The organism is Marinobacter sp. UBA2688 (assembly GCF_002352785.1).
Lineage (GTDB): Bacteria > Pseudomonadota > Gammaproteobacteria > Pseudomonadales > Oleiphilaceae > Marinobacter > Marinobacter salarius.
Genome location: NZ_DELU01000005.1, coordinates 36,873 through 93,528 on the forward strand (window position 1 = coordinate 36,873; position 56,656 = coordinate 93,528).

Below are 56,656 nucleotides of genomic sequence, written 5' to 3' on the forward strand. Positions count from 1 at the left end.
CAGGCCCGGAATCCACCTGAGTGGATTCCGGGCCTGTATGGCTGCACCGGGTAGTAACCCGATGTTCAGACTAAACCGTCAATTTACTCGGCCACAACAGCCAGGTTAATGTGAACGGTTACGTCAGAGTGCAGCTGAAGCTCGATTTCGTACTCGCCAACCACGCGGAGCGGGCCTTCGGGCAGACGAACTTCACTTTTCTCAACGTCGGTACCGGTGGCGGTAATCGCATCTGCGATGTCACGCACACCGATGGAGCCGAACAGCTTGCCTTCTTCACCAGCCTTGGAGGTAATGGTGACTGAGGCGCCTTCCAGAGCTTCGCCACGAGCCTGGGCCGCAGCCAGCTTCTCAGCTGCCGCTTTCTCCAGCTCTGCACGGCGCTCTTCGAACGCTTTCAGGTTGTCAGCGGTTGCCGCAACAGCTTTGCCATAAGGCAGAAGAAAATTACGACCGTAACCGGCCTTTACCTTGACCTTGTCACCCAGTGAACCAAGGTTTGCTACTTTTTCGAGCAGAATAACATCCATCTCGTTAACCTCTTCGTGCTTTATTCAGCCGGGCCGGAGGGCTTCATTCGCCTCCGGATGTCCAGCCAGCTATCCACAAAAGCCAGAACTACCAACAGAATCATCAGGCTTGGACCAAGCAGTACCAGTGCCAGGTAGAACAGCACCAACCACTGACCACTCAGGTTTTTACGACCGACAACACCATGAACCAGGGCCAGGCCCGCAACAAACAGCGGCAAACCTCCAACCCAGCCCAGCAGCATGGAATTCAACCCGAGAACGGGCCCTGCCACCATGGTAATCACACAGATAACCGCGATTGCCGGTGACAGCCGGAGCGAGTGAAACTCGGTCCGGAATCCGCCGGGGTTGTACAACCCGGCCTGCCAGGATCTTGCCAGCATGGTCATGCACACCCCGATTACCAGGTAGGTGCCCGCCATGCTCGCATTCATGGTTTGCCGAATGACTGTTTCCAGCTCACTGCCAAGACTACTGGCAATTTCGGCGTTGTACTCTTCGTAAAATCTCACCCCGGCCTGCACCAGATCGTTCAACAGATCCGGGTACACCAAGGGCAACATCAAGCCTGTCACAATCCCCAGGAAACTGCCTGCGAGCAGCGCTTTCTCCCACGACAGGGTTATTCTCAGGATGGACGCCATCAACATTGCCTGAAGCAACACCACCAGGGCCGTCGGGTCCTGCCCGAACCAGCTCCAGCCGAGTGCCGGAAGCAATGCCCAGAGGCCGATACTAAGCCCCTGGCTGATACCCAGTCTGAGAATGACCAGGCCAATAACCGCCGCACCTATCCAGAACAACAAGGGTATTGCAGTGGTAACTGCTGCCACCCCGCCTGCCTGCAGAGGACCGCGCATTACAAACTGTGCCAGTGCACGCATGGTCCCGGGTCCTGTTTATTCTGTTACTTAGTTGTCGTGGCTGTCCGAATACGGCAGCAGTGCCAGGTAGCGGGCACGCTTGATAGCGGTAGCCAGCTGACGCTGATAGCGTGCCTTGGTGCCGGTAATACGGCTGGGCACGATCTTGCCGGTTTCAGTGATGTAACCTTTCAGGGTGTCCAGATCCTTGTAATCGATCTCTTTAACACCTTCTGCCGTGAAGCGGCAGAATTTACGACGTCTGAAAAAACGAGCCATAACTTAACTCCTCAACTCCGGTGATGGTTTTACTCTTCTTCGTCCTGGGTTTCAGCCTGCTGACGTGGCTCGTCAGATTCAGCTGAACGACGCGGACGATCATCGCCGCCACGACGGTCTTCACGGGACTCGGAAGCTTTCATCGGGGACAGTTCGATGTCGGCACCATCGCGGCGCAGGATCATGTCGCGGATGATGGCATCGTTGAAACGGAAGTTGTGAGTCAGCTCGTCCATCGCTGCCTGTGAACATTCAATGTTCATCAGAACGTAGTGAGCCTTGTGAATCTTGTTGATCGGGTAAGCCAGGTGACGACGGCCCCAATCTTCCAGGCGATGTACCTTGCCGCCATCTTCATTGATGACGCCGGTATAGCGCTCGATCATCGCGGGCACCTGCTCGCTCTGATCCGGGTGTACCATAAATACGATTTCGTAGTGACGCATGAGTTCTCCCTACGGTTTAAACAGCCTCCAGCACAGGCACCGGTTTCAACAAACAGGGCAAATGCAGAAAGCAAGGAGGTGGCAGGCAAAGCTGCCGGCTTCTTTTTGCTTTTATCAACAAGACATTACGTATAAAGCCTGCTCAAAAAGCCGATATTGATCACCAGGATTTCAGGCAATACAACATCGCCCCCTGAAAAGGGGGTCACGTATTCTAGGCGTGTGGCTGATACTATGCAAGCCGTTGACGCAAGGCTTCGTAAAGGCAGACACCGGTAGCCACCGACACATTGAGACTGTCCACGTGGCCAAGCATGGGGATATTGATCAACAGATCACAGTGTTCCCGGGTCAGGCGCCGCATACCTTTGCCCTCGGCACCCATTACCAGAGCGACCGGGCCGGTAAAATCCGCTTGATACAGGGTATTGTCCGCCTCGCCGGCGGTGCCAATGAGCCAGACGCCATCATCCCTGATCGTACGCATAAACCGCGCAAGATTGGTGACACGTACCAGAGGTACGGTTTCAGCCGCGCCACAGGCCACTTTCCTGACGGTCGGCGACAACGACGCAGACTTATCCTTGGGCACGACCACAGCCTGGACACCCACGGCATCAGCGGTTCGCAGGCAGGCGCCCAGGTTATGGGGATCGGTAACCCCATCCAGGATCAACAGAAACGGCGGCTTGTCAGACCCTGACAGCATGGCCAGGAGATCGTCCTCACTCCATTCACGGCTTTCGGAAACCGCGGCCACAACACCCTGATGCACGCCGGCTACGCGCTGATCCAGTTCCTTGCGATGAACCACCTGCCAACGGACTCCAAGCTCATTCAGAGTTTCCGTTACCGTTTTGACACGGCGATCTTCGCGGCCAGTCTGGATCCACACCTGCTGCAAACGCTCCGGCTCACGTTTGAGGACGGCCTCAACCGCATGCCAGCCAAAAATGTACTCTTCAGACACGGCCTATTTTCCTGACTTGCGGGGCTTTCGTTTCTTGTCAGCGCCGGCGGTTTTAGCCGGCGACTTCTTGCTCTTGCCCTTACCCAGTGCAAGCTTGGCCGCTTCCGCCACCAGCTTGTCACGGGCCGACATTTCGCCATCATCATCGAACGTTGGCGTGACCGCGTCGGACGCCCCCGATTTGCCAGAGGGCTTTGAACCAGTCGCTTTCCTGCGGCGAGGTTTAGCGGCCGCATCACCAGCCGTGTCCCGGTCAGCCCTTGGAGCACGGCCAGCGGTGGATTTGCCACCCTTACCTCGTCCCTTACCTTTGCCCTTGCCCTTATCCCGCGGCTCTCGCTTGGTGACCTCCAGTGCATCCCGGTCGGCTTGGCGATGCTGTGGCTCGCTTACCAGCTCCAGGTCCACCTTGCGGTCTTCCATGCCTACACGCATCACCTTCACGCGGACCTCATCGCCCAACCGGAAGCTCATAGCGGTACGCTCGCCGATCAGGCGATGTTTGGCAGCGTCGTGATGGAAGTAGTCACCACTGAGGGTAGACACATGCACCAGGCCCTCAATGTAAACTCCGGAAAGCTCCACAAAGAACCCGAAAGGCACAACGGCTGCAATCACGCCGTCGTACTCCTCGCCTACGTGATCCTTGAGGTATTCGCATTTGAGCCAGGCCATGACGTCCCGCGTTGCGTCGTCGGCGCGGCGCTCCGTCATCGAGCAGTGCTCACCCAGTTGATGCATTCTGGGAAGATCATAAGGGTAATCCGCCAGTTCCGGGTCACGCTTGGGCGGCACCGATACGTCTTTGCTACCGTCCTCGCCGTGAATCACGGACTTGATACCGCGATGCACGATCAGGTCCGGATAACGGCGAATCGGCGAGGTGAAGTGGGCATAACTGGCAAACCCCAGGCCGAAATGGCCACCCTCATCCGGGCTGTAGACGGCCTGACTGAGAGAGCGCAGCATCACCGTCTGAATGACATTCGCGTCGGAACGGTCTGCAATACTGGACAACAGCGCCTGATAATCAGCGGAGGTTGGCTTGTCTCCACCCCCCAGCTGCAGCCCCAGCTCACCCAGGAAAAGCCGCACCGCATTGAGACGCTCCTCGGATGGGCCATCGTGCACCCGGTACAGTGATGGCACCTTGTGCTTCTTGAGGAATCGCGCCGTCGCCACGTTGGCGGCGAGCATACACTCCTCAACGATCTTGTGGGCGTCGTTGCGCTTGACCGGAACGATTTCCTCGATTTTGCGACTGGCGTCGAATATGACCCGGGTTTCCGTGGTTTCAAAATCGATGGCACCACGCTCAGTCCGGGCTTTGCGCAGCAATTTGTAGAGGTTGTAGAGGTTATGCAGGTGCGGCAGCACATGCGCGTACTGCTCCGACAGCCTGTAACCCGGCTCGGAATCCGGCCGCTCAAGCATGTCACTGACCTTGTTGTAGGTCAGTCGCGCGTGGCTGTGCATCACCGCCTGATAGAAGGTATAGCCACTGACGCTACCGTTGGCACTGATGGTCATGTCCGCCACCATGCACAGCCGATCCACACCCGGGTTCAGTGAACACAACCCGTTGGACAGCTTTTCCGGCAGCATCGGCACCACGTGATCCGGAAAGTAGACGGAGTTGCCACGGTTAATCGCTTCTTCATCCAGCGGTGAGCCGGGACGCACGTAATGGGACACATCTGCGATCGCTACCAGCAGACGGTAGCCACCACGCTGGCGCGGCTCACAATAGATCGCGTCGTCAAAGTCCCGGGCGGTTTCGTCGTCGATGGTCACCAGGCGCAGGTTGCGGATATCCACCCGATTCTGCTTGTCCTTTTCGGTCACCTCATCGGCAATGCCGGCAATCTGCTCACCGACGGCCGGCGGCCAACTGTGAGGGATATCGTAGGAACGGATGGCCACGTCGATTTCCATACCCGGTGCCATGTGCTCACCAAGTACTTCTACCACCTTGCCCGTTGGCTGGGTACGCACCGTAGGCTGGCGCAGGATGTCGACCACGACGTATTGGCCGTGCCGTGCATCATTAATGTGCTCTGCCGGAATCAATACTTCGTGGTTGATGCGAGCGTTCTCCGGAACCACAAAGGAGATGCCGCTTTCCTGAAACAGACGACCAACGGTTTGATGGGTACGATACTCCAGCACCTCTACAATCACCCCTTCGCGACGACCACGATCGTCCACCCGGTCCACCCGGGCGGCAACGCGGTCACCGTGGAAAACCTGGCGCATCTGGCGGGCTGTAAGGAACAGATCCGACCCTCCATCATCCGGGATCAGAAAACCGAACCCGTCTTTGTGCCCCGTGACACGGCCTGTAACAAGATCCGCTTCTTCAATGGGCAGGTAGGCTCCCCGGCGATTACAGATCAGTTGTCCGTCCCGGCACATGGCAATCAGCCGGCGCCGAAGGGCTTCGATGCCCTCCTCGGACTGCTGCCCCAACTCGCCACACAGAGTCTCGTGAGTGGCCGGCGCGCCCCGTTCCTTCAGATGGTCGAGTATGAACTCCCGGCTCTGAATCGGGTTGTCGTATTTGCTGGCCTCACGCTGCGCATGTGGGTCTTTGTCCGTCTTTTTTCTGGAAACCATTCGTATCCTTAGTCTGACTTCCCTGTTGGAAATCATTCGTTATATTGCGTTTGCCAAGGAGTATAACGCCGCCAGCACCCGCCTGCCTAACCGACCACCTAAAATAGACGTAAAAACCGGCCCCGGCGGGACAAAAAATATTTGACAGGCTTTTTCCGAATGATTAAAGTACGCGCCATCGGTTGACGGCAATGCCCGTAGCTGCGGCAGAAAGCCCGGAAATTCAACGAAGTAAAACGTTTGGATGCCCACCGGAGAGACTGCAAATCACCTGCCGAGGTGGTGAAATTGGTAGACACGCTAGCTTCAGGTGCTAGTGGGGGCAACCCCGTGGAGGTTCAAGTCCTCTCCTCGGCACCACTTCCTCCCTCAGGAAGTGTTACGAATCCGACACCTTTATAAGCATATGTCGCAACAAATCTGCGTTCGCAAACGCATGAGTTCGCGAAGAGCCACCTCGCGCGCAGCAGGCCCTACTCCACCAATCCCGACAAGTATTCCGAAAGCCGTTGATAGGTATAGTTCACCCGGGCATAGGCCGCAGAGGGCGCTCTTTCAAATTCCCGTCCACAGGCCCGGCTGCCGCCATGGCGATTCAGGTAGGCGATGCTGATCAGATTGGGCTGCTCTGCCACGAACTCGCTGGAATTATCGAAGGGGTAGTAGAACGCCCAGTCAAACCCTTCTGTATTGCTGACCCCTGGCGTGGAACTCATTTCTTCATCCAGGAAGCCAAACCGTAGCGGCCGGAAACGGTCATTGCGAGCATCGAACTCCAGCGCTGGCGAGGTGAACTCGTCCGGCAGTGTGATACTGCCGGTGACCGTGAAAGGCTGCTGAGCAGACACTACCTGGGCCGCATCGACATCCTCCGGATCAATATCCCCCTCGCAGGATTGGACGCTACTCGTGAGCGCCACAATCTCCTCGTTCGCGCCATCGACGGAACGAGTGAAACCGAAAAAGGCATCGTTGGCGAACTGATAGTCGGGGCGCAGAACTTCCGTCTTGCTATCGAAAGTTGCCGTCAGGGACTCGACCCGGGCATCCGCCATGGTCCACTCGTAACGGATCGCCGGCGGGCCACCCAATCCCGAGGACGACGCCAGTCCAGGATGGCAGGTGGTGGTGGTTTCGAACGTCGCGGTACGGTCCTGCCAGTTGAATATCAGCCGCTCATCGGCCCCTCCAGCCTCATGGTAGCTGGCACTCTCCTGGGACAGTGATATCGAAGGCATCCACTGCACATCGGTATCGGTGATTTTGCCTCGGGCATTGATCAAGCGGGCCATTTCCCGCATTGACGGCATCATGCACCCGTTCGCCGTCACGGCCGTTAACCGGCCATCTTCCGAGTAGTCGAACTCCAGCTCAGCGGACACGCTGAGGTTGGACATTGTGGCCGGCAACTCGCTCCCCTCCCCCCTGGCGAGAACTGTCTGGCGCTCAAGGATCACCGGATCCTCCAGCTCAACCGGCACTTCCGGCAATACCAGTTCATCAATGTTGATGTTCTCGTAATTGCCTTGGGAGGCAGCGGCATCAACCACCTGAACCACCTCCAGAGCATTGCGGGCAAAGGATATGCCCAGAAGATAAACCGCCTCTTCGCTCAGATAGCGTTCGCGTCCGTCACCATTACGCAGGAGATTGGCATACTCCGGTGGGAACTGACTGGCCATGAAGCGGGCGAAGGCGCGGGCGTATGCGTGGGCACGGTGATCACCGGACCGGATATAGTTACTGACCAGGTTCACGTTGCCGAGAGCATCAGACAGATCGGTACTGATGACCGAAAGATCCTGCAACCCAATCAGGCGGCGTTGCCGCACCAGGTGACTCAATGGCGTGACATTGCGCACCCCAGGCGGCGCGCTAAGCAGGTAGGCGTCTTCCAGCACCACTTCCCCGATGCGGGTCTGCTCCATGGTCTGGCCAGGCAATACCACGGCAAACAGCGGAAAGTCCCTGGGATCGATATCCGGGGATATGGACGGGTCCTGCACCAGTTCCGCAGTATCCAGCGAGAACACGCCACCTTCTCCCGTCAACGCGGTGGGCTCTCCGTCCCGCAGGGTTATTTCCGTGCCGGCGCTGTTTTCAAAGGTCATCGGGCCCGGCGTGTATTGGCTGTCACCGTCCATGTCCAGCCACACCCTGGCATTGCGCAGGTAGCCGTCAATCACCCGGCCTGTATAGGGCTCAGGCTCGCTGTAATCCTCGGCGTCGAAGTCACGGCCATCGACCGGTGACTTGTCGGATTCCTCGCCGCAACCGGCAAGGGCCAGCGTGAACAGGGCAACTGAAAGGGAGAGCAGACGTTTCATCGCGGCAACCATTGTCCTTGTTAGAGGTTGTGCCGCTACTGTAGGGGATGTTGCCGGGGGGAACCTTGATAGGTTTGGCAATTTGTAAACTTAGGTAACAAAAACGCGCCGCGGGAGCTGTCCCGGCGGCGCGCTGACGCGCACAAGCGCCTACTAGAACGAGCGCGCAACGATCTCTTTCATGATCTCATTGGTGCCGGCGTAGATGCGCTGTACCCGCGAGTCCGCCCAGGCGCGGGCGATGGGATACTCCCACATGTAGCCATAGCCACCATGAAGCTGAACGCACTCATCCATGACTTTGCACTGCAGGTCGGTGGTGTGCTGTTTCAGCATGGCTGCCGTTGGAATATCCAGCTTCTTTTCCAGATGCAGTTCCAGACAACGGTCACAGAAGACCCGGGCAGCGGTGATTTCCGCCTTCATCTCCGCCATTTTGAATCGGGTGTTCTGGAACGCTATCACCGGTTTGCCGAACGCCCTGCGCTCCTTAACGTAGTCCAGGGTCCACTCCCAGGCGGCTTCCGCCGCAGCGACGGCGGTCAGCCCCACCTGCAGGCGCTCCGCCGGCAATTCCGCCATTAACTGAAAAAAGCCCTGGCCTTCCATCGAGCCCAAAAGCTTGTCCGCCGGCACCTTTACGTCCTGGAAGAACAGCTCGGACGTGTCCTGGGCCTTCATGCCCACCTTGTTCAGGTTCTGCCCCTTCTCGAACCCTTCCCAGGCGGCTTCAACCAACAACAGGCTGGTGCCCTTGGCGCCTTCTTTCGGATCGGTTTTGGCCACCACGATCACCAGGTCCGCCAGCTGGCCGTTGGTGATAAAGGTCTTGGAGCCATTGAGTACGAAATGGTCGCCAGAGGCGTTTTTCACCGCCGTGGTTTTCACCCCCTGCAAGTCGGAACCTGCGCCCGGCTCGGTCATGGCGATGGCACCGATCATTTCGCCGGTTGCCAGTTTCGGCAGGTAATACTGTTTCTGTTCTTCGGAGCCGTAATTGAGGATATAGGGGGCAACGATGTCGGAATGCAGGGTCCAGCCGATGCCGGACAGGCCCGCCCTGGACACCTCCTCCATGATGACAGCGCTGTAGCGGAAGTCCGCGCCTACGCCGCCGTATTCCTCCGGCATGGTCGGGCAGAGGAAACCAAGTTCGCCGGCCTTCTTCCAGAGCTCGCGGCTGACCTGGCCATCTTTCTCCCACTGTTCATGGTAGGGCGCCGCCTCCTGCTGCAGGAACTTGCGGACGGAATCCCGGAAGCCGTCAAGGTCGGCGTCAAAGACTGTGCGTGGAATCATGGTGTACCTCGGTGAATGACTGTGTTGTGGTTGTCGTTCACCAAGTCTCGGGGGCGCGGCGTTTTCGCTCAATGATGAAAAGCATCAATCGGGCTGACCAAAACCATCGCCCATTGGTTCAGTCGGGCTGTTTCGCCTTCGCCCTCTCCTCACCCCAGCGCGGCATCAGATCCTGGGGCAGGCCCAGGTGATCCAGAAGTCGGGCAACGATGAAATCCACCAGGTCACTCACGGAATTCGGCCTATGATAGAACCCCGGACTGGCCGGCATGATGACCGCCCCCATGCGAGTCAGGCGCAGCATGTTTTCCAGGTGCACTTCCGAAAAGGGCGCTTCCCGGGGCACCAGGATCAATTGCCGCCGCTCCTTAAGGGCCACGTCTCCGGCGCGCTCGATCAGATTGTTACTAGCGCCGGTGGCCAGGGCCGACAGAGTGCCGGTACTGCAGGGACAGATCACCAACGGAGCTTTTTCACCCGAACCGGAAGCCGGCGGGGCGAACCAGTCTTCCCGGCCGAACACCAGCACTTGCCCCGGACGGGCGCCAGCATAGCTGGCAAGCGCTTCCTGCATGGCGGTGGTGTTGCCCGGCAATTTGAGATCGGTTTCCGTGGCAATCACTACCTGTGCTGCCTTGCTGATCATCACATGCACCCGGCAGTTCGCCGCCACCAGGCACTGCAACAGGCGCAGACCGTACTGGGCGCCGGAGGCACCGGTAAAGGCCAGATTGATCACCCGCTGTTTTTCGGACGCTGCCGTCGTCATACTGAAGTTTCCTGATTGGATAGCGGAGGCAGGATGCCCCGTCAGCCGGATTTACGTTCCAGTTCGGCAATCAGCTTCTGGTGAATACCGCCAAAACCGCCGTTACTCATGATGACAATATGGCAGGGACCGGATACCTGATCCAGAACCTGGCCGATCAGTTCCTCAACGCTGGCCCCGACACGATGGCGATCCGGTGCATCCACTGCCGCGCCACTGCCCTCGACCAGTGCTGGCAACCAGTCCATGCCATTGAGATTGGCCCAGAATACCTGGTTCGCCGCTGCAGCACTGGGCAGCAGGCTCTGCTGGTGAAAACCTTGTTGCATGGTGTTGGAACGTGGCTCGATCAGTGCAAGGATAGGCTCATCGCCCACCTTGTGGCGCAGACCTTCCAACGTGGTAGCGATGGCCGTCGGATGATGGGCAAAATCATCGTAGACACAAACCCCGCCGACATCCGCCAGCAACTCCATCCTGCGTTTAACGCCCGAAAAGCGGCACAGCGCCGCCACGGCATGGTCCGGGGTAACACCCACATGGCGGGCTGCTGCGATGGCCGCGAGGGCGTTGCGCACGTTGTGCAGGCCGGTTTGAGACCAACTGACTGAAGCCACCGGCTGTTCGCGGTGCAACACCATGAATCGACTGCCGTCCTCAGCCAAGAGCTCCGCCCGCCAGTCGGCCATATAGGGCACTTCGCTGCCCACCGAGGTAGCCTGCACGCTGCTCCAGCAGCCAAGCTCCAACGCCCGGTCAAGATGGGCATCCAGGGCCGGGCGCACAATCAACCCACGGGAAGGCACCGTTCTGACCAGGTGATGGAACTGACGCTCGATGGCTTCAACGTTGTCAAAAATATCCGCGTGATCAAACTCAAGATTGTTGAGGATCAGGGTATGGGGGCGATAGTGGACAAACTTGGAGCGCTTATCAAAGAAGGCACTGTCGTATTCATCGGCCTCAATAACGAAAAAGTCGCTGCTACCCAACCGCGCCGAAACCGGGAAATCATTGGGAACCCCGCCTATCAGATAACCCGGCTCCAACCCGGCCTGCTCCAGAATCCACAACAACATGGCGGTTGTGGTGGTTTTGCCATGGGTTCCGGCGACCGCCAGCACCCAGCGATGACGCAGAACCTCCCGCGCGAGCCATTCCGGGCCGGACATGTAATCAATATTCTGATTAAGAACCGCTTCCACCTCCGGGTTGCCCCGGGACATGGCGTTGCCCACCAGAACCAGGTCCGGCTGAGGCTTGAGGTTGTCAGAATCGTAACCTTCCATTAACCCGATTCCCTGGGCCTCCAACTGGGTACTCATGGGCGGGTAAACCCCCTGATCGGAGCCCGTCACGGTGTGCCCGAGCTCCCTCGCCAGTACCGCCAGACTGCCCATAAAGGTGCCACAGATTCCCAGGATATGGATGTGCATTCGGTTATCGACCTCTTAAATGAAACCTGCAAAGCGTCCCGTATAGAATGCGGGTCGTCAAGCGTTCCTTACGACGTTTGATGTCATGAAAAAAAAAAGCGATTGGCGTATCATCTGCCGCACTCGATGAAACTGCAGGAGGCACCAGCCGGAAATGGCCACCAGAAACGCATTCTATGCCCAATCAGGCGGTGTGACCGCCGTCATTAACGCCAGTGCCTGCGGGGTTATCCAGACCGCCCGCAAGCACCCCGATCAGATCGGTAAGTTGTACGCCGGGCGTAACGGGATCATCGGCGCGCTCAAAGAGGAACTGATTGATACCAGCCTCGAAAGCGATGAGGATATCCAGGCGCTGATCCACACTCCGGGCGGTGCGTTCGGGTCATGCCGACATAAACTGAAGAACTTTTCCGAGAATAAACGCGAGTACGAACGCCTGATTGAGGTGTTCCGCGCTCACGACATCGGCTATTTCTTCTACAACGGCGGCGGCGATTCCCAGGATACCGCGTACAAGGTGTCCCAACTTGCTGAGAAAATGGGCTATCCGATTACCTGCATCGGCGTACCCAAAACGGTGGATAACGACCTGCCCTTCACCGACTGCTGCCCCGGTTTCGGCTCGGTGGCCAAGTACATCGCCACCTCTACCCTGGAAGCCAGCCTGGACATTCGCTCCATGTGCGACACCTCCACCAAGGTGTTCATCCTGGAAGTGATGGGGCGCCACGCTGGCTGGATCGCGGCGTCTGGTGGCCTTGCCGGGAAAGGTGAAGGCGAACCGCCTCACGTTATCCTGTTCCCAGAAGTGCCCTTCGAGCGTGAGCGCTTCCTTGAACGTGTGGATTTCTGCGTCAAGGAGTACGGCTACTGCGTGGTCGTCGCCTCGGAAGGCGCCCAGTATGAAGACGGCCGCTTCCTGGCCGATGCCGGCGCCAAGGATGCCTTCGGTCATACCCAGCTCGGCGGTGTCGCGCCAGCGCTGGCTAACATGGTACGCCAGGCCCTTGGGCACAAATATCATTGGGCTGTAGCCGATTACCTGCAGCGCAGTGCCCGTCACATTGCGTCCGCCACGGACGTAGAGCAGGCCTACTCCGTAGGCAAGGTGGCCGTGGAAATGGCGTTGGCAGGTAAACAGGCGCTGATGCCAACGATTGTGCGCGAACAGTCACGCCCTTATCGCTGGCACATTGGTGAGGCACCGTTGAGCGAGGTCGCCAACCAGGAGAAGAAAATGCCGATCCATTACATCACGGATGACGGCTACGGCATCACGCAAGATTGCCGCGACTACCTGGAGCCACTGATTCACGGCGAGAGCTTCCCGCCGTTCGATGATGGTCTTCCGAGGGTCGCGAAGCTTAAAAATCAGCTGGTCGAGAAAAAACTGAAGGCCGACTTCCAGTTCTAAGCCGCTGACCTACAAAAAAGGCGCCACCGAATCATCGGCTGGCGCCTTTTTGTTGCAGAATCGTTTATCCACCAGCAGCTTCAAACCGCTGCACGTAGTGCGAGAAATGGTCGAACCCGCCAACATGCTCTTCGCCCACAAAAATCTGGGGCACCGTGTGCACGGGCTTACCAATGGTTTTCTCCAGATCCGCCTTGCTGATGCCTTCCTCGATCATGTCCACGTAGCGGTAGGGAATGTCCCTGATCTCGCACAATTGCCGGGCGCGCACGCAAAAACCGCAGGACGCACGACCGTAGATGGTGACATGATCCATAAACTGACTCCTGTTCAAAACAATGGGCGACCCTGCGCTTCGCAGTTGTCGACAAGCTGTACCGTATGGTGGCACGCCCAATGAAAAAATAAAATTAATGAACTGAATGGTACCGATAGCCTGGACTGATACGTCCAGCGCTATCGGGCTTCACCGTGCTGCCTTACCCAGTCAGGTACTCAGGTTTTCAGACGGCTCAGTTCCGTCTCCAGCACTTTTACCTGTTCGTCCAATGTCTGGCCGCTGCCACTGACCCGTTGCGCCAATGCCCGGAGATCGTTGGCAGCGTCTCCAATACGGGTGAGGTTGCGATTGATCTCTTCACTGACGGAACTTTGCTCTTCGGCCGCCGTGGCCACATGGGTGACATGCTCCACAATGGTCGCTATGCGCTCAACCACTGAGGCCAGAGAATGGTCCGCTTCACGTGTTCCCTCCACCGCTCGGGTGGCGCGATCAACACCACCCTTGATCACAGTGACGGCTCCGCCCACGTCGCTTTGAAGGCCATCAATCATCTGGCTGATCTCATCGGTGGACTCACGGGTACGGGACGCCAGTGTTCTGACCTCGTCGGCCACGACGGCAAAACCTCGACCCTGCTCCCCCGCTCGCGCCGCTTCAATGGCGGCGTTCAGCGCCAGCAGGTTGGTCTGTTCCGCGATTCCCCGGATCACTTCAATAATACGGTTAATGTCTTCACTGCGAGTGGCAACCTGGCCTATCGCGGTGCTGGCCTCATCCATATCGCCCGCCAATGCACCCACGCCGTCCAGGGCAGACGTCAGCGTATCCTGGGTAAAACGGATGCCATCCTGGGCCATCTGCGCGTTTTCAGCTGCCTCACCCGCGAAGCCTGCCACTTCACTGGCGGCGGCGGACATTTCGTTCATGGCGGTAACCACGCTTTCGATGTCCTGATGCTGGCTCTCGGTCTGCTCGTCGGTTTCCTTGGCGATCCCATCCACATCTGCCGCCTGTTGGCTGACCTTGGCGTTGACGTCTTTCAGGTCGTTGATCATTTCCCGTAACCGGCCCAGGAACTGGTTGAACCCGCCGGCCAGCTCAATCAGCTCCGAGTGGGTATCGATGTTCAACTCACTGGTCAGATCCCCTTCGGCACTGGCCAGGTTCTTCATCCGGTCACGGATTTCGTTCAAGGGTTTGGTCACCGAACGAACCAGCACCACCAGGATCAGGATCGCCACTACCGATACCAACACACCCACCATGGTCTGGCGCCCTGCGGTGGTGTTCACCTCGCTGGACAACAGGCCGGTGATTTCGGCCACGTCAGCCAGTGCGGTCTGCCGGGGTAATTCGATCAACAGTGACCACTGGGCGTCGGGCAGGTCAATCTCGATGGGGTAAGACACGGCCAGTGTGTCGCCATCGTCGTAGGTACCGCCGTCATTGTGCAGGGAAGCGTATGTTTCGGCCTGCCCGGGCAGTGCTTCCGATAACGGCCTTCCAAGATACTCGCCGTAGTGGCTGGACGCGGCAATCAGCCCCTTACTGCTCAGCAGGGTCACCCTTGATGCGCCGTCGTAGAGGTTGTCGCTGACATTCTGGATCGCTTTCTGGAGCGTAGACAGGTTGAGGTCAACGCCAGCCACGCCCGCAAATTCGTTCCCGTTCATAATGGGCACGACCAGGCTGGTCATCAGTTCGGTATAACCCTCTTCAATTTCGTATTCGTAAGGCTCCATGATGCAGGGCTCCCGGCTATCCCTGGAACACAGGTACCATTCCGCCTCGCGAATACCGAACTCATTCCGGTTGTCCAGGTACTTGGTCGAAGGATCCTCGGTGCGACTGAACACCACATCGCCCTCCAGAGAGCGGTAGTAATAGATTTCCAGGGTACCGTCATCGCTGCTGTGTTCTTCGACGCCACCGGTGAAGTAGCGGTCCTGGCCGTCGTAGGCGTCCGGTTCAAATTGGGCATAGATGGAACTCAGTCCCTCCTGCTCCTCCAGCACCGCACCCACCGTTTCCTGAAGGGCAACGCGGCTGATGCGGCCGGAACTATCGGCCTGTATATTCCGGCTGATGACGTTGCGGACGACTTCCGGTGTCCGATACGCTGTGGCAAACATGCCGCTGACAACCTCACCGTATTTCCCGGCGGTTGCACTCAACCGGTCGATGGCAAGGCTGCGCACCGTGTCACGGGTTTCGGAGGTAATTCGCTGCTCCATCTGCCCCAGGGAAAGTTGGGCGGTCAACACAATACTGATTCCCATTACCAGTAGCAGCGTAATAACCAGGGCATAGAGTTTGAAGCGCAGTGACAGTTTTTTCATTGATACAGCAACTTGTCTCGATTGGAGTTCATTATCAGCTTGATGCCCTAAAAGGCATAGCTGCCATTAGAGCCTGATCGGCATTCACCTCAACAGGAGCGTCCATTGGCCTATCTCACCTTGTTCATGACCGCACTGGCCGCAGCAACGATACTCCCGGCCTATTCGGAGATTCTCCTTGGCGGCATGGTGACTCAAGGCTATTCGCTCTGGTGGATATGGTTCTGGGCGACAGCAGGCAACACCGCAGGCTCGGTTATTAATGGGGTTATCGGCCGGCAGGTGGATCGCTTTAAGCACAAACGCTGGTTTCCGATTTCCGAATCCCAGCTCGATAAAGCCCGCACCCGCTTCAACCGTTACGGGCAATGGTCGCTGCTTCTGGGGTGGCTGCCACTGGGCGGCGACGCACTGACCCTGGTTGGCGGGATCATGCGCGTGCCCTGGCTCAACTTCGTGATCCTGGTGGCCATTGGCAAGGGATTGCGCTACGGCTTGGTCATCTGGTTGGTGCTGGAAGCATCGGGGGTGCCGGGATCACCATAGAGGTATTCCCGGAGCAGATCCTCACCGTTGAATTCCGCATTCAGCACCGCGATGAACGTATAGACACCAATCAGCTTCCGGTTCAGGAATACGAATTCCTTCGGCGGCACCTTGAAATAGCGGCTGATGGCTGAGCGCGCTGCCTGGCGCGCCACCCGCGACGGCAGGTCACTTTGTTTCCAACGGTACTGGCCGCGGTCGTTCACTGCTTCACCGGGCCAGTTGCTACGGTCCCTGGAAAGGGGCTCCAATACCGACATGCAAACCTTGCCGAACGTGTCCAGAACATCATCGGGCCAATCCTCGCTCATGAAACGCAACCGGATACCGCCGTCAATCACCTCTGTCAGGTCGCCCTCGTAGGAAGCCCGGATCATCTGAACGACCGGGTCCAGGAAGGTCGCTGAGTAAGCCTGTACCGCTCCAAAATCCAGCAGCACAATCTGGTCGGTTTCGCTGTTCGCGCCTTCCTCACCGGCGATGCGGATCCGGTAGTTGCCGAAATTGGGATCCGTCTGGATCTCACCCCAGATAAACAACTCACGGAAGAACAATTCCAGCGCGGCACGGCCCAACTCGCTACGACGATCCAGGGCCAGGTCTCGTACCGCCACTGAACTCACTGAGTGGCCTGGCTCGTAGGTGGAGGCGATGACATGGGCCGTGCAGTACTCGTCGAGAACACGGGGCACCACAAAACGGGGATCGTCCAGCAGCATCTGCCGGAATTTTTCAGTGGTACGGGCTTCGAGGCGGTAATCCACCTCTCGGTGCATCATGTCCCGCACCTCTTCCAGCCAGTCGTTGAACTCGGGACCGAAGGAGACCAGGCGGGCAATCTTGAGCAGATGTGCCACTGCGTTAAGGTCACTGTCGACTGCTTCGTCAACGCCGGGGTACTGGACCTTGAGCACCAGTTCCAACCCGTCGCTACGCCGGCGCGCTCGATGAACCTGCCCCAGAGAAGCCGCGCCAATCGGGTCGGGATCCACGTCCAGTTCCGCCAAACGGTCAGCACCCAGTTCAGCCTTAAGCACCCGCTCGATCGACGGCCATTCCAGCCAGGTGGTCTGATCTTCTAGGGTATGCAGTGCTTCGGTTACTTCCTCAGGCAGGAAGTGCTCGCCATAGAGAGCCATCACCTGCCCGATCTTGACGACACTGCCCTTGAGCTTGCCCAACTCGTCCACCAGGAATTCCGCCTGGCTGGATAGCATGGCCCGGTGCCGGGCCTCCCGCTTGTCCTTGCTGCTGAACCAGTTGGTGGCCATATGGGAGGCCATCCGGGTGCCTGCGAAAAGCCCCGCCCTGGTGAGGGTAAGCCGGCGCTCAAAGCTGCCGGTCTTGATACGTGCAACAGATGTGCTTTTGGGTCTGGATGCCATCAAAAACCTGCTCGGTTCTGTAAGTGTTGGCGCTATCAGCCTGCATGACCATTATACGGATACCCGGGCCATCAAACCTAACCGGCGTGCCGTCAATTCATTGCCCTTGGGGCCAATGCAAACCGCCCCTTCTGTGTTTACTTCTGTCCCTGGTGAAAGGTTTTACGTTTTTACACAGACCCCACACCCAAAGCCGTTTAGTATAAAAATGTGGTCGATTACCGCGCCACTGATGCCCAAAAACAACAAGACAGCAACAATGACACAAACCACCAGCAAACCCTCCGACACCAAACTGTCACAGTTCCGGGTGAAGGGTGAAATTCCGGTTCCGATGCTGATCGGCTGGCTTACTCTGGCAGCGATCCCCATCCTGCTATTTTTCGCATGGCGGTCCCTGGACCGCGGAATGCCTGGCTCCGCCACAACTCTGATCGTCTTTGCCGCGCTGCTCAGTGTCAATGGTATTGTTTATCTCATCAGTCACAACAGTACCGTGCAACGCCGTGGTTTTATTACCGCGATTACGATCCTGTTCACCTATCTGGCAATCAATGCGGTGGAGGACGGCTCTGCCATTATCTGGCTATTTGCCTACCCACCCATCATTTTTTACATCAGCGAAGCAAAAGTAGGCGTGCTTGCCTGCTCCGGAGGCCTGGCGGGGGTTGCGCTGCTGTTCAGCCCACTCGGGGACCTGGCGTTCGATTCGCCCTACAGCACCAGTTTCAGACTCACCATGCTTGCCGTACTGGGGTTTGAGATGTCCACCTGCTACGTCCTGGACCAGAGCCGGCGGCGCAGTAAACTGGGGCTGCTGAAACTGGCTGCCGAGTTCGAATATGCGGCGAAACACGATGCGTTGACGGGGCTTGCCAATCGACGTGAAGCTCACGAGCAACTGGAAGCCGAATATCAGCGATACCTGCGCAATTCGCGCGGCTTTTCGGTGTTATTGATGGACATTGATCTGTTCAAATCTGTCAACGACAACCATGGTCACCAGGTGGGTGATGAAACCATTGTGATGGTAGCCAGGACGTTGCAGGAACACAGCCGGAAAGTCGATACGCTAGCGCGCTGGGGCGGAGAGGAATACCTGGTATTGCTGCCCGAGACTGACACTGTCGAGGCCGTCCAGACGGCTAACCGCATACGCCAGACCATTGCATCAACGCCTATAGAGACCCAGGGCGGGAGCATCAACACCACCATCAGTGTCGGAGTAGCCACTATCCACGGCGCAGAGTCTGTGGACCGACTGCTACAGCGCGCCGACGAAGCGCTTTATCGGGCCAAGACCCTGGGGCGTAACAAGGTGTGTGATTTCGAAGCTACCCACGGCTAGCTAGCAAGGCAACCGCCTCAATCGGCACTTGGGCTGCGTATTACCAGCCCGCTACCCGTCGAACAGCGCCACCCGCCAGGCCATTAACCAGTTCATCCGAGAGAGTAGGAGCAAGCCCGGCAACGGTTACCCCGGGGACGAAGTCGCTGACCTGGCACATGGCCATGCCAGCATAGCCGCAGGGGTTGATCCGACGAAACGGTTCCATGTCCATGGACACGTTCAGGGCCAGGCCATGGAACGAACACCCTCGCCTTACACGCAGCCCCAGCGACGCAATCTTCGCTTGGTCTACGTAGACACCGGGCGCATCCGGTCGTGGCGCTGCCGTCACCCCCATCCCCGCAAGGGTCCGGACAATGGCTTGCTCAATGACATCAACCAGAGAGCGAACTCCCAGGCGGTGGCGAGTCAGGTCAATCATCAGGTAGACCACAAGCTGGCCAGGGCCGTGATACGTCACCTGGCCACCGCGATCCACCAGTATCACCGGGATATCACCGGGCGCCAGTATGTGCTCGGCTTTGCCGGCCTGCCCCTGGGTGTAGACCCTTGGGTGTTCCAGCAGCCAGAGTTCATCGGGCGTGGAGGCGTCTCGCGAGGCCGTGAACGATTTCATCGCCTCCCAGGTTTCCAGGTAGGGCTGCTCGCCCAAGGTGCGGACTATAAGCTCGTCCATCAGTTTACAGCACCATATGAACCCGGCCGCTGGCCTTGAGCTCCTCGAACAGGGCTTTCAGCTGTGGCTCGCCCGTGGCAACGATCTTCAGGTTAACCGATGCAAACCGACCGCCGCGACTGTCTTTCACCGTCACGTCGTCGCTCGAAATCCCCGGCGCATGTTGTTCCACCACGCCCACCACGAACTCCACAAAGTCTGGCGCAGCGTCTCCGATCACCTTGATCACGTAGTCGCAGGGAAACTCGATCTTGGGTGCCTTTGGTTCGCTCATCCCGGTTTATCTCCTACAGACAACTCTCAGCCTTACTCGAAAAGCTGAACAAAGAATAGTTTGATGGCGTCCCAGATCCGCTTGAAGAAACCGCCTTCCGGGATATCGCTGAGCGCCAGCACTGGCTGATCCACGACCACGTCATCACCGAGCTTCACCGTTACCTGCCCCAGTTCGTCGCCCATTGAAATTGGCGCCTTAATCACAGAGTCGAGCTCAACGGTGGATTCCAGTGAGTCTCTTGAGCCTCTGGGGATAGTCACGTAGACGTCTTTCGTCATCCCTACTGACAGACCGTCGTTTTCGCCACCCCAAACGCGCGCTTCCAGCAGTTCCTGTCCGGCACGGAACAGGCGCTCAGTCTGGTAGTAACGGAAGCCATAGTTCAGCATTTTCTGGACTTCCTGAGCGCGGGACGAGGTGCTGTCAGTGCCCATAACCACTGCAATCAGCCGCGTGTCATTACGTTTGGCTGACGCCACCAGGCAGTACCCGGCTTCCTCGGTATGGCCTGTCTTCAGCCCATCGACACTGTCGTCACGCCACAAAAGACTGTTGCGGTTAGGCTGACGAATGTTGTTGTAAGTGAAATGCTTCTGCGCATACAGCGGGTAGTTTTCCGGGTAGTCATTGATGATCGCCTTCGCCAGGAGGGCCAGATCGTAGGCAGTGGAGAAATGATCCGGTGCAGGCAACCCAGTGGCATTGGCAAAACTGGACTCGTTCATACCCAGAATCTGTGCCTGCTGGTTCATGATATCGACGAACGCCCCTTCACTGCCGGCAATGTATTCGGCCAGTGCCACCGAGGCATCGTTCCCGGACTGAATGATGACGCCCTTTAGCAGGTTCTCGACCGACACCTCTGTGCCTTCCTGAACAAAGGTCCTGGAGCCTTCGGTTCGCCAGGCGTTGACGCTGACCGGCACCATGTCGGACAGGGAAATCCGCCCCTCATCCAGTTCCCGTTCCACAATATACGCCGTCATCATTTTGGTCAGACTGGCCGGCGGCAGACGCTCATGGCTGTTCTCTTCCATGATAATCCGTCCGGAAAGCGGATCCATCAGGATATAGGAACTCGCCGCAATCTGCGGTGATGATGGAATCAGAACAGCCTGCGCCGCTACCGGCATTGCCGGAAGCAGGATCAGGAGCAGAACAGCAGAGAAGGCTCGGAACGCTTTATTTAGTGCCATGGGTCCATTCAGTTTCAAGTAAGTGACTGGTTCAATGAGTGTCGGTCAGAAGTATTGATTGACCAAATCCGTGAGTTTCAAGCAGGCTCTGGGCTCTCAGGGCTTCATCCTCATCCCTGAACGGCCCGACCTGAACGCGGTGAAAGCGGCCAGAGGCCGTCTCCACTTCCCTTACCCGCATTGGGTTTGCGACTGCACGCCGCGCCCGATCCAGAAGGGCTTCGGCCGGGTTGCGCTGGCTGAACGAACCCAGTTGCACGAACAGGGCCTCGCTAGCCGCGCCGGGATCCGTCAGGCGCTTCGCATCCACAGGTGCTCCCGACTCCGGGAACGGCTTGCCGGCAAGCGTCATCGAGCCGTCAGGACTCACCGTGATGGCGGCTACCTCTACCCTGGCCGTACCCCTGCCCTGATAACCCAGCTTTTTGGCCGCAGCGTAGGAAAGGTCAATCAGGCGATCCCCATGGAAGGGACCACGGTCGTTGACCCTAACCACCACCGAGCGACCGTTATCGAGGTTGGTCACCCGGGCGTACCCTGGAATTCTCAGGCTCTTGTGCGCCGCTGACATCTCGTACATGTCAAAAACCTCTCCATTCGAGGTTTTGTGACCATGGAACTTCTCACCATACCAGCTCGCGGTGCCGCGCTGAACATAACCATCGTTACTGCCCACGACATGATATTCCTTGCCCCAAACCTGATAGGGTGACTTGTTTCCAGCGCGGCGCGGCTCCTCAAATCGAGGCGTGGCATCGGCAAGTCCCGATGCATCGAAGTTGCCTGAGGGCGCACGGTCCTGGCTCAGGGTGTAGCGGGAGGAATGGTCAGGTTCGGGCGATGATGCACACCCTGCCAGCACCAGTACCCCGAAAACCAGTAGTAAAACATGGCGTTTCATCACGAGCTGTTACTTTCCCCATTGTTTTCATTTGCCAGCGGCCGCATCCGCTCTTGGAGCGCATCTGCCAACTGGTACACCGCCATGGCGTATAGATGACTGTGATTGTAGCGGGTTATCACGTAAAAGTTATGGTAGGTCAGCCATAGTTCAGTGCCCTCGTCACCGACGAGACGGATCGCCCTGGCTTTAGCGTCGCCGGGCACATCCATTTTCGGGACGATACTCGCCTGCCGATAGTCGTTGACCGTCAACGTCGGCTTCAGTTCCCTGGTCAGTAATGGTGAACTCTTTGGCAGACTGTCACCTACCTGCTCCGCTACAGGCTCACCGGTTTGCCAACGATGGGCGTGAAAATAATGGGCGACACTGCCGATGGCATCCACGGGATTGGCCAGGATGTCGGTAACGCCATCGCCGTCAAAATCAAGCGCGTAATGCCGGTAGCTGCTGGAGATGAACTGGCCATACCCCATCGCCCCCGCGTAGGACCCCGTCACTTCCAGGGGGTCAAAACCCTGTTCGCGGGTCATCAGCAAATACTGGACAAGCTCGCTGCGAAAAAAGCGACTCCGGGGCGGATAGTCGAATGCCAGAGTGGCAAGGGCATCAAGCACCCGATACTTCCCTTTGTAGGTGCCATACCAGGTTTCGACACCGATAATTGCTGCAACGATTGCTGCAGGTACACCGTACTCACGTTCGGCGCGCTCAAAGGCTCCCTGATGCTGCTTGAGAAAGTTGACGCCTTGCTCTATGCGCTCCTCACGCATAAAGATCCGACGGTATTCGTACCACTCAAGGGTTTTCTCAGCCGGTCGGCTGATAGCTTCCAATATCGAGTCACGGCGCTGCGCATTAGCCAGTATTGCCGACACACGCTCGGCTTCAAACCCGTAGCGTTCCGACATTTCACGAACAAAGTCACGGCTCTCAGGTGTCTCATTGTAAGGCCCGGCCTGAGACGGAGAGGCAAAGAATGCCATCATCATCACTCCAACACCTGACCAATACCTGACCGCTTTCATGAATCCCCTTGGCTGGCTTCGACTCGAGAACTTTTTCAGTACAACGTCACCACGGCTGCGGCCCGTCATCGCGGCCAAGATTACCATGGCCGCGGGACCCGCAACCATTACTCCCCGTCCATGGTCGGTGCCGAGTCATCACGCACTGATCATCCGCCTATGGGTATGGACCGACATCAACACCCCAAACGCCGCCATCAGCGTTACCCCTGACGTTCCGCCATAGCTGACCAGCGGCAGCGGCACACCCACTACCGGCAAAAGACCACTGACCATACCCACATTGACGAAGACGTAGATAAAAAACGTCATCGTCAGCGCGCCCGCCAGCAGCCGGCTGAACGAATCCTGTGCCGTCGATGCAATGTACAGGCACCGTAGAACAATCAGGAGGTAGAGCACCAGAAGAATAAGCATGCCCACAAAGCCAAATTCCTCCGCCAGCACGGCAACGATGAAATCGGTATGGCTCTCAGGAAGAAATTCAAGATGGGACTGTGTGCCCTGGAGCCACCCCTTGCCATCCATGCCCCCCGAACCGATAGCGGTCTTGGACTGGATAATATTCCAGCCGGCGCCAAGCGGATCGCTCTGCGGATCCAGCAAGGTCAGTACGCGCTGCTTCTGATAATCACGCATAACGAAGAACCACATCAGTGGCGCCGCCACTGATGCCATGGCCAGAAATGCGCCGATCAGGCGCCACCCCATGCCGGCAAAAAACACGACGAAAATCCCGGCAGCTCCTACCAGCAACGAGGTCCCGAGGTCCGGCTGCAGTATGATCATCGCCATGGGCGCCAACACAATGAGCAACGCCACCGCCACATGGCGAACCCTGGGGGGCAGGTAGTGGCGCGAAAGGTACCAGGCGGCCATCATCGGCACTACCAGCTTCATCAGCTCCGAAGGCTGGAAGCGGGGCAGCCCTGGAATGGCCAGCCAACGCTGTGCGCCCTTGGCACCAACGCCAACCAGCAAGACCGCCGCCAATCCCACAATCCCGGCCAAGAACAGCCAGGGCGACCAACGCCGGAACACAGCCGGGTCAAGCTGGGCGAACACGAACATCACCACCAGGGCCACCCCCATCCGGATACCCTGCGCTTTGACGACTTCCAGGTTGCGGTCGGCCCCGCTGTACAAAACAAACAGCCCACCCGCAATTAGGGTCAGCAACAAGACCAACAATATCGGGTCGATATGCAACACCGACCAGATCCCCCTAGGGCCAGATAGGGGGTGACGAGCTGACTGATTAAACAGGCTACTGGCTGGCATCAGTGGCTCCCCTCCCCGGATGAACCAACCACGAGTTCACTGCCTGTCCTGGAGAAATCCAGCAACCAGGCATCAAACATGGCCCGGGCAACAGGCGCAGCCGTTCCACTACCGCTACCACCGTTTTCAACGATAACGGCAACGGCGATCTGTGGGTCTTCTACCGGCGCAAAGCCGACGAACAGAGCGTGATCGCGCAAACGCTCACGGATTTCCTCTTCGTCGTACTCTTCATCCTCGGCCAGACTGAACACCTGCGCTGTACCGGTTTTGCCAGCCATTCGATAAGGTGCCCCCTTTGCTGCTCTGCGGGCCGTGCCTTTGTTGCCGTGCATCACTTCGGCCATGGACTCCACAACAAACTCCCAGTCATCCGGATTTTCAAGCTCAATGGACTGGTGCGTACCCGTCGGCAGCGCCTCATCAATCGATTGATCACCCTTGATGTCTTTCAGCAGCCTCGGCTCGGCCCAATGACCACGGTTCGCGATCACGGAGGTAGCGGTCGCCAGTTGTAGCGGCGTCGCCAACATGAATCCCTGCCCAATACCAAGGTTGACCGAATCCCCGGGATACCAGGGCTCGCTATGGATAGCGCGTTTCCAGTCACTGGAGGGCAACAAACCGCTGAGAGCTCCGGCAACGTCCAGGGTGGCGTCTTCTCCGAACCCGAAGTCGGAAAGGTACTTGTGCATAGTATCAACACCCATGGTCACAGCAGCCTCGTAAAAATAGATGTCACAGGATTCTGCCACCGCTGACTTCAGATCTACCCATCCGTGACCGCCCCGCTTCCAGTCACGCCAGCGTCGACCGCCAGAATTCAGCTGGTAGTAGCCGGGATCCCAGATGGTCTTGTCCCGGGTGACGGCATTGCTGTCGAGCGCGGCAATGGCCAGCATGGGCTTGAGGGTGGAGCCAGGCGGGTATTGGCCCCGCAGGGCACGATTGAAGAGGGGCTTATCCACGCTTTTGCTGAGTGATCGATAGGCTTCAACACCTATGCCGGTCACGAACAGATTGGCATCAAACCCTGGCACACTGGCAAGGGCAAGGATCCCTCCGCTGGAGGGTTCAATTGCAATAATGGCGCCACGCCGGCCATCCAGTAGGTCGTGGGCGAGCCTCTGCAACCGCAAATCCATATGCAACTGAATATCTTCCCCGGGCACCGGGTTTTCGCGCTCAAGCACACGCAGAGTTCGGCCCCGCGCATTGGTTTCTACATGCTGATAGCCGACTTGCCCGTGCAGGAGCTTCTCGTAGAAACGCTCCACCCCGGATTTGCCAATATAGTTGGTGCCCGCGTAGTTCACCGGATCAATTCGCTGCAGTTCCTGTCGGTTGATACGCCCCACGTAACCAAGGGCGTGGGCCGTCAGCGTACTGTGTGGGTAGTACCGAACCAGTTCCGCGGACACCTCGACGCCGGGCAACTCATGGCGATGAACCGCAAGGCGCGCGATCTCCTGCTCGTTCAGGTCGTAGCGAAGGGGCAACTCCTGGAACGGACGACGAGGCTCAAGCAGCCGACGCTGGAACCGTTCCATGTCTTCCTCGGAAATGCTCAGCATGCCCTGGAGTTTTGCCAGGGTCTGATCCATGTCATCAACACGCTCGGGCACCAGCGTCACGCTAAAGACCGGGCGGTTCTCAGCAAGCAGGACATCGTTGCGGTCATAGACCAGCCCCCGGGGAGGCGCCACGGACTGAACCTGAACACGGTTTTTGTCGGAAAGCGTGGTGTAGATGTCGTGTTCCACGACCTGCAGTTGGTACATCCGGGCGATCAACACGCCCAGCAATACAAAGACCAGCAACAGCATGACAAAGGCACGACGCTGAAACAGACGCCGTTCGGCAGCGATGTCTTTGAACTCTCCCCAGGGCATATTGGCTTGGCTTCCTAGGCCCGGTGATAAGGATGGTTGCGAGTGACGGACCAGGCGCGGTAGAGCTGCTCGGCTAGAAGGATCCGCACCAATGGATGCGGCAGGGTCAAGGCAGACAGCGACCACAGCTGATCAGCCCTGTCCCGGCAGATGTCGGCGAGACCATCCGGCCCGCCGACAAGAAAGCTGACGTCGCGACCGTCCAACTGCCAGTTCTCAAGCTGGCCGGCCAGTTTTTCAGTGGACCAGTTGCGGCCGCCAACTTCCAGGGCAATCACCCGGTCACGAGGGCCCAGCGCCGAGAGGATTGCGTCCCCCTCTCGCTGCATCAGCCTGGGGATATCCGGGTTCTTGCCACGATGGGCCAGGGGGATTTCCACCAGATCAAGAGACAACTCCGGCGGCATCCGGCGGGCATACTCATTATACCCCTGGCTGACCCACTCGGGCATTTTCTGCCCTACACAGACCAGGCGTAACCGCATGATTATTCGCTACCCGCAACACCCAGATCGGGAGCATCACGCCAGAGGCGTTCGAGGTCATAGAACTCTCGGGTTGCCGGCATCATGACGTGAACCACCACGTCGCCGAGATCAACCAGAATCCAGTCACTCGCATTGGCGCCTTCCACATTGCTGGCACGAACCCCCTGCTCCTTCGCTTCGGACAACACCGAATCCGCCAGGGATTTCACATGCCGATTGGAGGTACCACACGCAAGGACCATGTAGTCCGTTACGCTGGTTCTCCCCCTGACATCAATGATGCTTACGTCCTGCGCTTTGACGTCCTCAAGCGCACCCACGACCAGTTCTTTCAGTTGCTCTGCCTGCATAATCACCCTGTTGGACGGGCAGCGGCGAAGGCAGCCACCCGAAAAGTCATATTCAGACGGGATTGTAGCACTAAAAGTTCCCGTCCGGTCATGCGCCGTATAGTCTCTGGCTTTGAATTTCCCGCCACACTCGGTCGGGCAGCAGGTAACGGGGGGAATGGCCGGAAAGAATCCGATCGCGAATACCGGTCGCAGAGATATCAAGCAACGGTGGGTCGAGTTGCAAAATATGGCCACAAGGCGCGCGAAACAAGGCCTCTACCCGCTCGACTGACCGCTGGCTCAATAATTGCGCCGGCACACCGTCCGGTGCCAGACCTGGTCCCGGCCGTTGCACGACGACAATGTGTGCCAGTTCGGGAATCCGCTCCCACTCCTGCCAACGGTCGAAACCGGCGAAGGAATCCGTACCCAGGACCATGGCGAGCGGCTCGTCGGGGCCGATCTCCGCCCTCAGTTGCGTCAACGTCTCCGCGGTGTAGGACGCGCCTTCCCGCCCCAACTCGCGGTCATCCAGAGTCAGCCCGGGCTCGCCAGCAATGGCCAGTTCCAGCAAGGCCAGACGCTGTGCGCTCGTAGCACCCGGCACATCACGGTGAGGAGGCACGTGACAGGGCATCAAAGCCACTTTCGCCACCCCCAACCGCTCCCTTAGCTCGACTGCAAGCCGCAGGTGGCCGTGATGTATCGGGTCGAAGGTGCCACCATAGATCACATGCATGCGCAATCAGGTCCGGATGTGGCCGTCGCCAAACACCACGTATTTCTGTGATGTCAGACCTTCAAGGCCAACCGGCCCACGGGCGTGAATCTTGTCTGTGGAGATGCCAATTTCCGCACCGAGGCCATACTCGAAACCGTCCGCAAAACGGGTCGACGCATTGACCATGACGGAGCTGGAATCCACTTCCGTCAGGAATCGGCGGGCCCGGGTATAGTTTTCCGTGACAATGCTGTCTGTATGCTGAGAACTATAACGATTGATGTGTTCAATCGCGCCATCAAGCCCATCGATCACCTTTACTGCAAGCACCGGGGCCAGGTATTCCGTGCCCCAGTCGTCCTCGGTGGCACGAACAACATCAGGGAGAATGTCCATTGTCTGCGGGCAGCCTCTGAGCTCCACACCTTTTTCCCGGAAGGCGTCCGCCAGCAACGGCAGAATATCAGCCGCGATTTCCTGGTCCACCAGCAGTGTCTCCATGGTATTGCAGGTGCCGTACCGCTGGGTCTTGGAGTTCACCGCTATGCTTAGGGCTTTTTCGGGATCAGCATGGCTGTCGATATACACGTGACAGATACCATCGAGGTGCTTGATCACAGGTACGCGCGCATCACGGCTGATGCGCTCGATCAGACCTTTACCACCCCTTGGGACAATCACATCCACAAACCGGGGCATGGTGATCAGTTCGCCGACAGCGGCCCTGTCGGTGGTTTTCACAACCTGTACGGCACTTTCTGGCAGACCTGATTCCTTTAACCCCTTTGCCAGGCAGGCTGCGATGGCCTGATTGGAATGAATGGCCTCGGACCCCCCGCGCAATATGGTGGCGTTTCCGGACTTCAGGCACAGACTGGCAGCCTCTACGGTTACGTTGGGCCGGGATTCGTAGATAATACCGATAACACCCAACGGCACACGCATGCGACCAACCTGTATTCCGGAGGGTCGATACGTCATATCGGTAATTTCGCCAATCGGATCCGGCAACGAGGCCACCTGGCGCAGCCCTTCAATCATTGCATCGATGCGCGCCGGGGTCAGCTCCAGCCGGTCCAGCATCGCTGCTTCCAGACCGTTGGCACGGCCACCCTCCAGGTCCCTGGTATTGGCTGCGGCAAGCTCATCGCGCGCAGCATCCAGAGCCTCAGCTGTTGCCAGCAACGCCTGGTTGCGAACAGCCGTTGTGGAACGGGCCACCGCCCTTGCGGCCTGCCGTGCCTGCTGCCCAACCTCCGCCATATAAGCTGCAATATCCATCCAAATACCTTTCACGTTTAAAATCGATAGTACGAATCAGGGCCTAACTTTACCTTTCCCGTTTCAAGTACGCATCCCAAGCGATTATTATACCGGCCTGACACACTTTATTCCGCGGGTCATTGAACAGAACCTGCTGTATGCTTTAAAACACGGACGCCCGGGAGAGGACGGATACCATGGCTCAGATGGCCGAAAAATTCCTGTTAAGCCGCCTGTCGAGAACTGGATTCCTGATCCTGATCGCCATTGCCGCGTTTGCAGTAATTCAACGAGAAACGCTGACAGTCATCACCGCCATTGTCGCTGCGGCGCTGGTCTTCAGCGGCAATACCTTTCACCCCGGACGCTCTCGGCAACCGTGGCCGGCGATCCACCGCCTATTGTTTGTTGCACTGCTGTCGCTCCTGGCCACCAGTCTCTGGACAGGGCCCTGGAGCCTGACCCATTGGCTTTACGTGGCACCACTGGTCGGCTTTGCTCTGCTACCCGTCACCTGGGCAGCGGCCGTTACCGCTCTCTGCGCCGTTCTTGCGATGTCTGCCACCCATTGGTCCGCCGGCTTGCCAGAACGCCACCAGATGCTTAGCGCACTGCTGCTGACCGTTATGCTTTCCGGCCTGCTGGTTTTCCTGCGGGAGTACAAATCGCGACAACTTGCGCCCCTGCGTCGGACCGACGAGCTTACCCAGGCTGCCAGCCGCGAATACCTGACGGCTGATCTACACAAGGAAATCCAGCGCAGTGAGCGGGAAGGCACTGATATGTCGGTGATCATGATCGGCCTGGATACACACCTGAGCGACAGCGACCCGGATGCGGATATACGTTCCATACTGCCACGAATCGGCCGCTACCTGCACTCCCAACTGCGGGATTTCGACACCTACTACCGGGTCGCAGACCTTCAGTTCCTGATCATACTGCCAGGCATCCCCACAGCAGAGGCAGCATCACTGGGGGAAACGATCCGCAAGGGACTACGCACCCTGCTTGCCTCCCACCAATTACATCTGACGGTCAGTGCGGGAATCGCCGGCCTGAATATCGGCGATGACGCGGACAGCTTGCAGCAATCTGCTGCCAATGCCTTGCGGCGCGCCCAGCAACAAGGGGGCGACCGTGCCCAGTCCTACAGTACCTGGACACACACATCGCCTCCACCCAGAACAGAAGGGCCGGTACTATGACCGAAACCCGCCTGAGAAGTTTTACGCATCTAGCCGGCTATGCGTTCGCCAGTCTTTTTATTGCAAGCCTGGCGTTCCAGAACCTTCGTTACGGATTTTATGATTTGTTCTTCCTGGCTGCCGGAATGGCTTTGCTGACGGTCGCGGGCGCTGGCTATACTTTCCTATGCCGCCGCCGCCAGTTATCGGCACCTGGACATCTCATCATCCTGGTAGCTCTGAACTGTGGGTTAGTGGCGGCCATGTTTGCCCTTGACCCGCCCGGAATCAGTCATTGGGTCATGCCCCTGGTTGTGCTGAATCTACTGATCCTTCCGCTGCGGCAGGGGCTGATCCTTTCCCTGTTGTTGCTGGTCGCCCTGGCACTCTTTCTACTCCTGTCATCGCCCCCGATGTATGCCATAACCATCAGTTCGGGGGTATTTGCGTTGGTCGCGGTGGCCGCACTTTATATCTGGCACTACGACCACATGGCGCAATCGGCGGAAGATCTGGCCATAACCGACCCGGTGACCGGCGCCCACAATGCGCGTTTCCTGGACGAAACCCTGCAAAAGGAAATCTCTCGGGCCATTGCCATGTCGCATTCCCTGTCGGTGATTTCCCTGGCCATTGATTACGCCGAAGAAGCCGAAGACCTGCATGGCCACGCCGGCATGCAACGGCTGCTCCGGGATCTCACCCAGCACCTGTTTGATGTTATCCGCGCAGGCGATACCCTTTACACGCTTGAAGACGGAGAGTTTTTCCTGATCCTGCCCTTCACCCCGGAGGAAGGCGTACGCGTCATAGCCGAACGGATTCGACGGACCATCGCGGAACAAAATTGGCCTCCGGCCGGAAAAGTGACTGTCAGCCTTGGCTGCACCACCCGCGCCAGCACTGACATCCGCACGGCGGACCTGCGAAAGCGGGTAAGGCAAGCATTGGAGGAAGCCCGTAAACGCGGTGCCGATTCGGTCTGGTACAGCCTGGGAGACGTTCGGCCATCATGATGCCGGAGTGGCTGCAGTCACTGACCGACTGGCTGGCAACCAACCCTGGCTGGCTGTCAGCGGCGTTATTTCTCACCGCATTCGTTGAGTCCCTTGCCCTGGCAGGCATCCTGATTCCCGGCGTCGCTATTCTGTTCGCCGTGGCGGTGCTGGCGGGCCAGGTTGCCGTACCGGTTGCCGAGGTCCTGCTTTGGGCGGGGGCCGGAGCCGTTGCCGGCGACGGCATCAGCTTCGCCCTCGGCAGACTGTTCCAGGGGCGCCTGGACGCACTTTGGCCACTGAATCGTTTCCCGGGCTTTATCGGCAAAGGCGAGGCTTTTTTCCATCGCCACGGCGGCAAGAGCGTCGTTGTCGGACGTTTTGTGGGCCCGATACGACCAATCATTCCGCTAATCGCCGGCGCGTTCCTGATGCCCTGGCGACGGTTCCTGGCCTTCAACCTGTCATCGGCTGTGGCCTGGGCGCCAGTCTATGTATTGCCGGGGTACCTGGTTGGTAGCGCACTGGCCAGCGAATTCGAACCACCCGCTCACTTTTACCCCGTGATCGCAGTCAGTGCCGGAATACTGCTGGTGATTTACCTCTTGCTTTTCCGCTTCCAATTAGGCCTGGGACACGGCAGCCAGCTCTACCTGTGGCTGGCGCGCCTCACGGCTCGCTACGATTCGACCCACCGCTTTTGGCGCCTGTATACCAGCCAGCGACCCGCGCAGGCTGGCGAGTTTCCACTACCGTCCTTGTCGCTGGCACTGGGAGCTGGCGCCCTGTTTATGATATGGGGCCAATTGGCCACCGCCACCCAACTGCTGGCGCCGTTTGATGACCTGACCCTACGGTGGTTTTCTCAGTTGCGGACCCCTTTGCTGGATCCGGTAATGATCCTGCTGACACTTCTGGGGGACCCACCGGTCCTTCTGGCAGCCGCTACGTTGAGCGCACTGGCCCTTTTCTTTCGCGGTTACTATGCCGCCGCGATCCATGTAGCAGGGGCAGCACTGCTAACGACTGTGCTGGTCTGGGGCTTCAAATCCCTGACCGCCATACCAAGGCCAGATGTTGTCCTCGGGCCTCCAGATTCGGGTGCTTTCCCCAGTGGCCACGCAACCGGCGTCACCGTTCTCTCTACCCTGGCGGCAAGCTTTATAGCCAGGGAAATCCGGCACATCAGGCGCTGGCGCTACTATCTGCTTTTCAGCATCCCCATTGTCCTTGGTGCGCTAAGCCGGCTTTACCTGGGCGTTCACTGGTTTACCGATGTGGTGGCGGGGGTATTTCTAGGACTCTCCATCTGCGGGTTCGTAAGGGCCAGCTATAGCCGCTACGACAACGTCCCACTGGCAAGGGATGGAACGCTATTGATTGCGGGGTGGGGATGGCTCGCCTTCGTGGCCTGGTATGTAACGACACAATGGTCAAACGCGGTTCTGCTCTACAGTGTCACCGCTCCGTAGCAATCGTTTTTCAGCTTTCTTCCAATGCTTCCAGCAACCCCAGCAGACGCTCCAGGCGCTCCAAAGGCGCCTGGAGTTCCACCAGCCGCTGCTTTTCCTGCTTATCCAGCGGCAGTAGCTCGGTCAACCGCCAGCCCACGTCCCTGGCGTCGTCGTAATCTACGTCCATGTCCAGTTCGCGGACGACCGGATGGCGGAACAGCGCCTTCAACACAGAGGGGAGCTCCGCGAAACGTTCAGGAATCAGCTGCTCCTCCTCCGCCAGCAAGCACTCCACGTCCCCGACATTCAATCCATCTGGCTGTTGCCAGGATCGCACCACCGTTACTTTGTCCTTACCTTCAACCGTAATACCCAGCAAACCATTATCCATCTGCTGGAAATCAATGATGCGGACATAGGTACCAATATCGTAAAAGGCCGCTGATCTACCGGTTTCCAGACCGTCCCGGAGCAGGACGACCACAAATCCCCGATCTTCCTTGAGGCAACGGGTGAGCATATCGATGTATCTGGGTTCGAATAGCTGCAGGGGAATCCGCCCCCCGGGCAGCACAACAGAGTTCAGCGGGAAAAGTGGTACATTCATTGTTAGTACTGTCACCAGCAAACACGCTCTGGAGGAATGACCACCGTGTCATATCCTCAATGAATTGAAAGCAGGCGATGGACTTCGTCCACCCTTGCACGGGCTTCCGTCAGCAATTGCAGGCTTCGGGACGCATTCAGCTCAAGCTCACCAAGACGGCGATAGGAAGGCACCTCGTCAAACGGTGGCAGGGTACTGTTCTGACTGGATCCAATCATCGCATGCAACTGGGCAACTATCACAATATCCACCAACTGGGGCGAGGCTTCCCGGCACTCATACCCCCAGTCTTCCGCATGCCTTGTCGCCTCCAGAAAGCCCGTAGGGAACGACCAGCTTTCCAGGATAGCGGTTCCCACATCGGCCCTGAGCTCACCGATGGCATGCTCAAGGTTGGCCTGATCGGCAAACAGATTTACGTGATGCTCCGCCTGCACCAGCACCGGCACCACTCCGATATCGTGCAACAGCCCTGCGAGCAACGCCTCCTCCGGATTAATGGAGGTAGCGCTATCCGCGAGCACCCAGCACAGCGCCGCCATCTCACGGGAATGGCGCCAGAGTTTGTCCATTTCCTTTTGCAGCGAAGCCTGCCTGGTTTTGAACACCTCACGCATCGAAAATACCGTAACCAACTGGCGCGTGGTGCGCATACCCAACCGGATAACGGCCTCGCGGACATTGCGAACATCGCTGAATCCACGGTACAGGGGACTATTGCAGGCCCGAACCAGTTTGGCGGCCATCGACGGGTCCGCCGAGATGGCACTGGCAACCTGATCCGCCGTGGAGTCTTCTCGGTCCACGGTTCTGCGCACTTTCCAGGCCACATCCGGCACGCTTGGCAGGGTCACTTGATTGGAGCGTAGCTCGGCATAAAATTCCATCAGCAGATGGTGTTCTTCGCTGCTTTCGTCGCCAACCCCGTCACCGGAATCCATTTCCACCTGTGGCACCGGTGCGGCCCGCAATAGCTGGTTGAGGATGTCCTGCTGAATAACCAGAAATTCGCTCGCCTTGATGGCGGTCACGTTGTACATCCGGGGCTGCAGCCGGGCAATGGGGTTAATCGCCTTTTCGGTATCGGCCTCGATGGTGGACTTGCGGCCGTCAATGGACTCCAGTTCTACGCTGCCGTGGATCAGGAATATGTCCAGACCATCCCGCACGCCACGCTCCACCACTCGCTGGCCCGGACCATGGGTTCTTCTTTCAGCCCGACTTGCGAGCAAAACCAGCTGGTCATCAGTTAGCCGATTCAGCGGCTGAAACTGCTTGAGACGACGCAGAGGCAGGCTTTCCTGGCCAGCCATAGGGCTACTCCTTGATAAATCATTCATCGACTTTGTTACACATTGTAAGCGCGTCTCGTCAAAACAACCATCCGATCAAGGGGTAATCTGGTATCCTCTTGCGCTCCCCCTATTGACCAAGCTACAGAAAGAGAGACCAGACAACCATGCCCCAGTATCGTTCGCGGACATCCACCGCAGGTCGTAATATGGCTGGCGCACGTGCTCTTTGGCGCGCCACCGGCATGAAGACCGAAGATTTCGGCAAACCCATCATCGCCGTCGCCAACTCTTTTACACAGTTCGTGCCCGGCCATGTACATCTCAAGGACCTGGGGCAACTGGTATGCCGGGAAATCGAAGATGCTGGAGGTGTCGCCAAGGAATTCAACACCATTGCCGTGGACGACGGCATTGCCATGGGACACGATGGGATGCTGTATTCCCTTCCCTCCAGAGAAATCATAGCTGATTCCGTGGAATACATGGTCAACGCCCACTGCGCAGATGCCCTGGTCTGCATCTCCAATTGCGACAAGATCACCCCGGGCATGTTGATGGCCGCCATGCGCCTGAACATCCCCACGATTTTCGTGTCCGGTGGCCCCATGGAAGCCGGCAAGACCAAACTCTCGGAGCACAAGCTCGACCTGGTGGATGCCATGGTCATCGCCGCCGACCCGAACGCTGATGACGAAACGGTCGCAGAGTACGAACGCAGTGCCTGCCCCACCTGCGGCTCCTGTTCCGGCATGTTCACAGCCAATTCCATGAATTGCCTCACCGAAGCCATTGGCCTGGCTTTGCCCGGGAACGGCTCAATGCTCGCTACCCACTCGGACCGCGAAGCCCTGTTCCTGAAAGCAGGACGACAGATTGTGGAGAATGCCCGCCGCTATTACGAAAATGACGACGCCAGTGTGCTGCCTCTGAGCATTGCCTCGATGGAAGCGTTCGAGAACGCCATGGTGATGGACATCGCCATGGGCGGCTCCACCAACACCATCCTGCATTTGCTGGCAGCGGCCCAGGAAGGCGGCGTGCCGTTTACTCTCAATGAGATTGACCAGTTGTCCCGCCGGGTACCCCAGCTTTGCAAGGTAGCACCGAACTCCCCCAAGTATCATATGGAGGACGTTCACCGCGCAGGCGGCATCATGGGCATCCTCGGCGAGCTGGAACGGGGCGGATTGATCAACACCGACCTGCCCACCGTGCACAGCAAAACCATGCGTGAGGCCCTGAAAACCTGGGACATCATGCAGGAGCCCACGCCCGAAGTGGTCGAATTCTACAGGGCTGGCCCTGCCGGCATTCCTACCCAGACGGCCTTTAGCCAGAGCACACGCTGGCCCTCCCTTGATGGCGACCGTGAGACAGGCTGTATTCGTTCCGTTGAAAACGCTTACTCCTCTGAAGGCGGCCTGGCCGTTCTCTTCGGCAATATTGCTCTGGACGGCTGCGTGGTCAAGACGGCCGGCGTAGACGAAAGCATCTACGTATTTGAAGGCAATGCACGAGTATTCGAAAGCCAGGACACCGCGGTCGAAGGTATCCTCAATGATGAGGTCCAGCCTGGCGAGGTGGTCATTATCCGCTACGAAGGCCCCCAGGGCGGCCCCGGCATGCAGGAAATGCTGTATCCCACCAGTTACCTGAAATCGAAGGGGCTGGGTAAAGAGTGTGCCCTACTGACTGACGGCCGCTTCTCCGGCGGCACCTCGGGTCTTTCCATTGGCCATGCCTCACCCGAGGCGGCGGCGGGTGGCGCCATTGGGTTAATTGAGAACGGTGACCTGATCCGTATCGACATTCCCAACCGGTCCATCAATATGGAGATAGACCAGAACGAACTCGATCGGCGACGTGAGGAGCGGGATAAGAAAGGCTGGAAGCCCGAGTTGTCGCGACCGCGTAAAGTCTCGGCCGCGCTGAAGGCTTATGCGTTGCTGGCAACCAGCGCCGACAAAGGCGCGGTCAGAAATCTGGAAAAATTAGGTTGAAAGCACGCGGGCCCGGCGGAGAGACTACGCCGGGCCCGACTTCAGAATGGGAAAAACGAGGTTGTTAAATCTAGAAGAAGGACCACCCACCGTCATCGTCTTCCTCGATATCACCTTCTTCCGCCTGCTCTGCCGGCTGTTCTCTTTCCGTCTCTGCGGCTGCACTGGAAGTACCTGCATTCTGTGACGCCCCGGTGTTGGACGAACTCGCCGCCGCAACCTGAACGTGAACCACACCCAGCGCTTTCTTTGTGGCGTCATCCAGTACACCAGAGGCGTTCAAATCCTGATCCTTTTGAAATGCGGTCAACGCCGAGCGCGTGGTGTCATCCATTTGCGGACTGACATTGTTAATGTCATAACCCGCCGCATAAAGGGCATTTTTAAGCGCCACGGTATCGTTTGCTGACGCAGCGGGCGCCGCTGCCAGGGCCACTGCCCCCGCAAGGATAGCAGCCAACATACGAACGTGAGTGAATATCTGCCTAGCCATGATCTACTCCAGTTACCTGTCGTTTTTTTATTGTGTCGCCAGTCCCTACAGGATGGACATTACGGCCAAAGGCTACCATATTTTAAGCACTGCCGGACCGATCCGATTGTTGTGATTCTGTAGCGGAGACAGGCACACTCCCTGACAGGGCCTCGGCCGACTCCCCGAACTCACGTATGAAAATACCCCAGAACGCCATAAACAGCGCCGCGACCAATGGGCCCATCACAAATCCATTAATACCGAACATCACTATCCCACCCAAGGTAGAGAGCAAAACAATGTAGTCCGGCAGTTTGGTATCCCGGCCAACGAAAACTGGCCGGAGCAGATTGTCCGCAAGCCCAATCACGATCACTCCGAAAGCCGTCAGCACAATCGCGGAGACCATTTCTCCTGTCGCGGCAAGATAAAGAGCCGCAGGCACCCAGACCAGAGCCGCACCAACGGCGGGAAGCAGGGACACAATCGCCATCACCACACCCCAGAGAAGCGCACCCTGAATCCCCAGAAGCCAGAAAATACCACCCCCGAGCGCGCCCTGGATAACGGCGATCAACAAGTTACCTTTGACCGTGGCCCGCGTCACCTCTGCAAACTTGGCAAACAACAGACGCTCGCGCTCATCTCCAAGGGGCAACGCCCGAATCAGCAGGTCAACCAGTTTGCTGCCATCACGGAGTAGGAAAAACGCCAGGTAGATCATCAGCGCCAGTCCCAGAAAGAACTGGAAGGTGTTCTGGCCAAAACCGAGCGCCTGTTTCGCCAGGAACTGACTGCCCCCCACGAAAACACTGACCACGCGGTCTCTCACCTCGGCAAAGTCCATACCGAACTGGGCGAAAAACGACTCAATAGCTGGAAACGACTGGATAACCCGGTCAATGTAGTCGCCGGGGCGTAGTTGCCCCTCCTGGATTCGCTGATACAGGGACAATCCCTCTGCCACCAGCGACGTCACCAGCGCCAACACAGGTATAACCACGATCACCATGCAGATCAGTAGCGTTAGCAGGGCAATGGTATTGGGACGGTCACCTAACCGCCGCGCCAGGTACTCACGAACCGGATGAAAAATCAGCGCGATGGCCACAGCCCAGAAAATAGGGCCAAAAAAAGGCTTCATCAGAAGAATGAACGCCAGGGAAACCCCAACCAGCATGGCCAGAAAGGTCCGTGTCTCTAGTTTTCCGTACATAGTGCAATTCCCTGAACCTGTGTGCAGTCGTCTCACGGTGGATGGGCTGCGGATCTGAATGGGCCTAGACTACCACGCCATCGTGGCCAGTCTAGCGGCTTTCAGGTTATAGTGGACGGTTATTGGTCATTCGTTAAACAGGTCGCGACGTTGGATAACGAAGAGTTTGATATTGAAACGGCGCTGGATGCGGTCGCTGCTCTCAATCGTGTGCTGGCAGCCAGAACGCACCGCCGCAAAGTGATGGGCCAGGAAGTGCTGATACCGGGCCAGCTAGGCGAAGCCCTGCAGTTGCCGCAGATCCTACGGCGCCTGCAGAGCAAACAGGCACGCCAACGGGAGCAGGGCCTGGAAGACTTTCAGGAACTGTGGCCAACGCTATCGCCTGCCACACGGGAAAAGGTCCTCGACAGAATCGGATGGTACGACCCGAAATCCCTGGACTGGGAAGACAAACGCTCGAATCGTCGCCCGATTGCCGACCCGGATCATTGAAGCCGTCCTGATAATGAAGTCGTCCTGACAAATGAGCCCTTTCGGGCACTCTTTCGTAGTTCTTGCCCTATTTCTCGCGGAACTGACTTTGAATTGTCACAGTTCGCCCTTACGTTGGGAATATTGGAGGTTCCTTTATGCAACAATCAGAACATTACAACGCCATCGCTTCGGAAAGCAGTGCTGTCCCCACCTTGCTGTGCGGGCATTGCCGCTCGACTCTGTCCCGTAGCCGTATTTTCCGCAACGAAGAACGGCGGTCCAACAGTGGGCACTGCCAGACACTTGCCCTGTGCTCAGCAGACGACTGCGGCGCCCTGAACTGCTGTGACGCAGCGCTGGCGCGGCTTGACGATCCGGACGAGCTCTTCAGCAAGGCATCCTGATTCAAACAGTCAACGCACTGTTACGTAAACCAAACACACAAATTTTCCATCTGATTTATCCTGATTTCTGAAGGCTGCGATAACACCAGCCACGCAACCACTCAGTCAGGACAGTCGATGGCATGCGTATTCTGAGAACCGATGAAGCCCGCTTCACAGGTCTTCCGGATTACCCTTTTCCCCCTCATTATCTGGACGTAGAGCCAGGCCTGAGAATGCACTATGTGGACGAGGGCCCGAAGGACGCCTCGCCCGTGCTCATGCTGCATGGTGAACCTTCCTGGTCGTACCTGTATCGGCACATGATCCCACTGGTTGCAGAAGCGGGGCATCGGGTGCTGGCACCGGATCTGGTAGGATTCGGAAAATCCGACAAACCGGCCGATGTGGACGACTACAGTTACGAACGCCACATGGCTTGGCTCTCGGAATGGCTCAAGGCACTGGACCTCAGAAACATCACACTGGTTTGTCAGAACTGGGGCTCGCTGCTGGGACTGCGATTGGCGGCTGAGCACCCACAACTGTTTCGCCGGATCATTGTCGGCAACGGTATGCTACCAACCGGGGACACGCCGGTTCCCGCCGTGTTTACGCTGTGGAAAACCTTTGCCACCCACAGCCCCTGGTTTCCGGTAGGCAGAATCGTCCAACTGGGAACAGAAAGAGCCCTGAGCAAGTCCGAAATCGCCGCCTATGAGGCGCCGTTCCCCTCGGCTGAATTCAAGGCCGGAGCCCGCGCTTTTCCAAAGCTGGTGCCGGTGTCCTCTGATGATCCTGCGAGCGGCGCCAACAAGGCTGCCTGGCAGGTGCTGGAGAGATGGCACAAGCCATTCATCACCTGCTTCAGCAGTGGTGACCCCATTACGCGGGGCGGGGACCGCTACATGCAGCGTCGTATTCCCGGCGCCCACGGCCAGCCCCACATTACCCTGCGAGGCGGCCATTTCCTGCAGGAAGACTCTCCGGACGACTTCGCCCGCATCATTATCGACGCCTGTAAATCTGAAATGGCGGCCTGAGGCCGCCATCGACAATAGACAATGCGCAGCTAGCCTCAATCAAGCTTGATGCTTGGGTTGGTAGCTCCCAGCATCAACTCTTGGGCGGTCACTGTCCGCCTCAGCAAGTGGCCGACACTCTTCCAGGCTTGCATGGCAGCGCAGAGTCAGCCTCTTGTACTCTTCAGTCCCCTTTGCTTTCCAAGCTACCTCACTATCACTTAACGTCCGCACTACTCTCGCCGGTGCACCCACGATCAAAGACGCAGGCTCACATTGAAAGCCAGCCTTAACCAAAGCACAGGCACCAACGATAGATCGGGGAGCGATTACCGCTTCATCCATTACCACGGCATTCATACCGACCATCGCGTCCTGCCCAACAACGCAACCGTGGAGAATTGCGCCATGCCCCACATGGCCATCTTTCTCAATCACCGTATCCGTGCCAGGAAACGCGTGCATCACGCAATTATCCTGAATATTCGAACCTTCTTTGAGTACAACTCGGCCAAAATCACCACGCAGAGAGGCGGCCGGCCCCACGTAGCAGCCGGGACCAATCCACACGTCCCCAATCAGAATCGCCGTTGGGTGAACGTATGCGGACGGATGAACAACAGGCTGAACGCCTTCGATACTGTAGGTTGGCATGCCTCGCTCCTCCATTGAAGCCCGAAATTTGAAGTAAATTCCTGATTCACTTTACGAACCATGTTATCGATTTTTGGATATTATTTCTCAAAAATACAGGAAAATTCTCGACAAATCACTCATAGAAATTCACCAAACACTGCCTTTAAAAAGTAAATTTTGTTAATTTTTATTGGCTTATGGAAACAACGCCAAAAATTTCAAACGTGATACAAAATCTTGGAACACCAAACCTTGACCAGTATCAATTAATAGATATACTGATTCGGAAATCGGGCTGAGCGCAACCGGAGCGTGACTTTCAATAGCTATTCGGATGCTGGCCAGCAGATCTCGTTTTGACAAGAACAAAGCCATATCGGATTGCTTATGCCAAACTACCTGCTCGTTGAAGGGCCTGAACAAGGCGTTCAACTCCTTACCCTGAACCGCCCCGAATCGCTGAATGCCCTGAATACCGAGGTACTGAGGAACCTGTCCGAAGCTTTGGATGATGCGGAAGCCGACCCCGAGGTCCACGCCGTAGTAATCACCGGAAGCAGAAAGGCATTTGCGGCAGGAGCTGATATCAGCGAGATGGCCGCCCGCGATCTCGTCGGTATTCTTGAGGATCCACGTGTCGTTCACTGGGAGCGGATTGCCCGCTTCACCAAACCCATCATTGCAGCGGTAAACGGCTTTGCCCTTGGCGGTGGCTGTGAGCTGGCGATGCATGCGGACATTCTGATTGCCGGGGAAAACGCTCGCTTTGGTCAGCCAGAGATCAATCTCGGCATCATGCCCGGTGCCGGCGGTACCCAACGGCTGGCGCGGAAGGTCGGCGAATCCCTGGCCATGCACATGGCGCTTACAGGCGAGCCAATTGATGCCAGGCGCGCCCTTCAGGCAGGTCTCGTCAGCGAGATCTGCCAGCCCGAGTTGACGATTGAAAAGGCCATCCAGATTGGGCGCACCATTGCCCGGAAAGCACCCATTGCCGTCCGCCTCACCAAGGAATCAGTGCGCAAAGCCAACGATATGAATCTTGCTGAGGGCCTGCGCTTTGAGCGACATGCTTTCACGGTGCTTGCTGGGACGGCCGACCGACAGGAAGGCCTTGATGCGTTTCGAGAGAAGCGCAGACCTCATTTCAAGGGCCAATAATCCCCGCCTGAAGTCACCCATCACTATATAGGATAACGCCATGACTCAGCCCAGCATTCTTCTCAACATCGATCAGGGTGTGGCACTGCTTACACTGAACCGTCCTGACAGCCTGAACAGCTTCAATGTCGAAATGCACGAACGCATGCGCGACGCCATCAGCATCGTTCGCAAGGATGAATCGGTCCGCGTACTGGTCATTACCGGCTCTGGTCGGGGCTTTTGTGCGGGACAGGATCTCTCTGACCGCAGCGTATCCCCGGACCAGGAAGTGCCTGACCTGGGCGCTTCCCTTGAGAACTACTACAACCCAATGTTGCGAAGCCTGCGTGATTTACCAATGCCGGTTCTGTGCGCAGTTAACGGCGTTGCTGCCGGAGCCGGTGCCAATATTGCTCTTGCCTGTGATATTACTCTAGTGGCCCGTTCTGCCAACTTTGTCCAGGCATTCTGCAAGCTGGGACTGATCCCTGACTCCGGCGGCACCTGGACCTTGCCACGGGTAGCAGGCATGGCACGCGCCAAAGGTTTGGCCTTGCTGGGTGACAAAATCAGCGCCGAGCAGGCCGAAAACTGGGGCATGATCTGGCGCTGTGTTGATAACGAGCAGCTCATGGAAGAAACCATGAAACTTGCCCGTCATTTCGCGACCCAACCCACCAAGGGCCTTGCACTGATCAAGCGGGCACTACACGCCAGCGCCAGCAACACCTTTGAAGAGCAGATCAATCTGGAGCGCGATCTTCAGCGCATGGCCGGGCAGACCGAGGACTATCGTGAAGGCGTTGGCGCCTTCATGGAAAAACGTACGCCAAACTTCAAGGGGAAATAAGCCATGCCGGCACTGGACACCCAAACCAAAGTTGCCGTCGTCGGCGCCGGAGCCATGGGCTCTGGCATTGCCCAGGTGGCCGCACAGGCTGGCCACCAGGTTTACCTGCACGACCAGAGAGAGGGCGCGGCGGAAGCCGGCCGTGACGGTATTGCCAAACAGCTTCAGCGCCGTGTCGACAAGGGCAAGATGCAGCAGCAAGAGCTGGACGCGGTTATTGGCCGAATTCACCCGGTCGCGAACCTGGATGATGTCGCCGATGCCGGGCTGGTGATCGAGGCCATCATCGAGGATCTACAGATCAAACGTCAGCTGCTGGCGAACCTCGAGAACCTGTGTGCCGGGGATGCGATCCTCGCCACCAATACCTCCTCCATCTCTGTGACTGCCCTCGGCGCTGAAATGAACAAGCCCGAGCGCCTGGTAGGCATGCACTTCTTCAACCCGGCGCCCCTCATGGCCCTGGTAGAAGTTGTCATGGGGCTGGCGACCAGCCAGGCCGTCGCCGATACCGTTCATGCCACGGCAACCGCCTGGGGCAAGAAACCGGTCTACGCGACATCGACTCCCGGCTTTATCGTCAACCGGGTGGCCCGTCCGTTTTACGCGGAGAGCCTGCGCCTGCTGCAGGAACAGGCCACCGACGCAGCCACGCTGGATGCCATTATCCGCGAAGCCGGCCAGTTCCGGATGGGTGCCTTCGAGCTGACCGACCTGATCGGCCACGACGTCAACTACGCCGTGACCAACTCGGTCTTCAATTCCTATTACCAGGACCCGCGCTTTCTGCCGTCGCTGATCCAGAAAGAGCTCGTGGAAGCCGGCCGTCTGGGTCGCAAGAGCGGCCAGGGTTTTTACCCCTATAGCGAGAACGCTGAAAAGCCCCAGCCTCAGACACAGCCGGCTCAGCAATCGGATGAGTCCGTGGTTATTGCCGAAGGCAATCCTGGTGCGGCCGCTCCGCTGCTGGAACGCCTCAAAGCTGCCGGCCTGACGGTTGTCGAGCGCGACGGCCCGGGGCAGATCCGTTTTGGTGATGCGGTACTGGCACTCACCGACGGCCGAATGGCTACGGAGCGCGCTGCCAGCGATGGTGTTGCCAATCTGGTGCTGTTTGATCTGGCCTTCGACTACAGCAAAGCCTCCAGGCTTGCCCTGGCGCCAGCCGACCAGGCTTCCGAGGCGGCAGTTTCCTGCGCCTGTGCTTTACTGCAGAAAGCGGGTATTGCCGTCAGCCTGATCGCTGATCGCCCTGGCCTGGTGATCATGCGCACCGTTGCCATGCTGGCCAACGAAGCCGCCGATGCCGCCCTGCATGGTGTGGCGACAATCGCGGATATCGACCTGGCCATGAAAGCAGGCCTGAACTATCCCGACGGCCCACTGAGCTGGAGCGACCGCCTTGGTGCTGGCCACGTGTTCAACGTGCTCACCAACATCCAGAACAGCTACGCAGAAGACCGCTATCGCCCTGCCCTGCTGCTCCGGAAGAACGCATTTGCACAGAAGGGGTTTTATTCATGAGCGAGATGGATCCGCAAGTCCTCGCCGAAGAATGCGCCAAGGCCATGTTCGCGCGGGACCGCGCCAGCCAGAAGCTGGGCATGAACATTGAATCTGTCGCCCCGGGCAAGGCGGTCATCACCATGACCGTAACCGGCGACATGATCCAGGGCCACGGCTCCTGCCACGGCGGCTACCTGTTCACCCTGGCCGATTCGGCCTTTGCCTTTGCCTGTAACAGCTATGACCGGGCCACCGTTGCCTCCGGTTGCAGCATTGATTACATGTACGGCGCCAAAGAAGGCGACCAGCTGACTGCCACCGCCGAAGAGCAGGCCCGCGGCGGCCGCACCGGCGTCTACGACATCACATTAACCAATCAGGATGGCCGCAAGGTTGCCCTGTTCCGGGGCCGTTCCTACGAGGTTCGTGGCACCGTACGCAATTCGGAGGAAACTGCATGAGCACCGACAACACCCTTAAAGACGCTTACATCGTCGATGCCATCCGCACCCCCATCGGTCGTTACGGCGGCGCCCTTTCCGCCGTGCGTGCAGATGACCTGGGCGCCATTCCCATCAAGGCGCTGACCGAACGCCATCCGGATCTGGACTGGTCGAAAGTTGACGACGTGCTCTACGGCTGCGCCAATCAGGCCGGTGAAGACAATCGCGACGTTGCCCGCATGTCCCTGCTGCTGGCAGGCCTGCCGGTAGACGTCCCGGGCAGCACCATCAACCGCCTGTGCGGTTCCGGTATGGATGCGATTGGCAGCGCAGCCCGGGCAATTCGAACTGGTGAGACCCAGCTGATGATTGCCGGCGGCGTCGAATCCATGTCACGGGCCCCCTTCGTTATGGGCAAGGCCGAGTCTGCATTCAGCCGCAAGGCGGAGATTTTTGACACCACCATCGGCTGGCGCTTTGTAAACCCGGTACTGAAAAAGCAGTACGGCATCGATTCCATGCCCGAAACGGCCGAGAACGTGGCAGCCGACTTCAACGTCTCCCGGGAAGACCAGGACGCATTTGCCCTGCGCAGTCAGCAACGCACCGCGGCAGCGCAGAAAGAAGGCCGCCTGGCCGCTGAAATCACACCGGTGACCATTCCCCGTCGCAAGCAGGACCCGCTGGTGGTGGATACCGATGAGCACCCCCGAGAAACCAGCCTTGAAAAGCTGGCCTCGCTGCCGACCCCGTTCCGTGAAGGCGGTACGGTCACTGCGGGCAATGCGTCCGGTGTCAATGACGGTGCCTGTGCCCTGCTGCTGGCCGGCGCCGACGCCCTCAAACAGTACAACCTCAAGCCCCGTGCCCGGATTGTTGCCATGTCAACCGCCGGTGTGGAGCCACGGATCATGGGCTTTGGTCCGGCACCGGCGACCCGAAAGGTTCTGGCCACTGCCGGTCTGGAGCTGGCCGATATGGATGTTATCGAGCTTAACGAGGCGTTTGCTGCCCAGGCCCTGGCCGTAACCCGGGATCTTGGCCTGCCGGATGATGCCGAGCACGTAAACCCGAACGGCGGCGCCATCGCCCTGGGCCACCCTCTGGGTATGAGCGGTGCCCGGCTGGTGACCACTGCCCTGAACGAACTGGAACGCCGCCATGCCGCGGGCCAAAAGGCCCAGTATGCCCTGTGCACCATGTGCATCGGCGTTGGCCAGGGGATCGCGCTGATTATTGAACGGACGGATTCGGTGGCCTGAGGCCACCGACCGGAACAGAACAAAGACCATTACTCGACAAGAACAAAGCAGGACAGAACCATGACCTTACCACTGCAAAAACTTGGCAAACTTGACCGCATGGAAACCGCCAGCATCGATGAGCTGCGTCACGAACAGCTGCAGCGCCTGCGCTGGAGTGTTGTCCATGCCTATACCAACGTGCCTTTCTATCGCAAAGCGTTCGATGATATTGGCCTGAAGCCAATGGACATCAATTCCCTGGATGATCTGGCCAAGGTTCCGTTTACCACCAAGGCAGACCTCCGCGACAACTACCCGTTTGGCATGTTTGCCACTCCCATGTCCGACGTGGTCCGGGTTCATGCGTCCAGTGGTACCACCGGCAAACCCACCGTCGTGGGCTACACCCAGAGCGACATCCACACCTGGGCCGACATTGTCGCCCGCTCCATCCGGGCCGGTGGCGGCTCACGTGGCGACAAGGTCCATGTGGCCTACGGCTACGGCCTGTTTACCGGTGGCCTTGGCGCCCACTATGGTGCCGAGCGCCTGGGGTGTACCGTTATCCCCATGTCCGGCGGCCAAACCGAGAAGCAGGTCCAGCTGATCAAGGACTTCGAGCCGGACATCATCATGGTCACACCGTCCTACATGCTGAACATCGCCGACGAATTGGAGCGTCAGGGCATTGATCCCCACAAACTGCCCCTGCGCCTGGGCATCTTCGGGGCGGAACCCTGGACCAACGCCATGCGCACCGAGATCGAGGAGCGTCTCGGTATCGAGGCCTTGGATATTTATGGCCTTTCGGAAGTCATGGGCCCCGGTGTGGGTATGGAATGCATTGAAACGAAGGATGGCCCCACCATCTGGGAAGATCATTTCTACCCGGAAATCATCAATCCGGAAACCGGGGAAGTACTGCCCGATGGCGAATACGGCGAACTGGTGTTCACCTCCCTGACCAAGGTGGCTCTGCCAATCCTGCGCTACCGCACCCGGGATCTCACCCGTCTGCTGCCAGGCACCGCTCGCCCGATGCGCCGGATCGACAAGATCACCGGTCGCAGCGACGACATGCTGATTATCCGTGGTGTGAACGTGTTCCCGAGCCAGATCGAGGAGCAGGTACTCAAGTGCGAAGCCCTGGCGCCGCACTATGAGATCGAGGTTTACAAGGAAGGCAACCTGGACTGCGTGGACATCCGCGCCGAGCTGAAACCCGGCGCAACCGACACCGCTGAGAGTCGTGCCGCCGCGGCCAAGGAACTGACTCACCACATCAAGTCCTACATTGGCATCAGCACCCGTGTCGAGGTGGTGGAAACCAACCGTCTGGCGCGCTCGGAAGGCAAAGCCAAGCGTGTGTTCGACCGCCGGAACAAGTAAGTCCGCATGCCAGGCAGAGAGCCAGACCGCAGGCATTGCGGCTGGCTCTCACCCCCTACCCCCCCTGCCGCACCAAAGAATCGCCGATTTAATTTCACTTTCCTTCTGCTGATCTCAATAGCATTTCCAAACGTATCATGTTTTTTGTTATGAAAATCAGCACTATAAGATCCTTTAAGGAATCTTTTAGATATAACATGACACACAAAGACAGTTCTTGATATTTATTCAGTATCATATATTATGGAGTTAATGGCCCTCGGTCCTTACTGAGGGGTCTCTGTTCACGGACAACAGAACAACAAGCCCGATCCGGAGGTATTTGTTTATGTACGCCCAGCTCGTTGAAACCGGCGCCAAGCGCCTCAAGACCAAAGATGAAATGTCGCCTGAAGAGCGCGAGTTTCAGGAAAAGGTCGACGCCGAAACCAAGATCGAACCCAAAAACTGGATGCCGGAAGGCTACCGGAAGACCCTGGTTCGCCAAATTTCCCAGCACGCCCACTCCGAAGTGGTCGGCATGCTGCCGGAAGGCAACTGGGTAACCCGTGCGCCGACCCTCAAACGCAAGCTCCAGCTGATGGCGAAGATTCAGGACGAAGCGGGCCACGGCCTGTACCTGTACAGCGCCATGGAAACCCTGGGCGCTGACCGTGATGAAGAGATCGAAAAGCTGCACCAGGGCAAGGCCAAGTACTCCAGCATCTTCAACTACCCGACCCTGAACTGGGCGGATATGGGTGCCGTTGGCTGGCTGGTGGATGGCGCTGCCATCGTTAACCAGGTGGTGCTGCAGCGTACCTCTTATGGCCCCTACTCCCGCGCCATGATCCGCATCTGTAAGGAAGAGAGCTTCCACCAGCGTCAGGGTTACCAGATCCTGCTGGACATGATGCGTGAAGGCACCGAGGAACAGAAAGCCATGGTGCAGGACGCTATCAACCGCCTGTGGTGGCCGGCCCTGATGATGTTCGGCCCGCACGATGACGAGTCCCCGAACTCCCAGCAGTCCATGGCCTGGAAGATCAAGCGTAAGAGCAACGACGAACTGCGTCAGATGTTCATCGACCAGACCGTGCCCCAGCTCGAGTTCCTGGGTTGCACTGCGCCGGATCCGGACCTGAAGTACAACGAAGAAACCGGCCACTACGATTTCGGTGAAATCAACTGGCAGGAATTCTACGACGTTCTCAAGGGCAATGGTCCGTGTAACCGCGAGCGCATCAAAACTCGCAAGAACGCAATTGACGAAGGCGCCTGGGTCCGTGATGCGGCTGTCGCCTACGCCGAAAAACAAAAACAGCGCGCACAAGCCGCCTGATACCGGAGGAATACAACATGTCTGAATGGCGCCTTTACGAAGTCTTTGTACGGTCCAAGCACGGCCTGAACCACAAACACGTGGGCAGCGTGCATGCCTCTGACGCCGAGATGGCCATGGAAAATGCCCGTGATCTTTACACCCGCCGTAACGAAGGCGTGAGCATCTGGGTAGTTCCGTCCGACACCATCACGGCCTCCGCCTCCGACGAGAAAGAAGTGCTTTTTGACCCGTCGGAAGACAAGATTTACCGGCATGCTTCTTTCTACAAGCTGCCCGATGAAGTCGGACACATGTAAGGAGCGGTACCCATGACACAAGCAGAAGCACTACAGGAATACCTGCTGCGCCTGGCAGACTCCGACATGATCCTGGGCCAACGCCTTTGTGAATTGTGTGGCAAGGCCCCGGCGCTTGAGGAAGAGATGGCACTGATGAACGTTGCTCTCGACCTCGTCGGCCAGGCCCGCAACTGGTACGAGTATGCAGCCGAGCTGATCGATGATGGCCGGGATGCCGACAAGCTGGCATTTCGCCGCGATGCGCATGAGTATCGCAACCTGCTGATGACCGAGCAGCCCAATGAGGATTACGCGGTCACCATGGGGCGTCAGTTCTTCTTTGACGTGTGGCACTACTTCACGCTCAAGAGCCTGACCGAATCCAGCGACAAGCGCGTTGCCGGCATTGCCGCGAAGGCTCTGAAAGAGGCGACCTATCACTTGCGTCGTTCCTCGGAGTGGGTGAAGCGTCTGGGCGATGGCACTGAAGAAAGCCACAGCCGGATGCAGGATGCTGTCGATATCCTGTGGCGCTTTACCGGTGAACTGATCACTCCGGACGACACCGATCGTGTGATGGCCGAGGCGGGCATTGGCCCGGATCCTGACCAGCTGGCCAAAGACTGGCGCGGCATGGTTAACGAGGTGCTCACCCAGGCGACCCTGACTCCTGGCGCGGAAGACGCCTGGATGTACATGGGTGGCAAGCACGGCGAGCACACCGAACACCTCGGTTTCATCCTGGCAGAAATGCAGTTCCTGCAGAGGGCCTATCCCGATGCCACAACATGGTGATACAGACAGCCGGTCAGCTGTCGACATTCTGATTGCCAGTGATCGGGTGCCGGCAAACGCCCGCCCCGATCTGCTGACAGAGGACGACATCTGGGCACTGCTTGAAGAGGTCAAAGACCCTGAAGTGCCGGCAGTAAGCGTCGTGGAGCTCGGCATTGTCCGGGCGGTTCACTGGGACGGCAAAGCGCTGTCCGTTGATGTGACTCCGACCTACTCCGGGTGCCCGGCCACCGAACTGATTGAGGAGCTGATAGCCGAAGCCCTGCGTGCTGCGGGCTTCCGGGATCCGAAAATCAATCAGGTGCTGACCCCTGCCTGGACCACCGACTGGATCACAGACGAAGGCAAAGAGAAGCTTCGGGCATTCGGAATCGCGCCACCCGTAGGCAGCTCCAGCAAGATGAGCCTGCTCGGGGAATCGGAAGTCCTTACCTGCCCTCATTGCTGCAGCCAGGACACCGAGCGGGTGAGCGAGTTCGGGTCTACTGCCTGCAAAGCCCTTTATCGTTGCAAGGAATGCCTCGAGCCCTTCGACTATTTCAAATGCATCTAGAGCCGATACGATCATGAACAAATTTTACTCACTGACCCTCAAAGAGGTCAGACCTGAAACAAGAAACGCCGTATCACTAGCTTTTGACGTGCCAGAAGACCTGGCAGACAAGTTCCATTACCAGCAGGGCCAGCACCTGATCGTGCGGACCAAGCTGGATGGCGATGAAGTTCGCCGGTCCTACTCGATCTGCCGTAGCGTCAACGATCAGGAGCTGCGCATTGCCGTCAAACAGGTTCCCGGCGGTCGTTTCTCTACCTATGCCAACGAGATGCTCAAACCAGGCCAGACCCTGGAAGTCATGCCCCCACAGGGCCATTTCTCCATCGATCTGGACCCAGAGCGGGAAGGTAATTACCTGGCCGTTGCCGCCGGCAGTGGTATCACCCCGATCCTCTCGATCGTGAAGACCACTCTGGAGACTGAGCCCAAGAGTGAGGTCACCCTGTTCTACGGCAACAAGGCCACCAGCAGCACCATGTTCCGTGACGAGCTGCAGGACCTGAAGAACGAGTACATGTCCCGCCTGAACCTCGTCTACATCTTCACCCGTGAGGAACAGGACATTGACCTTTACAACGGCCGTATTGATCACGAAAAGTGCGACAAGCTGTTCGATCACTGGATCAATGCCAAGGAACTGACAGCTGCGTTTATCTGCGGCCCGCAGATGATGACCGAGACCGTGCGGGACTCGTTGCTGAACCACGGCATGGAAAAAAGCAAGATCCATTTCGAGCTGTTTACCCCGGCTGGCGGCGTACCTCAGGCCCGGAAAGACCGGGATCCGGCCCACGTCGATCCTCAGTCCATCAGTGAAGTGACCGTCATTGCCGATGGCCGCTCCCTGACCTTCCCGCTGGTACGCGACACCAAGAGCATCCTGGATGCCGGGAATGAGGAAGGCGCTGATCTGCCCTACTCGTGCAAGGCCGGTGTCTGCTCGACCTGCCGAGCCAAGGTGGTGGAAGGCGAAGTGGAGATGGATCAGAACTTTGCCCTGGAAGACTACGAGGTGGAAGCCGGTTACGTGCTTTCCTGTCAGTGCTACCCGATCAGCGACAAGGTGGTTCTGGACTACGACGAGATGTAGTTTCCACACCAACATCAAGAAAAGAGCAAGGCAAGTCCCGTGACAACGGGGCTTGCCTTCGCGTTTCAGAAACGAATGGAGTTTCCCATGTCAGTCCTGAAAAGTTTCATTGCCGGCCAGTGGGTCGGCGAAAAGCCCGCCAAGGCCCTACCCAGCGCCATCAATGGCGAGATCGTCGCCCACACCCACGACGACACCCTCGATTTCAAGAACGCTGTTGAGTACGGCCGCAAAGTTGGCGGCAAGAACCTGATGGCGATGGATTTCCAGGAGCGCGCCCTGGCCCTGAAGGCCATGGCCCTGTACCTCCAGGAGCACAAGAAAGAACTCTACGCTCTGTCCATGCATACCGGTTCCACCAAGGGCGACAACGGCATCGATATCGATGGTGGTTTTGGCACCCTGTTCTCCTATGCCAGCATGGGCCGGCGCGAGCTGCCGTCCGGCAACGTTGTTCACGAGGGTCCGGTGACTCCTCTTGGCAAGAACAACCACTTTGCAGGCACCCATATCCTGGTGCCCCGTGGTGGCGTGGCCGTTCACATCGATGCCTACAACTTCCCGGTGTGGGGCATGCTGGAGAAGTTTGCACCCACATTCCTGGCGGGTATGCCGTCCATCGTGAAGCCGGCCACCTCTACCTGCTACGTGACCGAACTGGCGGTTCGCCTGATGCAGGAATCCGGCGCGCTTCCTGAAGGCAGTCTGCAGCTGATCATTGGCAGCACCGGCGACCTGTTCGATCATCTCGAAGAGCAGGACGTTGTTACCTTTACCGGTTCCGCCGCAACCGCCCGCAAACTCAAGAACCATCCGAACATCATCAATCGTTCGATTCCGTTCAACGCCGAAGCGGATTCCCTGAACAGCGCGATCCTCGCCCCGGATGTTACCCCCGAGCACGACGAATTCGACATCTTCGTGAAGGAAATACGCCGCGAGATGACCGCCAAGGCCGGTCAGAAATGTACTGCCATTCGTCGTATCCTCGTGCCGAAAGATCAGGCGAACGCGGTCTGCGACAAGCTGAAAGAGCAGCTTTCCAAGATCACTGTAGGTGATCCCTCTGTCGAAGGCGTTCGCATGGGTGCACTGGCCTCCACCGACCAGTTGGAAGATGTGAAGGCCAATATCCAGGAACTGCTCAAGACCAGCGAGCTAGTTGTGGGTGGCGAAGGCAACTTCAAGCCCACCGGCGATGGCACCGAGAAAGGCGCATTCATCGAGCCGCACCTGCTGCTGTGCCGGAACCCGGAAAACGGCTGCGGCGCCCACGATATCGAGGCCTTCGGCCCGGTTGCCACGGTCATTCCTTACGACACCGTTGAAGACGCCGTTGAGCTTTGCTCTAAAGGCCGTGGTTCCCTGGTCACTACCCTGACCACCCGGGACCCTGCCATTGCCGGCAGGATTGCGCCACTTCTGGCCGCTTTCCATGGCCGTCTGCACCTGCTGGATGCCGAAGCCGCGAAGGAATCCACCGGCCACGGCTCGCCTCTGCCCATGCTCAAGCATGGTGGCCCCGGGCGCGCCGGTGGTGGTGAAGAACTGGGCGGCATCCGTGCGGTTCACCACTACCTGCAGCGCACCGCGATCCAGGGCTCCCCGAGCATGCTGGCCGCGGTCACCCGCGAGTACGTACGCGGCGCTGATCTCATCGAAACCGACGTGCATCCGTTCCGTCGCCACTTCGAAGACCTGCAGATCAACGAGTCCCTGCTAACGCATCGACGCACCGTCACCGAAGCCGACATCGTCAACTTTGGTTGCCTGTCCGGTGATCACTTCTATATGCACTTCGATGAAATCGCGGCGCGGGACTCCCAGTTCGGCAAGCGCATTGCTCACGGCTACTTCGTGCTTTCCGCTGCGGCCGGCCTGTTCGTCTATCCGGGTGAAGGTCCGGTGCTGGCTAACTACGGTCTGGACACCCTGCGTTTCATTGAGCCGGTTGCCCCGGGTGACACCATCCGGGCTCGCCTGACCTGCAAGCGCAAGATCGATCAGGGTCGGACATCTCCGGACGGACACCCCCAGGGCGTTGTTGTCTGGGATGTTCAGGTTCACAACCAGAACGACGAAATGGTTGCGAGCTACGACATCCTGACACTGGTTGCCAAGAAGCCCGAGTGACACCGGGCTTCCCTGCTTTCTCCCTGTCTTGGACCCCAGGGAGAAAGCGTCAGGCAAATAAAAGGGGGACAGGTCGAAAGACCTGTCCCCCTTTTATTGGTGCAAGAAAAAACCCGGGCGATTACATGCCCAAGTAGGCCTCACGAACCTTCTCATTGCTGAGCAGTTCACGGCCGGTGCCTTCAATCACCACCTTGCCGGTCTCCAGCACATAGCCGCGATCAGCCAGCGCCAATGCCTGAGAGGCGTTCTGCTCTACCAAGAAGATGGTAATGCCCTCTTCCTTCAGTTCCTTGACGATGTTGAAGATCTCTTCGATGATCAACGGTGCCAGCCCCATACTGGGCTCGTCCATAAGCAGTAGCCTGGGTTTAGCCATCAGGGCGCGGCCCATGGCCAGCATCTGCTGCTGACCACCGGAGAGCTCACCCGCCAGGTTATGGCGCTTCTGACGCAGAATCGGGAACTTGGTGTACATCCGTTCCAGATCGTCCATTACCTCGGGCGTTTTGCCCCGGGTATAGGCACCCAACAGCAGGTTGTCGTGAACGCTCAGGTCCTTGAACACCTGGCGGCCTTCAGGCACCTGAACAATGCCATCGGCCACCCGCTGATCGGCGCTGATCTTGGACAGATCCTTGCCTTCGAAGGTGATGGCACCCCGGTCAGTGGGCTGCAGGCCGGAAATGGTCATCAGCAGGGTGGATTTGCCGGCACCGTTGGCGCCTACAAGTGACACGATCTCGCCGCTGTTGATATGGATATCCACATCATGCAGAACTTCGATCTGACCGTAGGAAGTAACCAGCCCCTTGATGGACAGCATTTCCTGCTTGGCATGGGGCGCCGTCACCCGGTCCGCATGCTTCAGGCCAAGACCACCGAACTTCTCCGGGGTGTAGCTGACAATCTGGTGCCGCAGTTCCCGGAACTCTTCCCGGACGCGCTCACCGAACAGCGGATCGTTTTCCACGTCCCGGGCTTCAATAATCTGCTGCCAGTCTTCTTCCGTCAACAGTTTACGGGCCCGCGGAATAACCACGCCCTCTTCCTTGCGGATGTGCTTGCGCAGGGCTTCCGTGAAACGCGCCAGGGCGTGACTGAATTCCTCGCGACCTTCCGGCCAGCCTTCCTCGCACTCGGCCAGCAACCGACGCAACTCCACCAGTTTTTCATGGCCGATGACATAGCCCTTCGCCAGCTTCTCTAGAAGAGGCGCCGTCTCAGGGGACTTCTCGCTGAGCCGTTTGTACAGCTCAATGTCCGTGGGCGTGCTATGGACCCGCTGGGAGAAGTGCTGAATGTAATCAAAAATGGTCTTCAGCAGCCGCTCATCAGGGCGCTGATCGTTGAGGTTCATATCACTCAGCAGCTGATCAAGCAGATCCAGAATCCGCCACAGTGCCTGGTGTTCATGAACAATAATCCGTACGGCCTGCTCACTGCGTGACTGGGCAGGCGCCATTTCAGTGTTTTGCTCGCTCATGTGAAATGTCTCCTTGCTCAGCCACCCAGATAGGCGGCGATAACATCCGGGTTCTGGCGGATTTCCTCAGGGGTTCCCTCTGCCAGAACACGGCCGTAGTTAAGCACCAGCAACCGGTCGGATATACCCATAACCAGCTTCATGTCGTGCTCAACCAGCATAACTGTGGTGCCCTGATCCGCAATTTTCCGAATCAGATCCTCCAGGGCAGCGGTTTCAACCGCGTTCAGGCCAGCTGCCGGCTCGTCCAGAAGGATAACCTTGGGTTCGGCGGCCAGTGCACGGGCGATTTCCAGGCGCTTGAGGGCGCCATAGGACATGGCCGAGGCCTCCGTATCCAGGTAATCACCACAGCCTACATACTCCATGAGTTCCGCAGCACGCTTGCGAGCGGCGTCTTCATTGCGACGCAGGGACGGCAACCGGAACAAAGTGGTGAACAGGCTGCTTTTGAGTTGCAGGTGGCGCCCCAGCATGACGTTCTCGATGGCGGTCATGTTCATGCAGATCTGCATCTGCTGGAACGTGCGGCACATGCCCCGCTCAGCCAGCTCATTCGGCTCAAGTTTCAGGGTACTTTCACCGTTGAGCAGGATCTCGCCCTTGGTGGGCGTATAGAGCCCGGTGATCAGGTTGAACAGCGTGGTCTTGCCGGCCCCGTTGGGGCCAATAACCGAATAGACCTGACCGGCTTCAACAGAAAAGCTGACACCTTCCACGGCGTGGACACCACCGAAGGCTTTATCCAGCCCCTTTACTTCGACCAGTGCTGTCATGCCTCACCTCCCGCTTTCTTGCGCATTTTCCTGGACACAAACGCGGTCAGTGTGGGCAACAGGCCCTTGGGCATAAAAATCATGGTAAGCATCAGTATCAGGCCGAACATGACGTGCTCCAGTTCCTGGAAGTCCGCCAGCACCTGAGGCAACAACTTGAGCACCACGGCACCGAGAATCACACCGAAGGTAGACCCCATGCCTCCCAGCACAACCATGGTGATGAAAAGGATCGAGAACTCGAAACTTGCCACCGCAGGCGTAATAAAGCCCTGGAAATGGGCATAGAGGCTGCCCATCAGGCTGGCGTAGATGGCAGAGATCACGAACACCAGGCTTTTGTATTTCGCCGTGTTTACACCGACAACACTGGCAGCCACCTCCGAGCCTTTCACTGAGCGCAGCGCGCGACCGATCGGCGACTCAATCAGGTTCAGGGCAAACCAGACTGCCGCCAGAAGCACGACGCTGGCAAAGATATACCAGGCCTGGAAGCCTTCAATATCGATGCCAAACAGCGAATAGCTACCAAAAGCACTCAGTTCCCAGCCAAACACCTCGAATGCCGGAACCGGCATGCCGTCGGGCCCGCCGGTGAGTGCCCGCTCGTTGTTCAGGATGATGGCAATGATGAAGCCGACGGCGAGGGTCGCCATGGACAGATAGTGGCCCTTCAGACGCAGAATCGGTCGCCCGACAATCCAGGCAATAAAGCCCACGACAATTGCTCCGACCACCAGTGCGGGCACTGAAGGCCAGCCATAGGTCCCGGTCGCGATGCCGGTAAAGTAGGCGCCAAGACCGAAGAAGCCGGCGTGGCCAAGACTGATCTGGCCAGCAAAACCCACCAGGAGATTAAGGCCAACCACCGTGGCAGCAATGATCGCCATCTGGGTAACCAGCTCATAATGGAACGGGTTGCCGAGAAAAGCGGGAAGAATGATGAGGATCAGGGCGAGAATAATCAGCCCCCGGAGACGCG

General features: G+C 58.0%; 54 protein-coding genes, 1 tRNA gene and 1 pseudogene (1 of these 56 running past the window's edge). 23 read left to right on the top strand and 33 right to left on the bottom strand.

Translation table 11 applies throughout. From position 1 onward, the window contains the following. Window positions 1-83: 83 nt before the first annotated feature. The 6 genes from rplI to rnr form a co-directional block, all read right to left on the bottom strand. Complete coding sequence (gene rplI / locus B3M52_RS00575) at window positions 84-530, bottom strand: 50S ribosomal protein L9 (RefSeq protein ID WP_036203904.1); 447 nt, start codon at window positions 528-530, stop codon at window positions 84-86. Window positions 531-550: 20 nt separating this feature from the next. Beyond that, window positions 551-1,417, bottom strand: coding sequence for a hypothetical protein (locus B3M52_RS00580; protein ID WP_036203901.1), 867 nt, complete (start codon window positions 1,415-1,417; stop codon window positions 551-553). Between the two features lie 27 nt (window positions 1,418-1,444). Continuing rightward, window positions 1,445-1,675 (bottom strand): 30S ribosomal protein S18, encoded by a 231-nt coding sequence (gene rpsR, locus B3M52_RS00585; RefSeq protein ID WP_007154918.1) that lies wholly within the window; start codon window positions 1,673-1,675, stop codon window positions 1,445-1,447. Window positions 1,676-1,704: 29 nt separating this feature from the next. Then, window positions 1,705-2,121 (bottom strand): 30S ribosomal protein S6, encoded by a 417-nt coding sequence (rpsF, locus tag B3M52_RS00590; RefSeq protein ID WP_036203898.1) that lies wholly within the window; start codon window positions 2,119-2,121, stop codon window positions 1,705-1,707. 232 nt (window positions 2,122-2,353) lie between these two features. Continuing rightward, a complete protein-coding gene (gene rlmB, locus B3M52_RS00595; RefSeq protein WP_036203896.1) occupies window positions 2,354-3,091 on the bottom strand; it encodes a 23S rRNA (guanosine(2251)-2'-O)-methyltransferase RlmB in 738 nt (245 codons plus the stop codon). A gap of 3 nt (window positions 3,092-3,094) precedes the next feature. Continuing rightward, window positions 3,095-5,707, bottom strand: a complete 2,613-nt coding sequence (rnr, locus tag B3M52_RS00600; RefSeq protein WP_075194947.1) for a ribonuclease R — start codon at window positions 5,705-5,707, stop codon at window positions 3,095-3,097. 273 nt (window positions 5,708-5,980) lie between these two features. On the opposite strand from rnr, the gene B3M52_RS00605 reads away from it, so the two are divergent. Beyond that, a tRNA-Leu gene (locus tag B3M52_RS00605) sits at window positions 5,981-6,067 on the top strand. Window positions 6,068-6,180: 113 nt separating this feature from the next. On the opposite strand, the gene B3M52_RS00610 is transcribed toward B3M52_RS00605, so the two are convergent. From B3M52_RS00610 to mpl, 4 genes are all read right to left on the bottom strand, one after another. Then, window positions 6,181-8,034, bottom strand: a complete 1,854-nt coding sequence (locus B3M52_RS00610) for a hypothetical protein (RefSeq protein ID WP_286748470.1) — start codon at window positions 8,032-8,034, stop codon at window positions 6,181-6,183. A 153-nt stretch (window positions 8,035-8,187) separates the two neighbouring features. Continuing rightward, window positions 8,188-9,333: an acyl-CoA dehydrogenase family protein gene (locus B3M52_RS00615; protein ID WP_286748471.1), complete on the bottom strand. Its 1,146-nt coding sequence runs from the start codon at window positions 9,331-9,333 to the stop codon at window positions 8,188-8,190. A gap of 118 nt (window positions 9,334-9,451) precedes the next feature. Next, window positions 9,452-10,102 carry a flavin prenyltransferase UbiX gene (locus B3M52_RS00620; RefSeq protein WP_286748472.1) on the bottom strand — a complete coding sequence of 217 codons (651 nt, stop codon included), beginning with the start codon at window positions 10,100-10,102 and terminating at the stop codon, window positions 9,452-9,454. A gap of 41 nt (window positions 10,103-10,143) precedes the next feature. Further along, window positions 10,144-11,538, bottom strand: a complete 1,395-nt coding sequence (mpl, locus tag B3M52_RS00625) for a UDP-N-acetylmuramate:L-alanyl-gamma-D-glutamyl-meso-diaminopimelate ligase (RefSeq protein WP_286748473.1) — start codon at window positions 11,536-11,538, stop codon at window positions 10,144-10,146. Window positions 11,539-11,692: 154 nt separating this feature from the next. Between mpl and B3M52_RS00630 the strand changes: the two genes are divergently transcribed. Continuing rightward, window positions 11,693-12,955, top strand: a complete 1,263-nt coding sequence (locus B3M52_RS00630) for a 6-phosphofructokinase (protein WP_036203882.1) — start codon at window positions 11,693-11,695, stop codon at window positions 12,953-12,955. Window positions 12,956-13,019: 64 nt separating this feature from the next. On the opposite strand, the gene B3M52_RS00635 is transcribed toward B3M52_RS00630, so the two are convergent. Together B3M52_RS00635 and B3M52_RS00640 are read right to left on the bottom strand one after the other, a co-directional pair. Next, window positions 13,020-13,271: a GrxA family glutaredoxin gene (locus B3M52_RS00635; RefSeq protein WP_286748474.1), complete on the bottom strand. Its 252-nt coding sequence runs from the start codon at window positions 13,269-13,271 to the stop codon at window positions 13,020-13,022. A 179-nt stretch (window positions 13,272-13,450) separates the two neighbouring features. After that, entirely contained in the window at window positions 13,451-15,577 is a 2,127-nt protein-coding gene (locus tag B3M52_RS00640; RefSeq protein ID WP_286748476.1) for a methyl-accepting chemotaxis protein, read from the bottom strand. A gap of 105 nt (window positions 15,578-15,682) precedes the next feature. On the opposite strand from B3M52_RS00640, the gene B3M52_RS00645 reads away from it, so the two are divergent. Next, window positions 15,683-16,123 carry a YqaA family protein gene (locus B3M52_RS00645; protein ID WP_041333438.1) on the top strand — a complete coding sequence of 147 codons (441 nt, stop codon included), beginning with the start codon at window positions 15,683-15,685 and terminating at the stop codon, window positions 16,121-16,123. Here the strand turns inward: B3M52_RS00645 and B3M52_RS00650 are convergent. Next, window positions 16,066-17,508, bottom strand: a complete 1,443-nt coding sequence (locus B3M52_RS00650) for an ABC1 kinase family protein (protein WP_286748477.1) — start codon at window positions 17,506-17,508, stop codon at window positions 16,066-16,068. The genes B3M52_RS00645 and B3M52_RS00650 overlap by 58 nt on opposite strands. A gap of 259 nt (window positions 17,509-17,767) precedes the next feature. Between B3M52_RS00650 and B3M52_RS00655 the strand changes: the two genes are divergently transcribed. After that, the gene (locus tag B3M52_RS00655; RefSeq protein ID WP_286748478.1) at window positions 17,768-18,856 is read left to right on the top strand and encodes a GGDEF domain-containing protein; all 1,089 of its coding nucleotides are present in this window, start codon (window positions 17,768-17,770) and stop codon (window positions 18,854-18,856) included. A gap of 40 nt (window positions 18,857-18,896) precedes the next feature. Here B3M52_RS00655 and lipB read toward each other — a convergent pair whose 3' ends face one another. The 11 genes from lipB to B3M52_RS00710 form a co-directional block, all read right to left on the bottom strand. Beyond that, entirely contained in the window at window positions 18,897-19,535 is a 639-nt protein-coding gene (gene lipB, locus B3M52_RS00660; protein ID WP_286748479.1) for a lipoyl(octanoyl) transferase LipB, read from the bottom strand. A gap of 4 nt (window positions 19,536-19,539) precedes the next feature. After that, complete coding sequence (locus B3M52_RS00665) at window positions 19,540-19,809, bottom strand: HP0495 family protein (protein ID WP_041333432.1); 270 nt, start codon at window positions 19,807-19,809, stop codon at window positions 19,540-19,542. Window positions 19,810-19,841: 32 nt separating this feature from the next. Beyond that, window positions 19,842-21,008 (bottom strand): D-alanyl-D-alanine carboxypeptidase family protein, encoded by a 1,167-nt coding sequence (locus B3M52_RS00670; protein ID WP_286748480.1) that lies wholly within the window; start codon window positions 21,006-21,008, stop codon window positions 19,842-19,844. A 31-nt stretch (window positions 21,009-21,039) separates the two neighbouring features. Further along, entirely contained in the window at window positions 21,040-21,909 is an 870-nt protein-coding gene (locus tag B3M52_RS00675; protein ID WP_041333428.1) for a septal ring lytic transglycosylase RlpA family protein, read from the bottom strand. After that, window positions 21,909-22,895 (bottom strand): lytic murein transglycosylase B, encoded by a 987-nt coding sequence (gene mltB / locus B3M52_RS00680; RefSeq protein WP_414673590.1) that lies wholly within the window; start codon window positions 22,893-22,895, stop codon window positions 21,909-21,911. Before mltB ends, B3M52_RS00675 begins: the two co-directional genes overlap by 1 nt. A 180-nt stretch (window positions 22,896-23,075) precedes the next feature. Further along, window positions 23,076-24,218 carry a rod shape-determining protein RodA gene (rodA, locus tag B3M52_RS00685; protein ID WP_286748482.1) on the bottom strand — a complete coding sequence of 381 codons (1,143 nt, stop codon included), beginning with the start codon at window positions 24,216-24,218 and terminating at the stop codon, window positions 23,076-23,078. Beyond that, entirely contained in the window at window positions 24,218-26,110 is a 1,893-nt protein-coding gene (gene mrdA / locus B3M52_RS00690; protein ID WP_286748483.1) for a penicillin-binding protein 2, read from the bottom strand. Before mrdA ends, rodA begins: the two co-directional genes overlap by 1 nt. A 14-nt stretch (window positions 26,111-26,124) precedes the next feature. Further along, a complete protein-coding gene (gene rlmH, locus B3M52_RS00695; RefSeq protein WP_075194938.1) occupies window positions 26,125-26,595 on the bottom strand; it encodes a 23S rRNA (pseudouridine(1915)-N(3))-methyltransferase RlmH in 471 nt (156 codons plus the stop codon). A 2-nt stretch (window positions 26,596-26,597) separates the two neighbouring features. Beyond that, entirely contained in the window at window positions 26,598-26,948 is a 351-nt protein-coding gene (gene rsfS / locus B3M52_RS00700; protein ID WP_036203834.1) for a ribosome silencing factor, read from the bottom strand. Between the two features lie 88 nt (window positions 26,949-27,036). Continuing rightward, window positions 27,037-27,669: a nicotinate-nucleotide adenylyltransferase gene (nadD, locus tag B3M52_RS00705; RefSeq protein WP_286748484.1), complete on the bottom strand. Its 633-nt coding sequence runs from the start codon at window positions 27,667-27,669 to the stop codon at window positions 27,037-27,039. 6 nt (window positions 27,670-27,675) lie between these two features. Beyond that, on the bottom strand, window positions 27,676-28,932 hold the full coding sequence (locus B3M52_RS00710) for a glutamate-5-semialdehyde dehydrogenase (protein ID WP_286748485.1): 1,257 nt from the start codon (window positions 28,930-28,932) through the stop codon (window positions 27,676-27,678). Between the two features lie 179 nt (window positions 28,933-29,111). On the opposite strand from B3M52_RS00710, the gene B3M52_RS00715 reads away from it, so the two are divergent. Genes B3M52_RS00715 through B3M52_RS00725 form a run of 3 tightly spaced genes read left to right on the top strand, consistent with a single transcriptional unit; the run spans window position 29,112 to window position 32,568 of the window. Further along, entirely contained in the window at window positions 29,112-30,122 is a 1,011-nt protein-coding gene (locus tag B3M52_RS00715) for a GGDEF domain-containing protein (RefSeq protein ID WP_286748486.1), read from the top strand. Next, window positions 30,119-31,117, top strand: a complete 999-nt coding sequence (locus B3M52_RS00720; protein ID WP_286748487.1) for a GGDEF domain-containing protein — start codon at window positions 30,119-30,121, stop codon at window positions 31,115-31,117. Before B3M52_RS00715 ends, B3M52_RS00720 begins: the two co-directional genes overlap by 4 nt. Then, complete coding sequence (locus B3M52_RS00725) at window positions 31,114-32,568, top strand: bifunctional DedA family/phosphatase PAP2 family protein (RefSeq protein WP_286748488.1); 1,455 nt, start codon at window positions 31,114-31,116, stop codon at window positions 32,566-32,568. Before B3M52_RS00720 ends, B3M52_RS00725 begins: the two co-directional genes overlap by 4 nt. A 10-nt stretch (window positions 32,569-32,578) precedes the next feature. Here the strand turns inward: B3M52_RS00725 and B3M52_RS00730 are convergent, their stop codons facing one another. After that, window positions 32,579-33,157 carry an LON peptidase substrate-binding domain-containing protein gene (locus B3M52_RS00730; protein ID WP_286748489.1) on the bottom strand — a complete coding sequence of 193 codons (579 nt, stop codon included), beginning with the start codon at window positions 33,155-33,157 and terminating at the stop codon, window positions 32,579-32,581. A 56-nt stretch (window positions 33,158-33,213) separates the two neighbouring features. Continuing rightward, window positions 33,214-34,470, bottom strand: a complete 1,257-nt coding sequence (locus B3M52_RS00735) for an HDOD domain-containing protein (RefSeq protein WP_286748490.1) — start codon at window positions 34,468-34,470, stop codon at window positions 33,214-33,216. A 146-nt stretch (window positions 34,471-34,616) separates the two neighbouring features. Between B3M52_RS00735 and ilvD the strand changes: the two genes are divergently transcribed. Next, window positions 34,617-36,452, top strand: coding sequence for a dihydroxy-acid dehydratase (gene ilvD, locus B3M52_RS00740; RefSeq protein WP_286748491.1), 1,836 nt, complete (start codon window positions 34,617-34,619; stop codon window positions 36,450-36,452). 70 nt (window positions 36,453-36,522) lie between these two features. Here the strand turns inward: ilvD and B3M52_RS00745 are convergent, their stop codons facing one another. Both B3M52_RS00745 and B3M52_RS00750 read right to left on the bottom strand, forming a co-directional pair. Further along, window positions 36,523-36,945 (bottom strand): peptidoglycan-binding domain-containing protein, encoded by a 423-nt coding sequence (locus B3M52_RS00745; RefSeq protein ID WP_286748492.1) that lies wholly within the window; start codon window positions 36,943-36,945, stop codon window positions 36,523-36,525. Between the two features lie 82 nt (window positions 36,946-37,027). Next, complete coding sequence (locus B3M52_RS00750) at window positions 37,028-38,143, bottom strand: AI-2E family transporter (protein ID WP_286748493.1); 1,116 nt, start codon at window positions 38,141-38,143, stop codon at window positions 37,028-37,030. Window positions 38,144-38,293: 150 nt separating this feature from the next. Here B3M52_RS00750 and B3M52_RS00755 point away from each other — a divergent pair, with 150 nt between their 5' ends. From B3M52_RS00755 to B3M52_RS00765, 3 genes are all read left to right on the top strand, one after another. Then, window positions 38,294-38,638, top strand: coding sequence for a hypothetical protein (locus B3M52_RS00755; protein ID WP_286748494.1), 345 nt, complete (start codon window positions 38,294-38,296; stop codon window positions 38,636-38,638). A gap of 137 nt (window positions 38,639-38,775) precedes the next feature. Further along, window positions 38,776-39,024, top strand: coding sequence for a hypothetical protein (locus B3M52_RS00760; RefSeq protein ID WP_286748495.1), 249 nt, complete (start codon window positions 38,776-38,778; stop codon window positions 39,022-39,024). 122 nt (window positions 39,025-39,146) lie between these two features. Then, window positions 39,147-40,046, top strand: a complete 900-nt coding sequence (locus B3M52_RS00765; protein ID WP_286748496.1) for a haloalkane dehalogenase — start codon at window positions 39,147-39,149, stop codon at window positions 40,044-40,046. A gap of 39 nt (window positions 40,047-40,085) precedes the next feature. Here the strand turns inward: B3M52_RS00765 and B3M52_RS00770 are convergent, their stop codons facing one another. After that, window positions 40,086-40,679: a phenylacetic acid degradation protein PaaY gene (locus B3M52_RS00770; RefSeq protein ID WP_286748497.1), complete on the bottom strand. Its 594-nt coding sequence runs from the start codon at window positions 40,677-40,679 to the stop codon at window positions 40,086-40,088. A 369-nt stretch (window positions 40,680-41,048) separates the two neighbouring features. Here B3M52_RS00770 and paaF point away from each other — a divergent pair, with 369 nt between their 5' ends. The 12 genes from paaF to paaZ all read left to right on the top strand — a co-directional run bounded on the left by paaF (window position 41,049) and on the right by paaZ (window position 53,412). Beyond that, on the top strand, window positions 41,049-41,822 hold the full coding sequence (gene paaF, locus B3M52_RS00775) for a 2,3-dehydroadipyl-CoA hydratase PaaF (protein WP_286748499.1): 774 nt from the start codon (window positions 41,049-41,051) through the stop codon (window positions 41,820-41,822). A gap of 40 nt (window positions 41,823-41,862) precedes the next feature. Beyond that, a complete protein-coding gene (gene paaG, locus B3M52_RS00780) occupies window positions 41,863-42,654 on the top strand; it encodes a 2-(1,2-epoxy-1,2-dihydrophenyl)acetyl-CoA isomerase PaaG (RefSeq protein ID WP_286748500.1) in 792 nt (263 codons plus the stop codon). A gap of 3 nt (window positions 42,655-42,657) precedes the next feature. Continuing rightward, window positions 42,658-44,178 (top strand): 3-hydroxyacyl-CoA dehydrogenase PaaH, encoded by a 1,521-nt coding sequence (gene paaH / locus B3M52_RS00785; RefSeq protein WP_286748501.1) that lies wholly within the window; start codon window positions 42,658-42,660, stop codon window positions 44,176-44,178. Further along, the gene (gene paaI / locus B3M52_RS00790; RefSeq protein ID WP_148609304.1) at window positions 44,175-44,621 is read left to right on the top strand and encodes a hydroxyphenylacetyl-CoA thioesterase PaaI; all 447 of its coding nucleotides are present in this window, start codon (window positions 44,175-44,177) and stop codon (window positions 44,619-44,621) included. The genes paaH and paaI overlap by 4 nt, the downstream gene beginning before the upstream one ends. Next, the gene (pcaF, locus tag B3M52_RS00795; RefSeq protein WP_286748502.1) at window positions 44,618-45,865 is read left to right on the top strand and encodes a 3-oxoadipyl-CoA thiolase; all 1,248 of its coding nucleotides are present in this window, start codon (window positions 44,618-44,620) and stop codon (window positions 45,863-45,865) included. Before paaI ends, pcaF begins: the two co-directional genes overlap by 4 nt. A gap of 60 nt (window positions 45,866-45,925) precedes the next feature. Beyond that, window positions 45,926-47,236: a phenylacetate--CoA ligase PaaK gene (gene paaK / locus B3M52_RS00800; RefSeq protein WP_286748503.1), complete on the top strand. Its 1,311-nt coding sequence runs from the start codon at window positions 45,926-45,928 to the stop codon at window positions 47,234-47,236. 328 nt (window positions 47,237-47,564) lie between these two features. Further along, entirely contained in the window at window positions 47,565-48,557 is a 993-nt protein-coding gene (paaA, locus tag B3M52_RS00805) for a 1,2-phenylacetyl-CoA epoxidase subunit PaaA (protein WP_286748504.1), read from the top strand. A 17-nt stretch (window positions 48,558-48,574) separates the two neighbouring features. After that, window positions 48,575-48,856, top strand: coding sequence for a 1,2-phenylacetyl-CoA epoxidase subunit PaaB (paaB, locus tag B3M52_RS00810; protein ID WP_286748505.1), 282 nt, complete (start codon window positions 48,575-48,577; stop codon window positions 48,854-48,856). A 12-nt stretch (window positions 48,857-48,868) separates the two neighbouring features. After that, window positions 48,869-49,633 carry a 1,2-phenylacetyl-CoA epoxidase subunit PaaC gene (gene paaC, locus B3M52_RS00815; RefSeq protein ID WP_286748506.1) on the top strand — a complete coding sequence of 255 codons (765 nt, stop codon included), beginning with the start codon at window positions 48,869-48,871 and terminating at the stop codon, window positions 49,631-49,633. Then, a complete protein-coding gene (paaD, locus tag B3M52_RS00820; protein ID WP_286748507.1) occupies window positions 49,617-50,186 on the top strand; it encodes a 1,2-phenylacetyl-CoA epoxidase subunit PaaD in 570 nt (189 codons plus the stop codon). The genes paaC and paaD overlap by 17 nt, the downstream gene beginning before the upstream one ends. Window positions 50,187-50,199: 13 nt before the next feature. Beyond that, window positions 50,200-51,279, top strand: a complete 1,080-nt coding sequence (gene paaE / locus B3M52_RS00825; protein ID WP_286748508.1) for a 1,2-phenylacetyl-CoA epoxidase subunit PaaE — start codon at window positions 50,200-50,202, stop codon at window positions 51,277-51,279. 87 nt (window positions 51,280-51,366) lie between these two features. After that, window positions 51,367-53,412, top strand: a complete 2,046-nt coding sequence (gene paaZ, locus B3M52_RS00830) for a phenylacetic acid degradation bifunctional protein PaaZ (RefSeq protein WP_286748509.1) — start codon at window positions 51,367-51,369, stop codon at window positions 53,410-53,412. Between the two features lie 121 nt (window positions 53,413-53,533). Here the strand turns inward: paaZ and B3M52_RS00835 are convergent, their stop codons facing one another. The 4 genes and pseudogenes from B3M52_RS00835 to B3M52_RS00850 all read right to left on the bottom strand — a co-directional run. After that, on the bottom strand, window positions 53,534-54,238 hold the full coding sequence (locus B3M52_RS00835) for an ABC transporter ATP-binding protein (protein ID WP_227519413.1): 705 nt from the start codon (window positions 54,236-54,238) through the stop codon (window positions 53,534-53,536). Between the two features lie 210 nt (window positions 54,239-54,448). Then, a pseudogene (locus B3M52_RS00840) lies at window positions 54,449-54,898 on the bottom strand (hemerythrin domain-containing protein); the annotation flags it as partial. Window positions 54,899-54,915: 17 nt separating this feature from the next. Further along, a complete protein-coding gene (locus B3M52_RS00845) occupies window positions 54,916-55,674 on the bottom strand; it encodes an ABC transporter ATP-binding protein (RefSeq protein ID WP_286748510.1) in 759 nt (252 codons plus the stop codon). Further along, window positions 55,671-56,656 carry the 3' portion of a branched-chain amino acid ABC transporter permease gene (locus B3M52_RS00850; RefSeq protein ID WP_286748511.1) on the bottom strand. Its footprint extends 22 nt past the window's final position, so 986 of the gene's 1,008 nt are visible here — the last part of the coding sequence; its start codon lies beyond the right edge, outside the window — the gene reads right to left on this strand; the stop codon is at window positions 55,671-55,673. The genes B3M52_RS00845 and B3M52_RS00850 overlap by 4 nt, the downstream gene beginning before the upstream one ends.

Excerpts from the sequence above, each read along its gene's own strand:
- paaF (WP_286748499.1), top strand. The coding sequence starts at position 41,049 with ATGCCAAACTACCTGCTCGTTGAAGGGCCTGAACAAGGCGTTCAACTC.
- B3M52_RS00735 (WP_286748490.1), bottom strand. The coding sequence starts at position 34,470 with ATGGCTGGCCAGGAAAGCCTGCCTCTGCGTCGTCTCAAGCAGTTTCAG.
- paaD (WP_286748507.1), top strand. The coding sequence starts at position 49,617 with ATGCCACAACATGGTGATACAGACAGCCGGTCAGCTGTCGACATTCTG.
- paaB (WP_286748505.1), top strand. The coding sequence starts at position 48,575 with ATGTCTGAATGGCGCCTTTACGAAGTCTTTGTACGGTCCAAGCACGGC.
- B3M52_RS00765 (WP_286748496.1), top strand. The coding sequence starts at position 39,147 with ATGCGTATTCTGAGAACCGATGAAGCCCGCTTCACAGGTCTTCCGGAT.
- B3M52_RS00665 (WP_041333432.1), bottom strand. The coding sequence starts at position 19,809 with ATGAGCGAACCAAAGGCACCCAAGATCGAGTTTCCCTGCGACTACGTG.
- rlmH (WP_075194938.1), bottom strand. The coding sequence starts at position 26,595 with ATGCGGTTACGCCTGGTCTGTGTAGGGCAGAAAATGCCCGAGTGGGTC.
- paaE (WP_286748508.1), top strand. The coding sequence starts at position 50,200 with ATGAACAAATTTTACTCACTGACCCTCAAAGAGGTCAGACCTGAAACA.
- B3M52_RS00770 (WP_286748497.1), bottom strand. The coding sequence starts at position 40,679 with ATGCCAACCTACAGTATCGAAGGCGTTCAGCCTGTTGTTCATCCGTCC.
- B3M52_RS00610 (WP_286748470.1), bottom strand. The coding sequence starts at position 8,034 with ATGAAACGTCTGCTCTCCCTTTCAGTTGCCCTGTTCACGCTGGCCCTT.
- B3M52_RS00745 (WP_286748492.1), bottom strand. The coding sequence starts at position 36,945 with ATGGCTAGGCAGATATTCACTCACGTTCGTATGTTGGCTGCTATCCTT.
- B3M52_RS00620 (WP_286748472.1), bottom strand. The coding sequence starts at position 10,102 with ATGACGACGGCAGCGTCCGAAAAACAGCGGGTGATCAATCTGGCCTTT.
- ilvD (WP_286748491.1), top strand. The coding sequence starts at position 34,617 with ATGCCCCAGTATCGTTCGCGGACATCCACCGCAGGTCGTAATATGGCT.
- nadD (WP_286748484.1), bottom strand. The coding sequence starts at position 27,669 with ATGCATGTGATCTATGGTGGCACCTTCGACCCGATACATCACGGCCAC.
- B3M52_RS00750 (WP_286748493.1), bottom strand. The coding sequence starts at position 38,143 with ATGTACGGAAAACTAGAGACACGGACCTTTCTGGCCATGCTGGTTGGG.
- rpsF (WP_036203898.1), bottom strand. The coding sequence starts at position 2,121 with ATGCGTCACTACGAAATCGTATTTATGGTACACCCGGATCAGAGCGAG.
- B3M52_RS00730 (WP_286748489.1), bottom strand. The coding sequence starts at position 33,157 with ATGAATGTACCACTTTTCCCGCTGAACTCTGTTGTGCTGCCCGGGGGG.
- B3M52_RS00655 (WP_286748478.1), top strand. The coding sequence starts at position 17,768 with ATGACACAAACCACCAGCAAACCCTCCGACACCAAACTGTCACAGTTC.
- pcaF (WP_286748502.1), top strand. The coding sequence starts at position 44,618 with ATGAGCACCGACAACACCCTTAAAGACGCTTACATCGTCGATGCCATC.
- rodA (WP_286748482.1), bottom strand. The coding sequence starts at position 24,218 with ATGCCAGCCAGTAGCCTGTTTAATCAGTCAGCTCGTCACCCCCTATCT.
- B3M52_RS00635 (WP_286748474.1), bottom strand. The coding sequence starts at position 13,271 with ATGGATCATGTCACCATCTACGGTCGTGCGTCCTGCGGTTTTTGCGTG.
- B3M52_RS00650 (WP_286748477.1), bottom strand. The coding sequence starts at position 17,508 with ATGGCATCCAGACCCAAAAGCACATCTGTTGCACGTATCAAGACCGGC.
- B3M52_RS00720 (WP_286748487.1), top strand. The coding sequence starts at position 30,119 with ATGACCGAAACCCGCCTGAGAAGTTTTACGCATCTAGCCGGCTATGCG.
- B3M52_RS00670 (WP_286748480.1), bottom strand. The coding sequence starts at position 21,008 with ATGGCACTAAATAAAGCGTTCCGAGCCTTCTCTGCTGTTCTGCTCCTG.
- lipB (WP_286748479.1), bottom strand. The coding sequence starts at position 19,535 with ATGGACGAGCTTATAGTCCGCACCTTGGGCGAGCAGCCCTACCTGGAA.
- paaC (WP_286748506.1), top strand. The coding sequence starts at position 48,869 with ATGACACAAGCAGAAGCACTACAGGAATACCTGCTGCGCCTGGCAGAC.
- mltB (WP_414673590.1), bottom strand. The coding sequence starts at position 22,895 with ATGGCATTCTTTGCCTCTCCGTCTCAGGCCGGGCCTTACAATGAGACA.
- B3M52_RS00715 (WP_286748486.1), top strand. The coding sequence starts at position 29,112 with ATGGCTCAGATGGCCGAAAAATTCCTGTTAAGCCGCCTGTCGAGAACT.
- B3M52_RS00615 (WP_286748471.1), bottom strand. The coding sequence starts at position 9,333 with ATGATTCCACGCACAGTCTTTGACGCCGACCTTGACGGCTTCCGGGAT.
- mrdA (WP_286748483.1), bottom strand. The coding sequence starts at position 26,110 with ATGCCCTGGGGAGAGTTCAAAGACATCGCTGCCGAACGGCGTCTGTTT.
- B3M52_RS00710 (WP_286748485.1), bottom strand. The coding sequence starts at position 28,932 with ATGGATATTGCAGCTTATATGGCGGAGGTTGGGCAGCAGGCACGGCAG.
- rpsR (WP_007154918.1), bottom strand. The coding sequence starts at position 1,675 with ATGGCTCGTTTTTTCAGACGTCGTAAATTCTGCCGCTTCACGGCAGAA.
- paaI (WP_148609304.1), top strand. The coding sequence starts at position 44,175 with ATGAGCGAGATGGATCCGCAAGTCCTCGCCGAAGAATGCGCCAAGGCC.
- B3M52_RS00580 (WP_036203901.1), bottom strand. The coding sequence starts at position 1,417 with ATGCGTGCACTGGCACAGTTTGTAATGCGCGGTCCTCTGCAGGCAGGC.
- B3M52_RS00725 (WP_286748488.1), top strand. The coding sequence starts at position 31,114 with ATGATGCCGGAGTGGCTGCAGTCACTGACCGACTGGCTGGCAACCAAC.
- B3M52_RS00760 (WP_286748495.1), top strand. The coding sequence starts at position 38,776 with ATGCAACAATCAGAACATTACAACGCCATCGCTTCGGAAAGCAGTGCT.
- paaK (WP_286748503.1), top strand. The coding sequence starts at position 45,926 with ATGACCTTACCACTGCAAAAACTTGGCAAACTTGACCGCATGGAAACC.
- B3M52_RS00640 (WP_286748476.1), bottom strand. The coding sequence starts at position 15,577 with ATGAAAAAACTGTCACTGCGCTTCAAACTCTATGCCCTGGTTATTACG.
- rnr (WP_075194947.1), bottom strand. The coding sequence starts at position 5,707 with ATGGTTTCCAGAAAAAAGACGGACAAAGACCCACATGCGCAGCGTGAG.
- paaH (WP_286748501.1), top strand. The coding sequence starts at position 42,658 with ATGCCGGCACTGGACACCCAAACCAAAGTTGCCGTCGTCGGCGCCGGA.
- mpl (WP_286748473.1), bottom strand. The coding sequence starts at position 11,538 with ATGCACATCCATATCCTGGGAATCTGTGGCACCTTTATGGGCAGTCTG.
- rsfS (WP_036203834.1), bottom strand. The coding sequence starts at position 26,948 with ATGCAGGCAGAGCAACTGAAAGAACTGGTCGTGGGTGCGCTTGAGGAC.
- paaZ (WP_286748509.1), top strand. The coding sequence starts at position 51,367 with ATGTCAGTCCTGAAAAGTTTCATTGCCGGCCAGTGGGTCGGCGAAAAG.
- B3M52_RS00630 (WP_036203882.1), top strand. The coding sequence starts at position 11,693 with ATGGCCACCAGAAACGCATTCTATGCCCAATCAGGCGGTGTGACCGCC.
- B3M52_RS00845 (WP_286748510.1), bottom strand. The coding sequence starts at position 55,674 with ATGACAGCACTGGTCGAAGTAAAGGGGCTGGATAAAGCCTTCGGTGGT.
- rplI (WP_036203904.1), bottom strand. The coding sequence starts at position 530 with ATGGATGTTATTCTGCTCGAAAAAGTAGCAAACCTTGGTTCACTGGGT.
- paaG (WP_286748500.1), top strand. The coding sequence starts at position 41,863 with ATGACTCAGCCCAGCATTCTTCTCAACATCGATCAGGGTGTGGCACTG.
- B3M52_RS00675 (WP_041333428.1), bottom strand. The coding sequence starts at position 21,909 with ATGAAACGCCATGTTTTACTACTGGTTTTCGGGGTACTGGTGCTGGCA.
- B3M52_RS00835 (WP_227519413.1), bottom strand. The coding sequence starts at position 54,238 with ATGCTGTCCATCAAGGGGCTGGTTACTTCCTACGGTCAGATCGAAGTT.
- paaA (WP_286748504.1), top strand. The coding sequence starts at position 47,565 with ATGTACGCCCAGCTCGTTGAAACCGGCGCCAAGCGCCTCAAGACCAAA.